48 protein-coding genes, 3 tRNA genes and 1 pseudogene (1 of these 52 only partly in view) are annotated in these 53,468 nt (G+C 52.6%); 26 read left to right on the top strand and 26 right to left on the bottom strand.

Features of this window, described 5'->3' with window-relative positions:
- Positions 1-130: 130 nt before the first annotated feature.
- Positions 131-1,042: an RHS repeat domain-containing protein gene (locus ACCI51_RS09365; protein ID WP_371843379.1), complete on the top strand. Its 912-nt coding sequence runs from the start codon at positions 131-133 to the stop codon at positions 1,040-1,042.
- Positions 1,032-1,310, top strand: coding sequence for a hypothetical protein (locus ACCI51_RS09360; protein WP_371843373.1), 279 nt, complete (start codon positions 1,032-1,034; stop codon positions 1,308-1,310). The genes ACCI51_RS09365 and ACCI51_RS09360 overlap by 11 nt, the downstream gene beginning before the upstream one ends.
- Before the next feature lie 856 nt (positions 1,311-2,166).
- Here the strand turns inward: ACCI51_RS09360 and ACCI51_RS09345 are convergent.
- Together ACCI51_RS09345 and ACCI51_RS19465 are read right to left on the bottom strand one after the other, a co-directional pair.
- Entirely contained in the window at positions 2,167-2,364 is a 198-nt protein-coding gene (locus ACCI51_RS09345; RefSeq protein WP_371843372.1) for a hypothetical protein, read from the bottom strand.
- Between the two features lie 48 nt (positions 2,365-2,412).
- Positions 2,413-2,565 carry a hypothetical protein gene (locus ACCI51_RS19465; protein WP_407070186.1) on the bottom strand — a complete coding sequence of 51 codons (153 nt, stop codon included), beginning with the start codon at positions 2,563-2,565 and terminating at the stop codon, positions 2,413-2,415.
- On the opposite strand from ACCI51_RS19465, the gene ACCI51_RS09335 reads away from it, so the two are divergent.
- From ACCI51_RS09335 to ACCI51_RS09320, 4 genes and pseudogenes are all read left to right on the top strand, one after another.
- On the top strand, positions 2,560-2,868 hold the full coding sequence (locus tag ACCI51_RS09335; RefSeq protein WP_371843371.1) for a hypothetical protein: 309 nt from the start codon (positions 2,560-2,562) through the stop codon (positions 2,866-2,868). The genes ACCI51_RS19465 and ACCI51_RS09335 overlap by 6 nt on opposite strands.
- Positions 2,825-3,748, top strand: a complete 924-nt coding sequence (locus ACCI51_RS09330; RefSeq protein WP_371843370.1) for an RHS repeat domain-containing protein — start codon at positions 2,825-2,827, stop codon at positions 3,746-3,748. Before ACCI51_RS09335 ends, ACCI51_RS09330 begins: the two co-directional genes overlap by 44 nt.
- A gap of 2 nt (positions 3,749-3,750) precedes the next feature.
- Complete coding sequence (locus ACCI51_RS09325; RefSeq protein ID WP_371843369.1) at positions 3,751-4,095, top strand: hypothetical protein; 345 nt, start codon at positions 3,751-3,753, stop codon at positions 4,093-4,095.
- Positions 4,096-4,243: 148 nt separating this feature from the next.
- Positions 4,244-4,633: pseudogene (locus ACCI51_RS09320) on the top strand (IS30 family transposase); the annotation flags it as partial.
- A gap of 549 nt (positions 4,634-5,182) precedes the next feature.
- On the opposite strand, the gene ACCI51_RS09315 reads toward ACCI51_RS09320, so the two are convergent.
- Together ACCI51_RS09315 and ACCI51_RS09310 are read right to left on the bottom strand one after the other, a co-directional pair.
- Positions 5,183-5,932 (bottom strand): tetratricopeptide repeat protein, encoded by a 750-nt coding sequence (locus ACCI51_RS09315; RefSeq protein ID WP_371843368.1) that lies wholly within the window; start codon positions 5,930-5,932, stop codon positions 5,183-5,185.
- 564 nt (positions 5,933-6,496) lie between these two features.
- Entirely contained in the window at positions 6,497-6,865 is a 369-nt protein-coding gene (locus ACCI51_RS09310) for an MAPEG family protein (protein WP_371843377.1), read from the bottom strand.
- 722 nt (positions 6,866-7,587) lie between these two features.
- On the opposite strand from ACCI51_RS09310, the gene ACCI51_RS09305 reads away from it, so the two are divergent.
- Positions 7,588-8,493 carry a zinc metalloprotease gene (locus ACCI51_RS09305; protein WP_299582408.1) on the top strand — a complete coding sequence of 302 codons (906 nt, stop codon included), beginning with the start codon at positions 7,588-7,590 and terminating at the stop codon, positions 8,491-8,493.
- A gap of 45 nt (positions 8,494-8,538) precedes the next feature.
- The gene (locus tag ACCI51_RS09300) at positions 8,539-8,937 is read left to right on the top strand and encodes a hypothetical protein (protein WP_299582411.1); all 399 of its coding nucleotides are present in this window, start codon (positions 8,539-8,541) and stop codon (positions 8,935-8,937) included.
- Between the two features lie 1,383 nt (positions 8,938-10,320).
- Here the strand turns inward: ACCI51_RS09300 and ACCI51_RS09295 are convergent.
- A complete protein-coding gene (locus tag ACCI51_RS09295) occupies positions 10,321-11,340 on the bottom strand; it encodes a Vgb family protein (RefSeq protein WP_455363777.1) in 1,020 nt (339 codons plus the stop codon).
- A gap of 423 nt (positions 11,341-11,763) precedes the next feature.
- Between ACCI51_RS09295 and ACCI51_RS09290 the strand changes: the two genes are divergently transcribed.
- The 5 genes from ACCI51_RS09290 (at position 11,764) to ACCI51_RS09270 (ending at position 17,717) form a co-directional block, all read left to right on the top strand.
- The gene (locus ACCI51_RS09290) at positions 11,764-12,945 is read left to right on the top strand and encodes an MFS transporter (RefSeq protein ID WP_371843366.1); all 1,182 of its coding nucleotides are present in this window, start codon (positions 11,764-11,766) and stop codon (positions 12,943-12,945) included.
- A 53-nt stretch (positions 12,946-12,998) separates the two neighbouring features.
- Positions 12,999-13,805: an alpha/beta fold hydrolase gene (locus tag ACCI51_RS09285; RefSeq protein WP_371843365.1), complete on the top strand. Its 807-nt coding sequence runs from the start codon at positions 12,999-13,001 to the stop codon at positions 13,803-13,805.
- 141 nt (positions 13,806-13,946) lie between these two features.
- Positions 13,947-15,323: a S41 family peptidase gene (locus ACCI51_RS09280; RefSeq protein WP_371843364.1), complete on the top strand. Its 1,377-nt coding sequence runs from the start codon at positions 13,947-13,949 to the stop codon at positions 15,321-15,323.
- 453 nt (positions 15,324-15,776) lie between these two features.
- On the top strand, positions 15,777-16,484 hold the full coding sequence (locus tag ACCI51_RS09275) for a SapC family protein (RefSeq protein ID WP_299582426.1): 708 nt from the start codon (positions 15,777-15,779) through the stop codon (positions 16,482-16,484).
- Between the two features lie 150 nt (positions 16,485-16,634).
- Positions 16,635-17,717, top strand: a complete 1,083-nt coding sequence (locus ACCI51_RS09270; protein WP_299582430.1) for a sulfite exporter TauE/SafE family protein — start codon at positions 16,635-16,637, stop codon at positions 17,715-17,717.
- Between the two features lie 116 nt (positions 17,718-17,833).
- Here the strand turns inward: ACCI51_RS09270 and ACCI51_RS09265 are convergent.
- From ACCI51_RS09265 to ACCI51_RS09215, 11 genes are all read right to left on the bottom strand, one after another.
- Positions 17,834-17,908: transfer RNA gene (locus ACCI51_RS09265), tRNA-Gln, on the bottom strand.
- A 39-nt stretch (positions 17,909-17,947) separates the two neighbouring features.
- Positions 17,948-18,024 (bottom strand) — tRNA-Met (locus tag ACCI51_RS09260).
- Between the two features lie 88 nt (positions 18,025-18,112).
- Complete coding sequence (locus tag ACCI51_RS09255) at positions 18,113-19,069, bottom strand: DMT family transporter (protein WP_371843363.1); 957 nt, start codon at positions 19,067-19,069, stop codon at positions 18,113-18,115.
- 70 nt (positions 19,070-19,139) lie between these two features.
- A complete protein-coding gene (gene ychF / locus ACCI51_RS09250) occupies positions 19,140-20,231 on the bottom strand; it encodes a redox-regulated ATPase YchF (RefSeq protein WP_299582436.1) in 1,092 nt (363 codons plus the stop codon).
- Between the two features lie 205 nt (positions 20,232-20,436).
- Positions 20,437-21,033 (bottom strand): aminoacyl-tRNA hydrolase, encoded by a 597-nt coding sequence (gene pth / locus ACCI51_RS09245; RefSeq protein WP_371843362.1) that lies wholly within the window; start codon positions 21,031-21,033, stop codon positions 20,437-20,439.
- A 5-nt stretch (positions 21,034-21,038) separates the two neighbouring features.
- A complete protein-coding gene (locus tag ACCI51_RS09240; RefSeq protein ID WP_299582442.1) occupies positions 21,039-21,659 on the bottom strand; it encodes a 50S ribosomal protein L25/general stress protein Ctc in 621 nt (206 codons plus the stop codon).
- Between the two features lie 202 nt (positions 21,660-21,861).
- Complete coding sequence (locus tag ACCI51_RS09235) at positions 21,862-22,791, bottom strand: ribose-phosphate pyrophosphokinase (RefSeq protein WP_299582749.1); 930 nt, start codon at positions 22,789-22,791, stop codon at positions 21,862-21,864.
- A gap of 364 nt (positions 22,792-23,155) precedes the next feature.
- A tRNA-Gln gene (locus ACCI51_RS09230) sits at positions 23,156-23,230 on the bottom strand.
- A gap of 10 nt (positions 23,231-23,240) precedes the next feature.
- A complete protein-coding gene (ispE, locus tag ACCI51_RS09225; protein WP_371843361.1) occupies positions 23,241-24,143 on the bottom strand; it encodes a 4-(cytidine 5'-diphospho)-2-C-methyl-D-erythritol kinase in 903 nt (300 codons plus the stop codon).
- A gap of 64 nt (positions 24,144-24,207) precedes the next feature.
- Complete coding sequence (lolB, locus tag ACCI51_RS09220; RefSeq protein WP_299582448.1) at positions 24,208-24,846, bottom strand: lipoprotein insertase outer membrane protein LolB; 639 nt, start codon at positions 24,844-24,846, stop codon at positions 24,208-24,210.
- Positions 24,830-26,644, bottom strand: a complete 1,815-nt coding sequence (locus ACCI51_RS09215) for a tetratricopeptide repeat protein (RefSeq protein WP_371843360.1) — start codon at positions 26,642-26,644, stop codon at positions 24,830-24,832. The genes lolB and ACCI51_RS09215 overlap by 17 nt, the downstream gene beginning before the upstream one ends.
- A gap of 233 nt (positions 26,645-26,877) precedes the next feature.
- Here ACCI51_RS09215 and hemA point away from each other — a divergent pair, with 233 nt between their 5' ends.
- Genes hemA through ACCI51_RS09195 form a run of 4 tightly spaced genes read left to right on the top strand, consistent with a single transcriptional unit; the run spans position 26,878 to position 31,066 of the window.
- On the top strand, positions 26,878-28,155 hold the full coding sequence (hemA, locus tag ACCI51_RS09210) for a glutamyl-tRNA reductase (RefSeq protein WP_299582453.1): 1,278 nt from the start codon (positions 26,878-26,880) through the stop codon (positions 28,153-28,155).
- Positions 28,152-29,234: a peptide chain release factor 1 gene (gene prfA, locus ACCI51_RS09205; RefSeq protein WP_299582456.1), complete on the top strand. Its 1,083-nt coding sequence runs from the start codon at positions 28,152-28,154 to the stop codon at positions 29,232-29,234. The genes hemA and prfA overlap by 4 nt, the downstream gene beginning before the upstream one ends.
- Before the next feature lie 52 nt (positions 29,235-29,286).
- The gene (prmC, locus tag ACCI51_RS09200) at positions 29,287-30,123 is read left to right on the top strand and encodes a peptide chain release factor N(5)-glutamine methyltransferase (RefSeq protein ID WP_371843359.1); all 837 of its coding nucleotides are present in this window, start codon (positions 29,287-29,289) and stop codon (positions 30,121-30,123) included.
- Between the two features lie 37 nt (positions 30,124-30,160).
- Entirely contained in the window at positions 30,161-31,066 is a 906-nt protein-coding gene (locus ACCI51_RS09195; RefSeq protein WP_299582462.1) for a cation diffusion facilitator family transporter, read from the top strand.
- A 4-nt stretch (positions 31,067-31,070) separates the two neighbouring features.
- Here the strand turns inward: ACCI51_RS09195 and ACCI51_RS09190 are convergent, their stop codons facing one another.
- The 3 genes from ACCI51_RS09190 to ACCI51_RS09180 all read right to left on the bottom strand — a co-directional run bounded on the left by ACCI51_RS09190 (position 31,071) and on the right by ACCI51_RS09180 (position 34,976).
- Positions 31,071-32,570: a succinylglutamate desuccinylase/aspartoacylase family protein gene (locus tag ACCI51_RS09190; protein ID WP_371843358.1), complete on the bottom strand. Its 1,500-nt coding sequence runs from the start codon at positions 32,568-32,570 to the stop codon at positions 31,071-31,073.
- 86 nt (positions 32,571-32,656) lie between these two features.
- Entirely contained in the window at positions 32,657-34,045 is a 1,389-nt protein-coding gene (locus tag ACCI51_RS09185) for an MATE family efflux transporter (protein ID WP_299582468.1), read from the bottom strand.
- A gap of 214 nt (positions 34,046-34,259) precedes the next feature.
- A complete protein-coding gene (locus ACCI51_RS09180) occupies positions 34,260-34,976 on the bottom strand; it encodes an alpha/beta fold hydrolase (RefSeq protein WP_371843357.1) in 717 nt (238 codons plus the stop codon).
- A 132-nt stretch (positions 34,977-35,108) separates the two neighbouring features.
- Here ACCI51_RS09180 and ACCI51_RS09175 point away from each other — a divergent pair, with 132 nt between their 5' ends.
- Complete coding sequence (locus ACCI51_RS09175) at positions 35,109-35,726, top strand: HvfX family Cu-binding RiPP maturation protein (RefSeq protein ID WP_299582474.1); 618 nt, start codon at positions 35,109-35,111, stop codon at positions 35,724-35,726.
- A gap of 49 nt (positions 35,727-35,775) precedes the next feature.
- Positions 35,776-37,311: an ATP-dependent RNA helicase RhlB gene (rhlB, locus tag ACCI51_RS09170; protein WP_299582477.1), complete on the top strand. Its 1,536-nt coding sequence runs from the start codon at positions 35,776-35,778 to the stop codon at positions 37,309-37,311.
- A gap of 211 nt (positions 37,312-37,522) precedes the next feature.
- Here the strand turns inward: rhlB and ACCI51_RS09165 are convergent, their stop codons facing one another.
- From ACCI51_RS09165 to gatC, 6 genes are all read right to left on the bottom strand, one after another.
- Entirely contained in the window at positions 37,523-38,551 is a 1,029-nt protein-coding gene (locus ACCI51_RS09165) for a glycosyltransferase (protein WP_371843356.1), read from the bottom strand.
- A gap of 237 nt (positions 38,552-38,788) precedes the next feature.
- Positions 38,789-39,631: a sulfate transporter CysZ gene (cysZ, locus tag ACCI51_RS09160; RefSeq protein ID WP_371843355.1), complete on the bottom strand. Its 843-nt coding sequence runs from the start codon at positions 39,629-39,631 to the stop codon at positions 38,789-38,791.
- Positions 39,632-39,663: 32 nt separating this feature from the next.
- Positions 39,664-39,963, bottom strand: a complete 300-nt coding sequence (locus ACCI51_RS09155) for a PA4642 family protein (protein ID WP_371843354.1) — start codon at positions 39,961-39,963, stop codon at positions 39,664-39,666.
- A 67-nt stretch (positions 39,964-40,030) separates the two neighbouring features.
- Positions 40,031-41,482 (bottom strand): Asp-tRNA(Asn)/Glu-tRNA(Gln) amidotransferase subunit GatB, encoded by a 1,452-nt coding sequence (gatB, locus tag ACCI51_RS09150; protein WP_371843353.1) that lies wholly within the window; start codon positions 41,480-41,482, stop codon positions 40,031-40,033.
- Between the two features lie 11 nt (positions 41,483-41,493).
- Positions 41,494-42,939 (bottom strand): Asp-tRNA(Asn)/Glu-tRNA(Gln) amidotransferase subunit GatA, encoded by a 1,446-nt coding sequence (gene gatA / locus ACCI51_RS09145; RefSeq protein WP_371843352.1) that lies wholly within the window; start codon positions 42,937-42,939, stop codon positions 41,494-41,496.
- 66 nt (positions 42,940-43,005) lie between these two features.
- On the bottom strand, positions 43,006-43,293 hold the full coding sequence (gene gatC / locus ACCI51_RS09140) for an Asp-tRNA(Asn)/Glu-tRNA(Gln) amidotransferase subunit GatC (RefSeq protein ID WP_371843351.1): 288 nt from the start codon (positions 43,291-43,293) through the stop codon (positions 43,006-43,008).
- A 358-nt stretch (positions 43,294-43,651) separates the two neighbouring features.
- Between gatC and ACCI51_RS09135 the strand changes: the two genes are divergently transcribed.
- The 7 genes from ACCI51_RS09135 to msrB all read left to right on the top strand — a co-directional run bounded on the left by ACCI51_RS09135 (position 43,652) and on the right by msrB (position 53,221).
- Positions 43,652-44,686, top strand: coding sequence for a rod shape-determining protein (locus ACCI51_RS09135; RefSeq protein WP_371843350.1), 1,035 nt, complete (start codon positions 43,652-43,654; stop codon positions 44,684-44,686).
- Between the two features lie 133 nt (positions 44,687-44,819).
- Positions 44,820-45,662 (top strand): rod shape-determining protein MreC, encoded by an 843-nt coding sequence (gene mreC / locus ACCI51_RS09130; RefSeq protein ID WP_371843349.1) that lies wholly within the window; start codon positions 44,820-44,822, stop codon positions 45,660-45,662.
- Positions 45,649-46,128, top strand: coding sequence for a rod shape-determining protein MreD (mreD, locus tag ACCI51_RS09125; protein ID WP_299582505.1), 480 nt, complete (start codon positions 45,649-45,651; stop codon positions 46,126-46,128). The genes mreC and mreD overlap by 14 nt, the downstream gene beginning before the upstream one ends.
- Positions 46,129-46,224: 96 nt before the next feature.
- On the top strand, positions 46,225-46,836 hold the full coding sequence (locus ACCI51_RS09120) for a Maf family protein (protein WP_299582508.1): 612 nt from the start codon (positions 46,225-46,227) through the stop codon (positions 46,834-46,836).
- Positions 46,833-48,320, top strand: coding sequence for a ribonuclease G (rng, locus tag ACCI51_RS09115; protein ID WP_299582511.1), 1,488 nt, complete (start codon positions 46,833-46,835; stop codon positions 48,318-48,320). Before ACCI51_RS09120 ends, rng begins: the two co-directional genes overlap by 4 nt.
- Positions 48,321-48,401: 81 nt before the next feature.
- Positions 48,402-52,580, top strand: a complete 4,179-nt coding sequence (locus ACCI51_RS09110) for a YhdP family protein (protein WP_371843348.1) — start codon at positions 48,402-48,404, stop codon at positions 52,578-52,580.
- 107 nt (positions 52,581-52,687) lie between these two features.
- Positions 52,688-53,221 (top strand): peptide-methionine (R)-S-oxide reductase MsrB, encoded by a 534-nt coding sequence (gene msrB, locus ACCI51_RS09105; RefSeq protein ID WP_371843347.1) that lies wholly within the window; start codon positions 52,688-52,690, stop codon positions 53,219-53,221.
- Between the two features lie 144 nt (positions 53,222-53,365).
- On the opposite strand, the gene yjgA is transcribed toward msrB, so the two are convergent.
- Positions 53,366-53,468, bottom strand: partial view of a ribosome biogenesis factor YjgA gene (gene yjgA, locus ACCI51_RS09100; RefSeq protein ID WP_299582520.1) — the end only. The gene runs 413 nt beyond the window's last position; only the last 103 of its 516 coding nucleotides appear in the window; its start codon lies off the right edge, out of view — the gene reads right to left on this strand; the stop codon is at positions 53,366-53,368.

The following is a 53,468-nucleotide window of genomic DNA, read 5'->3' as shown; positions in this document are numbered from 1 at the left end:
GCTCAAGGTAGAAAACGGCACAGAGCAATTCCAGCAGGTTATTCACTACCAATACGACCCCTTAGGGCGTCGTATTGGTAAAGCGAGTGAAAGCGAGTAAACCGATTTTCTCTGGGATGGTCATGTCCTCCTGCAGGAAAATAAAGTCGATACCCAGACCAAGCAGGATCTCAATACTCGTACTTACTACTTCGAGCCGGGCACTTTCAAACCTGTTGGGTTAAAAGAAGGTGATCAGGTTTATCACTACCATCTGGATCACCTAGGAACCCCTGATACCCTCACCAACCAAGATGGTGAAGTGGTGTGGAGTGTTGCTTATAAGGGCTACGGTAATATTGCTTTAGCCCATGAAAATCAGATAGACCAACCGATTCGTTTTCAGGGGCAGTACTTTGATGAAGAGACTGGGCTGCACTACAACCGGTTTAGGTACTATGATCCGCAGGTTGGGGAGTTTACTCAGCAGGATCCGATAGGACTCCATGGTGGAGTAAATAACTATCAATATGCCCTTAATCCAATTAGGTGGATTGATCCATATGGTTTAAAAAGTAAAGATTGTCCACCCGAGAAAGATCATCAACTAGTTATTGGTGCTTACTCAAGTTCTTTAACTGGACATGCAGTTGTGGCTGTAATTGATCCAAGTGGAAATGAAATTTTAGCTGGTTTATCTATGGAGAATTATACTGGCCCTAAAGATTTATTTAATGCTTTGAAGGGGTCGCCAGGATATATTCATTCTGGTACTTTGGCTGAAATATCTGCAAGAAACCCAGATTTTGCGACATTATCTACTCCAATTACAAGAGAAAAGGCTGATAAGACACTTGAGAGAATTTATGAATATACGGATAAAACAGAATCAGGGGAATTCAAATACAATCTACTCAACCGACAGTGTGCAATTTTTTCTTGTGAGGTTAGTGAGGCTGCAGGAGTGACTCCTCCTGATGCAGGTAAGATAGTTCGTAGACCGAAAAAACTACACTCCTCAATTAAAAAGCTAGTTAGTTCAAGTGAGAAGAATGATGGATAAAGCTTATGGATCTGACTTTTATGTTGAAATTTTTTCTGAAGGCTATTTGTGGTTGAAAAAGCCTTCAGATGTTAATGAGGTTGTGTGCACAATAAGTAGTAAAGAAATTCAGCTGTCAAGGGGGAAGGGAGTGCTCCCAATGAAAAATATAAGGAAAATCCTTGCCAAAGAGCGGCCGGAGAGGAAGGCTGAATTTCGAATTTATATGAAAGAAAATAAAGCTAGGAATGAAAATATGAAAAAAAACATCCTATTCGATGGCGGCTAGGTTTGATAACTAAAAGTAAACCTAGAGAAATTATGCTTGGGGTGACTAAATCTGTGAAAGATAAAGATATTTTAATTAATTTTTTTCGTGATGCAGGTGTTTGTGTCGAGTCAGTTTCATAATATTTCTTATTGTGATCAGTGTTCGAGCAGTGTTTAGAATGTTTGGTGGAAGTTGAGGGCGAAAGAAAGTGTTGGTAATTTAAAATTACTTTATGAAGTGTGTGATTTTTAAGAGCGTTGGTACCCCTTTCTTTTAAGCTGTTAACAATTGCCCTTCCTGTCATATTCAGTCTTGATCGTTATTGCTGTTTAAGATAGGTTCCATATGTCTTGGTCGAATTATTAATTCTAAATGTGGAATCTTCGATTATATCCATTCGGAAGTTACCCTGGGTTGTGGTTCTTTTAAATATTTCCATAACGATTAAATTCTTAAAGTTGCAATAAATGGGGTCAGAGTAAGCTATTGTCGTTTAATTAACCTTTAACCAGGTTTCTGATCACTGGCTACGAATACGATGCTCAGGATCGTATCCATGCGGTGACCACTCCAGATGGCGCCGCACCCAATACAGCTACAACCCTCCGGGGTTACTGGCCGAAGTCACCGACTCCGAAGGTCGCAGTACCTGTTACTCCTACGACGGCCTCAGTCAGGTTAAGCCCCACACCAACCCGACGGCAGCCGCCTGGAATACCACTACGACGGCGAGCGCAATTTAATTGGCCTTACTAACGAAAACGGTGAGTGCTACTGGGAGTACGATGCCAACGGCCGTGTTGTAGCCGACTGGCAGGGCAAAGACAAACTGAGCCACCAATACGATGCCGCCGGCAATCGTATTGCCACAACATTACCCGATGGTGAAGTACTGAACTTCGCCTTCAACCCCGCCGGCCAATTCCAAAGCCTGCACCGCCGCCCAGTAGGTGACGACACCGATCATCTGATCACCAGCGTCAGTCACGATGAACAGGGCAGGGAAAGCCAGCGTCAACACGGCAATGGGCTGGAAAGCCAGAGAGACTACGATCCTCAGGGCCGCCTGCAAAAACTGCGCCTGGGCAAGGCCAATGGTCCGGTATCCGATCCGACTCGGTCAAACTCCATCCTTGAGCGCAGCTACCAGTACAACAAAGCCGGCCAGATCGCCCAAATTGAGGACAGCCTGCGCGGCACCCGCAGCTACCACTACGACGCCCTCGATCGCCTCACCCAGGTAGACGGCCCCAACCCTGAATACTTTGTGCACGACCCCGCACACAATATTCTTGCCGCCGCTAACTCGAAAGAGGAAGCCATACAACAGGCCAACGCTACTCAGGTCAAAGGCAATCGCCTAGCTTTTCGTGGTGATACCCACTACCGCTACGATATCCACGGCAACCGTATCGCCGAGCTACGCGGTAAAGGACAAAAACTGCAAACCCGCTACCACTACAACAGCCGGCAACAGCTGGTACGTGTAGAAAAGCTTCAAGGTAGAGAAGGGCACAGAACAGTTCCAGCAGGTGATCCACTACCAATACGACCCCCTGGGGCGCCGTGTTGGTAAAGCAACAGATAGTGAACAAACCCATTTCCTCTGGGATGGCGACGTACTCCTGCAGGAAAATAAAGTCGATACCCAGACCCAGCAGGATCTCAATACCCGTACCTACTACTTTGAACCGGGCACTTTCAAACCGGTTGCACTAAGAGAAGATAATCAGGTTTATCACTACCATCTGGATCACCTGGGAACCCCAGATACTCTCACCAATCAAGAAGGCGAAGTGGTATGGAGTGTTGCCTATAAGAGCTATGGCAATATTGCCCTGGCCTATGAAAATCAGGTGGAGCAACCGATCCGCTTCCAAGGGCAGTACTTCGATGAAGAGACTGGACTACATTACAACCGGTTTAGGTACTATGATCCGCAGGTTGGGGAGTTTACTCAGCAGGATCCGATTGGGTTGTTGGGGGGATCTAACAATTATATGTATACCCCTAATCCTCTGGGCTGGACTGATCCTCTTGGCTTAAAGTGCGAAGAGCAAAAAGCACAGATTCATGTTGCTTATCGGCCCAATAAACCAGTAGGGCATAATTACATTGGCATCACTTTACCAGGGGAAGAGACACAATGGTTTGATTTAGTGATGACTGAGTCTGCAGGAGGTGTATTGGGCTTGATTCGTGGCGGGCAAGACACAGCTTTAAGGCATGGTGCGAAAATCTCTAAGAGCACCAAAATATCCACTAGGGAGATAGATATTGATCAAGCTAGGGCTGCTCTTTATAAAGCAGATGAAATGAGTTTTCAGGCTAGTACTGGTCCATATAATTTACTTAATAATAGTTGTACGTCTGCTGTTTGTGACATATTAAAAGCAGGAGGAATAAACCCTCCATGGTGGGCAAAAACTCCTTCACTAATCCATAAGTGGTTTTAATAATGGCTTTATGCAGAGAATCTTATAAGTTAAGAGAAGACTTAGTCGATCTGAGTTCTTTAAAATCTATTTTTGAGACTAATACGGGCTTGGAGATTGATTTGGAGGTGTGTGATAAAGTTACCACTTTTGTACACTGTGATAAGTTTAATTCATCAATTGAGATTGAGTTCAACTTTCTGGAAAAAGAAGTTTTTATCTATACCTCACCCAAGAAAAAAGGTTACTTTGAATATGCCCTTTTATATAGCTTGTCCCCCTTCTTACTACAGAAAATCGACGTTCCAGAGTATGCAAAAAGAAAGTGGAAAGATTTGGGGTTTTTTGAAAAATTTTTTAAGAAGTGATACATATGAAGCTAATGGCAGATTCAAAACCGAATTTTAGTTTAGACTTTGGAATAAATGGGGTCAGAATAAACTATTGTCGTTTAATTAACCTTTAAGCAGTTTTCTGATCACTGGCTACGAATACGATGCTCAGGATTGCATCCATTTATTGCTCACTCGTAGAGTCCCAAATAAGAGCAAGAAAACAGTGGGTCGGGCAATAAAGCAGATGCTGAAGCCATATCAGGCCATCTGTAAAACCATCACCTTCGATAATGGCGGAGAATTCGCAGGTCATCAATCGATCGCGCAGAAGCTAGGATGCAGAATATATTTTGCGAAACCTTACCACTCCTGGGAGCGTGGGCTGAACGAAAACACTAATGGTCTCTTGAGACGCTTCTTCCCGAAAGGAGTGGAAATTGGCAAGATACCAAAAAGCCGTATTGATGATGCAGTGTTTCGAATCAATACTCGCCCCAGGAAGGTGTTAAATTACTTGAGCCCACTGGAATTTTTGGTGGGTAAACGTGTGTCACTTATGTTGGCAATCTAGGTTTCACTTGTTGAATGAACTTAACTATAATGTGGCTGATGCCTATGAAAAGGCAGATAAGCCCCAGATTTTTTTTCAATGAAAGGAGAAAGATAGACACCGTAAACTGTGCTGGGACTACGGTGTCATCGGCCGTGTGACTGCGGATTAGCAAGGCAAAGATAAACTTACCCATAAGTACGATCGCTGGTGGCCGTATCCTCACTACCTTGTCCTCTCAGCTTAGCCTTCAACCCCGCCGGAAAACTTTAAAGTATGCACTGCCGTTTAGCAGACGGTGATATCGATCGACTGATCTTCTGAATCATCCACGACAAGCAGGGCAGGGAAATTGAACGTCTTCACGGCGATGGACTGGGAGGTCGCTGGGATTAGGGTCCCCAAGGACAGCTGCAATAACTTCGGCTGGACAAAGCTAATAGTGGGAGCCAGAGCCCGGTCCAAGCCATGGTAAAGGAGGAGGTTAGTTGGTGGAACCTGACCCCTGGCTGGGTAATTTTTTAGAAGCGACAGCTGCCAGGCTAAGGGTGATTTTTAAAGTTGTTTTGGTTAGTCACTTTTTGTTCTATTATCTAAATCTGAAGCATACTCAAATTCCATTCTGGATAGTGCTTCGTTTGCATATTTATTAGCTGCCTCTATATTGCCGATTTTTTCCTCATCCAGTCCTAAATTATAGTATGGCCATGCAAAATTTGGATCAATGGTTATCGCTTGCCTGTAATAAAAAATTGCTTTTTTGGTCTGACCTAACATGGATAGCGTCACACCCGTATGATTTACCAGAAAGGCTTTTCTATTTTTGGGACAGTTATCACTTGCTTTCACCAAGTGTAATTCAACTTGTGTAGGATCATCATTTACCGAGGCAATCATGCCTCTTGCAAAACTTGCTCTCCAATTCTGTATGTTATCTAATAAGTGTGCCGCTTGTCGCGGCCCTTTTAGGTAGAGCAGGAACAGGGCCTGTAGGGATCTGGCATCTTCATTTTTTGGGTTTATCGAAAGTGTCTTTAGGATCCAAATGTAACCTTTTAGTAGGATGGTTTTCTTATAAGACAGCCCACCTAGGTAAGCATCTTGAAAGTATGCTTCTGCTATACATATTAAAGCTCTTTCGTCTTCCGAATTTTTCGTTAATAAGTAGTATGAAATTTTCTTAGAGTTCTCCAGAAGATATTTCTCACCTTGGAATTGGTTTAAATTTTCTTCAGACTCTTCAATGTTTCCTTTTGATATCTTCTTTTTGCTTGTATCAAGCAGGTTCGCTATTTTTGATAGTATGTATATAAAGTTCAATGTGGAATCTCTTTTCTATAGTTCCAATAAGGTTGTGTGTTGGGTTGTTATTGTGTGTGAGATTGTGGTTTCTTATGTATGGTGTTGAAAGACTATTTACCTGTAAGTGTTTGTTGTTATTAGATTCTATATGAATGATATTTATAAGGGTAGTGAGTATTGGTTACATAATATTTCACGTCAGGATTCTATCTCTTAATATGCCACGAAATATGCAGACCTTAATGAGGTCATATGAGCTGTTTGATTGATGAGCGGGTGACCTCCGAAGTCTTTTCATAGATTTATCTTTTATATTGTGCTGGGCTGCCGGAAGCAGTTACATAGGTGGTTGTGGAGATGAACATTGCAAGGAGGGAAATGATTTAGGCGGAGAAATTTCAAGCTCTAGGGCATTGGTGTTAAGCGACATTTAGAATGAATTTTAGTTGGTGGTCTTAAATAATCATGTGAAGGTTCTAACTTGCCAGTTTTCATAACGTGTAGTATTACCTAAAAATCATTCTGTTATTGCTTGCTCAACTATTTTGTCATGCACGATAGTGACGCTTTATAGGTAGAATATTAAATAATCCAACTGATAGTTAAATGGCTTGCTATTCCATACATGGCTAAAAGGCTAAGGGTCATGAAAATGCTTCGAAAATTAGTACTTCCTATAAGATAGGAAATAGTATGACCGAATCTGCAGAGGGCGAACCCCATAAGCCAAAGAAAGGTAGCCGCTATAGATGGAGTAGTCAGTATAAATGGAAGTGCAAGCGCTATGAAAAAGCAAGTATTTTCCGTCAAATTACGATGAGCGTTATGGTTTCGTTTTAACTCTTGGATTCCAGATTTAGAAATGTCTTTCCCGCTGAAGTCACGTTCATGCAACTCTTCTGGAGTGGCGTACATCCTAAATTTAACTCTCGTTATCTCTGTGGTTGTCATTAATAAGCTGTGATTAATTGTTAAGAGTAAGGCTGTAAGTATTGAGATATGTAGATGCCATTCTGTGGGTAGGCTGATTTGGAGACTGTCAATATTAATGAAGGTTAGATTTATCAATGTGGAAAAGATGAGTATAGCGAAAGGGTAGACAATAATGATATTAATGTATTTCTTTTGTTTTGTGTCCAGTTTCATCGATTGAGAAGTTCCATGTTCACATTGTATTGTTGATAGTTTGGGCATGGCATGTATATCCAGTTACTTAGCTGTGTAAGATTGATGTGTACTTTTGGTCTTAGATGTTGTGCGCGCTGATGTTTACATTTATGGGTGTCTTGTGGGACCCTTTCAGGGTTGACTTCAGTTTAGTAGTTGCTGCGACTAATAGTTCTTTCAAAATAATCTAATGGTTAGAGTTTCTGATATAACCATAATTCGGTAGATCTGTGTTAATGGTTTATTTGTTATTGTCTTGAAGTGATTTCTCTTGTAACTAATTTTCACGTCAGTAATTTATTTTTTGATGCATTATTTCTTAGTGCGAAAAGTATTTTTTTAATTCTATCGTTGTCTTGTTGTTGAACCTCCCGCCCAACAAAAGAAACTGATGTCATTATCTCAACTTTGGGAATTGGTACTGTTGACATAAGTCATGCTTAGCGTGGAAGGTTGATGCGGTTTTATGGGGTGTTCAATTTAATAATAAAGTTAAGGTTCAGGTTATGAGAAAGGCTGCTCGATCGATTTCAATAAAGGCTACTTTATCACTATGTCTACTGACATCCTCTGCTATTGGGGTTGCACAAAGTATTATTGACACAGAGAATACTGCAAAGTTTAAGCACTGCGGCACTAAGCATCCTACCATTCAAGAAGCGGCACTAAAGGAGCAGCATTTTACTTCACTGCGTAGTAAATCAGCCAGTATTGATGGTGGTCACAGACTACGTCCAGCTGGCTCAGTCACTGTTGATGTTTACTTTCATGTAATTACTGATACCTCTAATAATGGTGCGCTCTCTAATAGTGAAATAAATGCACAAATGGCGGTATTAAATTCTGCCTATGCAAATACTCCATTCACTTTTAATTTGGCCTCTACATCGGTTACTGCCAATAATGCTTGGTACAACGTGGGGTATGACTCTTCTGCCGAGCAGGCTATGAAGAATTCCTTGCGTGTTGGTGGTGCTGGAGATCTTAATATTTATGTGGCGAATATCAGTGATGGTCTACTGGGGTGGGCTACTTTTCCAAGTAGCTATTCCTCCGATCCACTGGATGATGGGGTCGTAATATTGACCGGTTCCGTGCCCGGCGGAGATGCCGCACCTTACAATGAAGGCGATACCTTGACTCATGAGGTTGGTCACTGGCTGGGTCTGTACCATACTTTCCAAGGCGGTTGTTTTGGTAGAGGCGACTATGTAGCCGATACGCCGGCGGAAAGATCGCCGGCCTATGGATGCCCTGTAGGTCGAGATTCCTGTACCTGGGGTAGGAATGCGGAAGGACAAGACCCGGTTACTAACTTTATGGATTATACCGACGATAGCTGCATGTATGAATTCTCTGACGGGCAGGCTACCCGTGCAGATGAACAAAGCAGTACTTATCGCGGTTTATAAAGATTGCTTGGGGGGCTTGCCCCCCAACATGACATAGTATGACTTATGAAAATAATCCTCTATTCTACTCTCTTCTATGTTTTGAGTTTCGCGAGTGCGACCGAGTTAACTGCACAGCGACTGGCTGTTCCAGACTTTGTGACCTGCGATAGAAATAAATTGACTTCTTGGCAGGGGGAAGTAACGAAACTAAGGCAATCAGATAATGGGATTGAATTGGGTATTGCTACTGATTACGGTACGAGTGAATCTTTGAAACTCACTATGCCTAGTTGGCAAGATACTCTTGGGCAGTTTCGTTTGCAGGGGCAAGTGTTCCAGGCTGGTGACTGGGAAAAAATAGTGGATCCGCGAGGTAGTCTCAAGCCTAGGGTGCGTGCCGTAATTTGGTTGTGCGAGATTGAAGGGTATCCGCCAATTATTAATTGGCAGCCCCCGCTCTAGTGTTGGGTAATATGTCTTATAAAAAATCAGCATACTCTTAGTCTGAAATTTTTATTAATTTGGAACTTTCCTTGGCGCCTGATTCTTTAGTGAAAGGTTGCCCTGAGAGTTTTATGTGAGTTCAAAGTCTGTGCCTGGATCTTTCGCTTTTGGCTGGGGTTTTATCTCTTGTTTTTTTGTTTGAAATAAATGGAAAGAAGATAGATCTTATGTCTATATGTTGCCATTTTTTTCAGAGGATTGCTTAACTTGTTGATGTGGTGGCCAATTGATATCTTTCTTCTGGCGCTGCTTTGGGGTTTTTAAGCTTTCCCCCAAAAAAATTATTAGGGTTGAGAGTTTTTGTTTCTGGGCTTTACGTTAGTGTTTTCATCTGTTGAGGCTTATAATTTAGGTGATTAGTTTCTGTTGTATTTAAATAATTGCCTACATGGTGTGGCATTCAATGTTGAATCCAAGTTTTTCCGGTTTGCTATCCGTCTTTTTTGGGGGGGTGTGACATGATCTTGAATATTAACTTCACGGAAGCACCATGAAGTTATCTGGAAAGTTTGCTGTGGTCATTTGTGCTGGTGCTGGTGAAGCAATGGCTGTTGAGCTGGCCAATAAGAATATAGTTGGTACTGTCTGGATATAATTGTGATTATCTTGAGGCTACTGAATAATTAATTTTAGATCGCGTGACTAAGTGTGTTTGTGTTCAAGTGGGTGTGTCCAAGTTTGTGGGCGTTCAATATATTTTCAGAGATTGCTGTTGAGTGCTTTGGTTGAGTGCACTTGTTGTGTAATGCGCTGGTGTTGCATTAATCTTAACCATATAGAGGGCACCTAAAATGAAGATTGGCAATGGATATTGTCATTTAATTTATAGGGGGGTGATCTGCGGAGTTCATATTTTTTTACCAGGTATGGAAAAGTAGGTAGAGGGTTATATCTTACCTGTGGCATCGGAATCCGGTCTATATAGGATGGATTTTTAGGTGCTTACAACGTTTCTAAATTTGGTGGTGTAGGTCTTATGCAGAGCTTGGGACGTGAGTTCGTTTGAGAGGGGCACCTGTAACAATCTCGGTATTCTGCCCCGGAGCGATCAAAACCAATAGGCTCGATGCTACTCGTGATCAGCCGATTGAGATACGAAGAAAAGATACAAAGAACGAGACAATCCGTGATGTAAAGAAAAAAATGCGGAAGCTGTTATTTAGGGTGTGGCCCCTAACGAAGCGGTGAAGATAATGATTGAAGGGATTGAAAAAACCAGTTCTGGATCTTTTCTCACCCTTATGTTCCTAAAACTGCTCTTCGTCAGACGGAGGTCATGGTGAAGAGTTGTTCGCTTATTGAACTTTAAGATGTTAGGAAAAATATTTAATTTTCCAGGGGTCAGTCCTTTGGTATCCCCTGATCTAAAAATCCAGAATCCACTCCAAACCAAAAGCTACCATCTTTGTTGTCAAAATACATATGCCGAATATTTCCCCCACTGGGAACGGGTGTCTGACTAATGAATTTTTCTGTTTTTATATCAAAGGCGAAGATGATATTGGGAATTTTTCCGGTGTCTGCGATCCAGAGTCGCCCTCTGTTGTCCAGTGCGGTTCCATAGGGGCGAGGGTTTTCTGTGGGGAGTTTCCATTCTTTGAAATCTTTTGTAGAGGGCGTATATCTGCCGAGATAACCTTCCGGATAGTCTACATACCAGATATTGTTCGATGGATCGATTTCCAGCCTGCGAGGACGGGCGTTTGGCCGGGGAATCGAGATTTCATTTACCACCATTGTTTTGGGGTCTACCCAAGCTAGTTTGTTCGTGCCAAATAGGGCCACCCAAGGGCGATTTTGCGAGTCTACCTTGATGCCATAAGGGCGCGAGTTGGCCGTTTGTGGTGTGGCAATTTTGACCTGACCGCTGTGTACATCCAAAAGGCCTATGCGGTTGCTTTGCTGGGCTGTAAACCAGATATTATCCTGGCGATTGAAGACGAGTGTATGTGGATCGTTGACGCCTTTGGGCATTGGGTACTGGTGTATCTTTCCGGTTTCTGGGTCCAAGCGCCCAATATGGGCGTTGCGATTTCCCGCATACCAAACCTGCCCCTGCTTACTCACTATAAGATTGTGAGGGTGGGTCCCCTCGGGCACTTCAAACTGTTTAAACTGTTCCGCAGTTGGGGTAAACCTAGCTATATAGTTGCCGGCCTGGCCGCAAAACCAGACTCGTTGTTTGTTATCCACGTAGGGATCTCTGGGCAACCCCTGCCAAGGTACTTTCCATTCTCTTAGAGTGAGTTTGTTTGGCAAGCCGCCTTCTTGGGCCGCAGTGTATATCGGTGCTGATAAGTAGAAAATAGTGCAAATAATGGATTGGAACGTCAAGCTGAGCAGTTTTGAGTGGATACGCATTTACCGACTCCGGTAGCTAGGTTTGTCCACAATTGGGAAGAATTTTATGCCACAGCATAGAATATTGTGTGGCCTATGCCTCGATTAGAGCATAGATAATAAAAGCAAGGTTAACTATTGACTGGCTTCGGCATCAGGATATCGATTGAATACGTCTAAATTTCCGTGTAACTAAGAGGCGCCAGGTACCTGGCTAGTGATACGGTGTCAAATCAATAGAACACTCGTTCTGAATCTCTAGAAGAGCCTGAAATCTTTGGCCTGTGGGTATTCTATTTTGTAAAGAAATTTTAGTTCTCAACAACCTCATGAGGTGATTACTTAATAGTACTTCACTATCAAAGTGCACTAAATCTACACCTCAATGTGGTTTAGCGTATGTGGTATGGCGTATATTGTCGCTCTCTATGTAGGAGTCCCGCTATGTTAGAACGTTTCCGCCGGCCAGAGATTCTGCTGTTGGTTCTTGCAGCTTCAATGCCGCTCTCCTTTTCCGTTTGGAATACCCTATTAAATAATTTTGTGGTAGCCAAGGCCTCATTTACCGGGGCGGATATTGGTCTGTTGCAGAGTGTGCGGGAAATCCCCGGTTTCCTCGCCTTTACGGTGATATTTGTCTTGTTATTAATTCGTGAACAGCGATTGGCGCTTCTCTCATTAGTGGCGACTGGGGTGGGTGTAATGCTGACTGGGTTCTTTCCGTCACTTACGGGGCTGTTACTTACTACGCTGTTAATGTCCATAGGCTTTCATTTCTATGAAACCCTGCAAACATCACTCGCTTTACAATGGTTCCCTAAAAAAAACTCCGCTATTTGGATGGGGCGTATGGCTGCAGCAGGGTCCTTTACTGCTTTATTGGCTTACGGGTTGGTTTGGGGGTTGATGAATTTGGCTAATCTGGACTATACCTGGGTTTATCTCATTGGTGGTGGCACTACGGTGGTCATTGCTCTTATAGCTTGGATTTTATTTCCCCAGTTTCCCCAACCCCATAGCCAGCGCAAGCAATTGATACTGCGTAAGCGCTATTGGCTTTATTACGCATTGACAATGATGAGTGGTGCACGCCGACAAATTTTTATTGTCTTTGCCGGTTTTCTGATGGTAGAAAAGTTTGGCTATAGCGTGGGGGAAATTGCTGCGCTCTATACTGCTAACCACCTGCTCAATTTATACATAGCACCTAAGATTGGACAATTTATTGTGCGCTTTGGGGAGCGTCGCATTCTAACCTTGGAATATGTCGGTTTGGTTCTGGTTTTTACTGGTTATGCTCTGGTAGAAAGCGCGATGCTGGCGGCGGTGCTCTATATTATTGATCACCTGTTCTTCTCTATGGCAATTGCTATCAAAACCTATTTCCAGAAGATTGTCGATGATCGAGATATTGCCTCATCCGCTGGGGTCAGCTTTACCATTAATCATATCGCAGCGGTAGTTATACCGGTTCTGTTCGGTCTGCTTTGGCTCACATCTCCAGCCATGGTGTTCTTTGCAGGATCTTTGATGGCTTTGGTCTCCCTTGGCTTGGCCCAATTAGTGCCGGAGCAACCTGGACCAGGCAATGAATCGCGCCTGGGGCAGGGGATGGCTGCAATTTAGCCGCGCCCTAATAATTCTTGATCAGGACTTTTAATAATAAATAGGAATTCTATATGCGTGTAGCTCTCTTGATAATGATATTTACTTTGCCGCTAAGTGCATTAGTGAATTCAGAGGCAATTTCTGTTGGTGAATATCATATTGAATATGAGGTCAAAGGTTCTGGTGAGGCCACTTTGTTTCTCGAAGCAGGTGGTTCGGCCGGGATGCAAGATTGGGGCTCTATTTATGATGACTTGGTGAAGTATGCACGAGTAATACGTTATTCTCGTGTCGGCAATGGAAAATCAACGGCCATTAAGAAACATTTTAGCTCTGAGGATTATGCTCAAGGGGCCAAGGCTTTATTGGAGGTTTTGGGGGTTAAAGGGAAAGTTACTTATATTGCGCATTCCTATGGTGCTCATGTAGCCCGAACTTTTGCCGCGCAATACCCTGAAAAAATCGCAGCTTTAATGCTGATAGAGCCGTCTTCTGAGCATGATGTGGATATTATGCGATCACTGAATTTGGAGTTGGCCGAAAAGCAGATTGCTCAGGTAAAACTGGATGATATGAAGAACGGTATGTCGAATCAGTATCTGGATTTTTGGTCTAAACGCCCGTTGCCTGACTACCCAAAAATTCCCGATATCCCCGTTACGGTAAATGCCTCAATTAAAAAGTATGACAATCCTCCTCTTCTTTTCTTTACTGATGAAGCCCGGGATATGTGGGGGGAGTTACATTCAAATTGGGCCAAAGCGTTTCCGCGAGGTAAAGCTGTTTTAACTGAGAAAAGCTATCACTATCCTCAAAATGATGAGCCCGAGATGATAGTGAAAGAGGTACTAGCGCTGATTTCCAGAGGTTACAAATAGCGGATAAGGACAAATAGGGAGCAAACAAGGACATTTCATGCTTCTGGTTTCGACAAATAGTCGCTTTGTAAAGATAGTCTACATTGACCATTTTTTCTAAATGCATATGATGGAAGCCCTAACAAACATAGGGTTTTTGTTGTGCTTAAAAAGATTGTATTGGCCTTTGCAATTTCTGCTTCCTCCATCAGCTCTGTATATGCAGATAATGTAGGTGAGGTATCAGAAAATTTATCGGATGCAGAAAAGTTATATGGTTTATCCCTCTATTGGAAAGAGGTTAGCTATAACTTCGCTTTCTTCGATCAGGTTCCTGAACTTGATTTTAATGCAAAGTACCAGGAGTTTATCCCGCGGGTTTTGGCTACAGAAAATACGTATGAATATTATCGTGAACTAAAGCGGCTAAATGCATTTCTGCAGGATGGTCACACCAGCATTTATTACCCTAAGGGGCTCTCAGCCCAGTACTTGGATTGGCCAGCTGTTCACCTGGCTGAGGCTGGGCATCAAGCGATAGTCACAGGGGTTGAGAAGGGGTTGGAGCTAGAAATCCCACCGGGCTCAATTATTGTTGCGGTAAATGGACAGGATTTACAGGCTTATTTAAAGGAGCGGGTAATCCCCTATATCGCCAGCTCGACCCAGCATATTCTTTGGGATACAGCGGTTCGGGATGCTCTAGATGGCAAGCCGGATACCATGGCGGAATTCACTATTGAGACTCCGGATGGCAAGATGAAAGAGGTTCAGGTTAATCGGGATGCCCGTAGCAGGGAGATCGAATATACCTCTATTAAGCAGCCTGCTTCCAATGGAGAACTGCTCGAATTTAAGTGGTTAGGTGGCGATATCGCCTATGTGGCTTTAAATGGCTTCCATGATAAAGAGATCGTTAAGCATTTTCAGTCTCACTATGGTGAGATCAGCAAATCCAAAGGCCTGATTATTGATCTGCGTTTTAATGGGGGCGGCAGTACTACTAATGCTGGAGAAATTATCTCCTACCTGGCCAACCGGAACTTGCCAGGCTCTATCTGGAAATCGCCCAAGCATGTGGCTGCCTACAAGGCCTTGGGGGCAATTGCTGATCAATTCGAAGAATTTGAGGAGTATCGACCCTATGCAGAGGGTACTTCCTGGGAATTCAGCGAAGATTCTTCAGATGTACTTAAGGCCAAACTGGAAAGCAACCATATAGTACCCACTTATGTGCTTATTGGCCGAAATACGGCTTCCGCAGCTGAAGATTTTTTGGTGTATGCAGATTCTCTCGAGCACTTTACAACCGTTGGTGAGCCGACATATGGCAGCACCGGCCAGCCAATTTTTGTAGATCTCCCTGGGGGGGGGACTTTCAGGGTGTGCACCAAGCGGGATACATACCCCGATGGGCTGGAGTTCGTCGGCTATGGTATTAAGCCGGATATCTTGGTCGAAAGTACCCTGGCTACTGTGCGTTCTAATGAGGATGAGGTGCTCGACAGGGCGCTGAGAGAGCTTCAGGCCAAGCTTTGACTCACCTCCGGTATGAGCTGGCTGGTGGCTATTGATACGGTTAGCCGGCTGAGTTCTTTCTATGTTTATGGGGAGTTACTTTGCTGTTATTGGGGATTGGGGTTCTTGGGTTGAGTGCTCAGATTTAGTGTGCTTCAGAGGTTGTGCATGCACTCGTAGCAGGAGTTTTGTACAGAAATTGCCAGCTATTTGGTTATTTCCCGTTTCGGTACGATACCTGAGATCATAACCGGTACTATTGTCTTGAAAGTTATCTTTATAATCGACGAGTTTTTGCATTAAGGTGCTTACAACAGGCTTTGTTTGCCTGTTGGCTCGCTTCGCTGTTTAATGCGGGCTTTGGTTTTCGGCGGCTAGAGGAAAGCGCTTGTCATCGTGTATAAGCCAATAAAGTGGTACGTTAGGGTATCTCTGAAAATTAAGTAACTATAAAAGTAGCTAGGAGTTGTACTTATGGCACAGATCAAAGCTTTGGATAAAAAGGCACATGCCAACCTGAAACTCACCCAGGACATCACCTTTGACCATGTAAGCGGCAACCACATTTTGCCGTTGGTGGTTCAGGAGATTGTACAGGCGGCCCAGAGCTATCCGATCCTGTTCGTCAAAGACCAGAACACCGATCAATTCAAAGTGGTTGCCCTCACAGGCCTGCGTCCCGGCGAAAACCTGTTCTCGGGTGCTGAGGGCTGGAACGGCAGCTACGTACCTCTGCAGGTTCGTACCTACCCATTCGTACTGGTTAAGAACCCGGAAAATACTGATCAAGCGGTACTTTGCGTCGATGAAGATTCCAAGATGCTGAGTGAATCTGAAGGTGAGGCGCTGTTCGATGGAGAGGGTGAGCAGACCGATTACCTGAAAAATCGTGCTCAGGCTGTAGTGGAAACCGCCCAACGCGTGTCTGTTACCGAGCAGTTTATCGAGTTCCTGGTTTCTAAGGATCTGTTGGTTCAGAAGAAGCTGACGCTTCGCGTAAACGAAGATGACAAGCCCTACGACCTGACGGGTTTCTTTGTGATTGACGAAGAAAAGCTCAACAACCTGCCCGATGAAGATTTCCTGGAGCTGCGTAAACGCGGAGCCCTGCCGGCTATCTACGCCTCTATGATGTCTTCTATGCAGGTTCAAAATCTGATCCGTAGAAAGCGCCTGAACTGATCTTGTAGTGCCCGGTAACTGCGGTTGCCGGGCCATCCGCCCACACTCTTTTTCGCGATGTAGTTATCAGCAGTCATTGTTCCGCCTTGATCCCACCTTACACTCGTACCACTATTAGCTCCTCTGACGTTTTAGTTCGCGAATAATAAGATGAAATACCTAGCGCAGCGTTCTCTCCGTTACTGGTTTGCCTGGTTGTTACTGTTTTACGGGGTTTGGCTGTTCATTGTCTTACAGGGTAATAACTTGGCCCTGGCACTGGAACATTGGTCCATGGCGCTGGCTATGGCCATCGGCAGTTACGCTGCGGGCTCCACCCCGATGGGGGGCGGTACCGTTGGATTTCCCGTATTGGTCCTCCTGTTTGATATGCCGGCCAGTCTCGGCCGTGATTTTAGTTTTGCGGTGCAGTCCATCGGCATGGTCAGTGCCAGCTTGTTTATCCTTGGTCGCCGGCAAGCCCTGGCTTGGTCGATGTTGCGGGGCGCATTACTGGGCTCTCTACTGGCTATCCCTGCGGGCATATTGTTATTCGCGCCGCTGATTGCAGAGCTCTGGGTGAAATTATCCTTCGCGGTACTCTGGGGCAGTTTTGGTATTTTTCATTTGTACCGGCTTACAGAGATCACCGATTGTGCGCACAAAGGCGATCCCCAGTGCCCGACAGATTTTCGTGTGGGGCTGTTACTCGGCGCCTTTGCCGGGTTTTGTGTGGTTTCTGTCACTGGGGTTGGTGTGGATATGCTGGTATATGCAGCGCTGGTCCTGTTGAGCCGTGTGGACTTAAAGGTAGCCATTCCCACCTCGGTGGTGATTATGGCCTTTTGCTCGGTACTCGGTGTGCTCGTGAAGTCACTGGCAGGGGACTGGCAGCCGGGGGTCTTCGGCAACTGGTTGGCGGCAGCACCGGTGGTGGCCCTGGGCGCACCGCTGGGCGTTTTTGTGGTGAGTCTGCTGGGCCGCAAGCCCACACTGCTGATCGTGGCTCTTTTGTGCGTTGTACAGCTTGTGTGGACTTGTGTGTCAGAGCGGCAGGCGCTGGGCGGTATAGGTGGCCCCCTGGTGCTATCTGCGCTGGTGCTGTGTTTATTAGGGTTTGAGTGGTTGCGTGCGTTGGGTTTGCGCCGTGAGCGCCGTCGAGGAGAGCATCTGCAGCAGACGGACGTGCTGCGATCAAACCGGGACGGTAAAGCGGTTGCAGGAGACATGGTGATGGCGCAGGGCGTCGAATAGGTGCGCTGGATAGCTGGCGTTGTGCGATAGAGCGCTGCGCTTGCTTGTGGGCGAATAAACAAGATAATTTTTTGAGTGCTGCCCTGAATCGGGCCTGCGGGATAAATTCTGGAAAATGGCTGGGGCGGAAGGATTCGAACCTTCGCATGACGGGATCAAAACCCGCTGCCTTACCGCTTGGCTACGCCCCATTTTCAAGATTCACAAAGAATAGTCTCTGTGATCAGAAATGGTAGCAAGGGGGAGACTCGAACTCCCGACCTCAGCATTATGAGTGCTGCGCTCTAACCGGCTGAGCTACCTTGCCATTTCTTTTGTTACCTCGGCCTTACCGAGGGCGCGCATTATTAATCGATGGGCCGGGTGTGTCAACACCTTTTCTGTATTCTTTTCAGTTAGTTAGCGATTTTTTCATCTGGACCCAGGGCGTGCTTGGAGCGGCGCCCGGAGCGAATAGCGGCAAGAGCTGAACCCAGGACTACGGCGCCCGCGCCGGTCCAGCTGATCCAGTTGAGTGGCTCTGCGGCAATATAGTCTGGCCAGATGTTGCTGATCAAGGCACCGAACAGCAGGGTGATCACTGGCACCAGTGACAGTGTGGCGCTGACACTGGATGCCTCCCAATGCGCAAGGGCTTTGCTGAAGGCGCCATAGGCGATAAGGGTGTTGGCGGTAAGAAACGCCAGTAGAGCCCACTCTAGCCAGCCCAGGTGGGCAACGTCCAGTGGATCGGCCATGGGCAGGAAGCACAGTGTGCCGGCGATATAAATCAATACCAGCAGGTCCTGAGGCGTGGCGCGGGCGAGAATTTTTTTCTGAAAGAAACCGTAGACCGCCCAGGAAACGGCGGCTATGAGGATAAAGCCGAGCCCAAGCAGGTAGTCGCTGTCCACGCCGCTAACCAGTTCATCCAGGCGCTGGTTAAAAAACAACAGCAGGCCGATCACCACGAGCGCTACACCGCTCCACTGGCGTGGCGAAAAGCGCTCTCCCAACCACAGCACGCTCGAGGTTAACAACAGTAAAGGAGCCAGTTGGATAACAATCTGTGCGGCGCCAGGGGTTATGTAGTTGAGACCGCTGGCGTAGGTGAGATAGTTAAGTAGCAGCCCGGCCACAGCGAGCAGAGTGAACAGTAGCAATCCGCGACTGAACAGCGCTCTGAGCTTTAGCTGTCGAGCCTGGCCGTAGTAGAGCCCCGCAAGCAGTGCTGCGCCAGCAAAGCGATACCAAGTGGCGGTTTCCGGGCTGATATGCTTCAGAAGCCCTTTGAGGGCAATGGGCAGGGCTGCCCACATAAAGACTGTTATCAGTGCCAGAGGCAGTCCGATCTTCCAGTTTGATTGCGCCATAAGTTTTGCGTCGCAGGGAGCACCTCCCCGGGGTGGGGAGGTGCAATGTCGGGGAGGGGGCTTAGAGGTCTTAGACGTTGAAGCGGAAGTGAATTACATCGCCATCGGCGACAATGTAGTCCTTGCCTTCCAGGCGCCATTTTCCGGCCTCTTTGGCCCCGGCTTCACCATTGTTGCTGACGAAATCGTTGTAGCTAACCACTTCGGCGCGAATAAAGCCTTTTTCAAAGTCGGTGTGGATTTTACCGGCTGCATTCGGGGCGGTTGCACCCAGAGGAATCGTCCAGGCGCGCACCTCTTTGACTCCGGCGGTGAAGTAGGTGTGCAGGCCCAGCAACTGATAGCCGGCACGGATTACCCGGTTCAGGCCCGGCTCTTCCATGCCCAATTCTTCCAGAAATTCCTGTTTTTCGTCGTCATCCAGCTCTGCGATCTCGGCTTCGAGCTTGTTACAGATGGGCACCAGTACCGCGTTTTCTTCGGCGGCGATAGCGGCGACGGCATCCAGGTGCGGGTTGTTCTCAAAGCCGTCTTCATCCACGTTGGCGATGTACATGGTGGGCTTGATAGTAAGCAGGCTCAGTTCACGCAGATCCGCAAGCTCATCTTCTGAAAGGTCGAGGGAGCGCAGCGGCTTGGCTTCGTCGAGATGCGGCTGGATTTTCTCCAGGAGCGCCTTCATCTTGATGGCGTGTTTATCCTGCCCCTTGGCGGCGCGAGTAAAGCGCTGTAGGGCCTTTTCCACGGTGTCCAGGTCGGCCAGGGCCAGCTCGGTGTTGATCACCTCGATATCGGCCACCGGGTGAACCTGGTTGGCGACATGGATGACGTTGTCGTCTTCGAAGCAGCGCACTACGTGAGCGATGGCATCAGTTTCGCGGATATTGGCGAGAAATTTGTTGCCCAGGCCCTCACCCTTGGAGGCGCCCGCAACCAGCCCGGCGATATCGGTGAATTCCATGGTGGTTGGAATCACTTTTTGAGGCTGAACGATCTCCGTCAGCTTGTCGAGGCGGGGGTCCGGCACTGGCACTACGCCGGCATTGGGTTCGATGGTGCAGAAGGGGAAGTTCTCTGCGTCGATTCCCGCCTTGGTCAGCGCGTTGAAAAGGGTGGATTTGCCCACGTTAGGCAGGCCGACAATACCGCAAGTAAAACCCATGGTGATAATTTTCCGTTTGCCTGAGGCGCGAAGAGCGCGCTCTGCTAATTGCGTTTGAGGTCCGGTAGCGATTGCGCTGGCGGGAGTCTGGGCGGGCTGGATAGCGCGGCCACCGAATAATCCGGGCCAGCCGAAAAAATACCGGCAATTTGGCGCAGCACACTATCAGTATTTCCGGGCCAAAAGGCAAGCCGGCCGGGGGGATCTACTTGTTGGTGTGCAGCGTTTTCATGGCTGAGCTCCAGTCGCCGCCGGCGGCGCTGGGCAGTACGTCGATCGCGCGATCGATCGCGTCAGCCAGTGTTTCCTGTTCCGCTCTGGGAGCCCGCTGTAGAACAAAGCGGGAGACTTCACTGGCGCTGCCGGGGTGGCCAATGCCAAGTCGCAGGCGCATAAAGTCGCGGTTGTTGCCCAGGGCAGCAATGATGTCCCGCAGGCCGTTGTGCCCGCCGTGTCCGCCGCCAGCTTTCAGGCGCGCGATACCTGGGGCCAGGTCCAGCTCATCGTGAGCGACCAGGATAGCTTGCGGTGGGATCTTGAAGAAGTTCGCCAGTGGGCCGACAGATTGGCCACTGCGATTCATATAAGTGGTGGGGATCAGCAGCCGTATATCCTGGCTGCCGATCCGCACACGGCCAGTAAGGCCGTGATATTTGCTGTCTAGGCTGAGCTGGGTGCCGTGTTGGCGGGCCAGCTCGACAACAAAGTCGGCACCGGCGTTGTGCCGCGTCCGGTCGTACTCCGGCCCAGGGTTTCCCAGGCCGACGATCAACTGAATCGGGGTATCCGGTGCCGCAGCCAAGGCGATTACTCTTCGCCTTCGCCAGCTTCGGCTTCAGCTTCCACGGCGCCGCGAGGCTTGTGGATAGAAGCTACAACCAGGTTGTGGTCTTCACCGTGGCTCAGGTCCGCAGATTCAACACCTTCCGGCAGTTTCAGGTCGGAGATGTGCAGGATCGCGTCCAATTCCAGGTCGGCCAGGTCCACTTCGATGAACTCGGGCAGCTTGCCGGCAGGAGCGTTAACTTCCAGCTCGGTCAGGGTGTGGGAAACGATGCCGCCGGCCTTAACGCCTTTGCAGTTTTCTTCGTTGAGGAAGTGCAGCGGCACTTTCACGTGGACCTTGGTGGTGGCGGATACACGCTGGAAATCGATGTGCAGCAGCTGTTGCTTGGCGGGGTGACGCTGTAGGTCGCGCAGGATCACTTTCTCTTCTTTGCCGTCAACATCGACAGTCAGCATGGAGGAGAAGAAAGCTTCGTTTTCCAGGGTTTTGAACAGGTCTTTCTGCAGAACAGAGATAGAAGTTGGCTCTGCTTCACCACCGTAGATGATGCCGGGTACACGGCCTTCCAGGCGACGCAGGCGGCGGCTCGCACCTTTCCCTTCATCGCTGCGGGCAATGGCGTTCAGTTTGATATCAGACATAGGTTAAACCTCGGGTTGTCTGTCCAGAGAGACCTGCGACCGGACCGCTCTGGCGTTTCAGTAAATTGGGCTTTTGGCCCAAAAGTAATTGCCCGGCAGTACCGGGCGGGCGCGTATTCTACGGGAATCGGACCTAAACGCAAAGCGCCCCGGCGGAGCGGGGCACTTTTGATCGCTGCTAGGGAGCGCCTCCGGTGAGGCTCTAGCGGAACATTGCGGAGAGGGATTCCTCGTTGCTGATACGACGCATGGATTCGGCCAGCATCGCAGCTAGGGTTAGCTGGCGAATTTTCGGGGCTTTTTCCATTTTGTCGAGCAGCGGGATGGAGTCGGTGACGACCAGCTCATCCAGTACGGAGTTATTCAGGTTGCTGATCGCATTGCCCGACAGAACCGGGTGGGTACAGTAGGCCACTACTTTCTCGGCGCCGTGCTCTTTTAGGGCGTTGGCGGCGTTGCACAGGGTGCCGGCGGTGTCGACCATATCGTCTACCAGCAGGCAGGTGCGGCCGCTAACTTCACCGATGATGTTCATCACTTCGGCGACATTGGCCGCGGGGCGGCGTTTGTCAATGATGGCCAGGTCGCAGTCGAGGCTCTTGGCCACGGCACGGGCGCGCACAACACCACCGATATCCGGGGATACCACCACCATGTTCTGGTACTTCTGGCGCTCGATATCGTCGAGCAGTACGGAAGAGCCGTAAACGTTATCCACAGGCACGTCGAAGAAGCCCTGGATCTGCTCCGCGTGCAGGTCGACGGTCAGTACGCGGTCGATACCCACGCTTACCATCATGTCGGCCACCACCTTCGCGGAGATCGGCACGCGCTGGGATCTTACTCGACGGTCCTGGCGGGCGTAGCCAAAGTAGGGTACCACTGCGGTAACGCGGCCGGCGGAGGCGCGGCGCAGGGCATCTACCAATAGAATTAGCTCCATCAGGTTGCGGTTGGTGGGCTGGCAGGTGGATTGCACGACGAACACGTCGCGGCCGCGTACGTTATCGGTAATTTCAACTGCAATCTCGCCGTCGGAGAAGCGCTTGACCGTGGCTTCGCCCATGGGGATCGCCATATGGTCGACAACCTTCTGCGCCAGTTCCGGGTTTGCGTTGCCGGTAAAGACCATTAAGTCAGCCACTGCGAGTTCCTTTAATTCTGTCTTGAAGTGATTTGAAGTGTAGATGCCGGCAATATTTGCTAGCAGTTAGGATGCGATAGCACCACTTTTATAGTGGGGGACAAAGTGGGTGGCGAAGCGTAAAAATACGCAGGCCGTCCCAGGTCACCCAGGTGGTGGTTACTTTGGCGTTCGCAGAGCCTCCGGGTCGCAGACAAGCGCTTGTAAGCAAGACTGCCTTCGACATTGTTTTTGTGGATTCGGGGATAGGCTTTTTGCAGCCCGTTACGAATGGCCATGGCCGGCTGGGTCAGTGTCGACTGAAACATGTCGGAACCGGTTTTTTTGCTGGTGCCACTGCGTAAAAAGAAAATGGCTGGGGCGGAAGGATTCGAACCTTCGCATGACGGGATCAAAACCCGCTGCCTTACCGCTTGGCTACGCCCCAGTATCTTTCCTCAATCGCTTGAGGTTAATTTCGCGAGCTGCCGATGTACGGGTGAAACCTGCACGCCGGCGGCAATAAAACCCTGCCATTTTCGCGGTAGTTTGGCAAGTGCCGATCGGGCCGCTTGCGCACTCGGGAAGGCTGTAAAAACGCAACTTCCTGTGCCGGTGAGGTGTGAAGGAGCAAACTGCTGCAGCCACTCTCTGGCATCGCGAACTTCAGGGTAGAGACTCTCAACTAATGCCTGGCAGTCATTACCAGAAAATGTTTCCAGTATATCGCTGCCGAGTGGCTTTTCAGTGGGGTGCCCCTCGCGAAGGGCCGCTAATGTAATTGCGACGGAATCTCTTGTCAAACGTGAATCGGAAAAAATTTTTGCCGTGCTCACTTGGCAGTCTGGGGCCACCACTAAATAGTGACGATTTTCGATGCTCAGCGGTGTGAGTTCTTCGCCCACGCCCTCCGCCCAGGCGGTGCGCCCGCGTACAAAAACCGGAATGTCCGCTCCGAGCCCTCTGCCCAATTCTGCGAGGGTTTCGATGGGCAAGTTACATTGCCACAGGTGGTTGAGGCCCAGCAGTGTTGTGGCCGCATCACTGCTGCCACCGCCGATGCCGCCTCCGTGTGGTAGTTTTTTACTCAAGCGAATATGTACACCGGGAAGACTGCCGGCTTGCCACTGGATACTCTGACGCAGCCGTTGCGCGGCGCGATAGACCAGATTGTCTTCCTCGGGTATATCCAGCGCACCGGCCTCCACGCTGATAATGCCATCGCTGCGCGGCGAGAAATCTAAGCTGTCACCGTAGTCGAGTATTTGGAAGAGGGTTTGCAGCTCGTGGTAGCCGTCAGGGCGACGGCCGAGAATGCGCAGGATCAGATTGAGTTTTGCGGGGGCGGGTAACGTCAGCATGCAGGGGGGCCGGGCCGATTAATTCAAGTGGGCCTATCATACCTGCACGCTGGCGCTTGGGCATTTAAAAACCCCACTCCTTAATGACCAGGGTTACCTGTACCGGGCCGGCGGCAGCATTAGTTTGTGCTTTTATACGGGTCGGTAGGAGGTAGGGGCCGTTTTGGCGATAGTTGCTGAAATACAAAGACCAACCTGACTGCTGCAAACTCTGCAGTTCGCCGTGGCCATTGTGTTTTTCTGCCCCCCTGGGACCGGGTGCTGGGAGCCCGCGAACCCAGTAGAACATTTCTTTGGCGGGCAGAGGCCAACCCAACGTCTGTTGGGTGAGTTGGGCGGCGTCGCGGGCAACCACCGGTGGCTCGTTACCGCGCACCAGGCTGACGCCGCCAGCAGAACCTGAAATTACCGTGGTGCCGGCACCTAGGGGGCCACTTAGATGGATACGAAAATTTTGTGCGCCGCTCTGTTGCCAGGTCAGGTTAGCGCTGCCGTTATCCGCCGGTGAGCGCACCCCGAGTTTGCCTTTGATAGTCCAATGCTTGAGCTGGGCTACCGAGGTGGGAGCGCCGGTTTCCGAGGGCGCCTCCGCTGCGCGCGGCTCTTTGGTTTTCTGGCCGGCACAGGCGGAGACCAATACGGCCAGGGCTGTCACCAGTAAAAAGTAAAGCTTGCGGGTAGCGGCGTTAGTTTTCGGATGCATGTTGTTCCAGTGTTTCTTTGATTTGCAGTCGTTTCATCGCGGCTGGAATAATCTTGCTCTTAGGGTTAGCGGTCAAGCCATCGTTCCAGACTTTGAGCGCGGCTTCGCGCTCCCCTTGAACCCAGAGCACCTCCCCTAAGTGGGCGGCAATTTCGTGATCCGGCAGCTTTTCTAAGGCCTGGCGTAAGTATTTTTCCGCAACGCGGTAATTCCCCAAGCGGTACTGTACCCAACCCATGCTGTCGATAATAGCCGGGTCCTCAGGCTCCAGCTCCAGTGCCCGGCTGATCAGCTGCAGGGCCTCTTCCCGGCGGGTCTCATCGTCGATCAGCTTGTAACCCAGGGCATTCATCACCGTGGCGTTATCCGGGTCGCGCTCCAACAGTGTGCGCAGGTCTGTTTCAAAAGCGGCCGCATTGCCGAGTTGGTCGTTGAGGAGGGCGCGGGTATAAATCAGGCGGCCACTGTCGCTCAGAGCGGTGAGAGCACGATCCGTCAATTGCAGGGCCATTTGTGGTTCGCCACTTTTGCGCAGCAATTCGACCTCCATCAGGAAAAAATGTTCTGCCTGCCCGGGGTGTCGCTCGCGCAGTCTGGCAAACCACGCTTGGTTTTCACGATGTTTGCCACTGGCTGCAAGCAGTTTGGTGCCTTTGGTGATGGCTTCCACATAATCGTTGCCGGGCTTTACCTGCTGAAAATGTGCCGCGGCGGTTTCGGTTTTATCCTGCTTCTGGGCGAGGCCGCCGAGATAAAAGTGTGCCGCCGATTCGTGCTGTTCCAACTCCAGGAGGCGGTTAAGCAGTGGCTTGGCCGCATCGATCTGGTTGGTTTCATAGTGGATCAAGGCGAGGGACAAGATCAGGTTGCCATCATTGGGACGCTGTTTGACTAATTCGGCAAATTGCTGGCGGGCCAGAGTGAGATCCTCGCGAATGAGCAGGCGCGCGTACTGCAGGCGCAGCCGGGTTTCCTCTGGATGAATTCGGACCATTTTCTCCAGCAATTCGATGGCTTCATCGCGCCTGTCGAGATCGACCAGCAGATGGCTTTGCAGTAGCGGTGCATCGAGTTGGTCGGGGTGCTGTTGCTGGATTCGGCGCACCAGGGAGAGCGCGCGCCTGGATTGTTTGGCGTTGCGCAGGACCATGGCGTAGGCCATGGATGCCTCGTCGCTTTGGGGGTATGTCTCAGCTAACCGGGCGAACTCCGCACGGATTTCCTCGTTGAGTTGCTCCTGGCCGATGGCGGTGGCGGCGATGGATTGCATCGGGGCCTTGCCGCCGAGCGAGAGGGCTTTCTCCGCGTGCACCAGAGCTTCTGAAAGTTTTCCCGCGAGGGTCAGCTCGGCGGTGAGAGCCAGTTGGGCATCGGCGTTGTCCGGTTCCAGCTCAGTCCACAGCTGCGCCGAGCGCAGCGCGGCGTGGCGGACGTTAAGAAAGCGCGCAATACGGGTTGCGCGCGCCGCAACGCCCGCGTCCTGAGTGACTTCAGCCTGGTGATAGTAGTTGGCCAAAGCTACGTCGTACTGTTCGCGAATACCGGCGACTTCGGCAACCAGTAGTGTGTAGAACGTTTCGATGGGGAAGCTGCGGGCCTCACGCTCTTCCGCTTTGGGGGCTGTTTTCTGCGCGCTGGGTTGCTGCTGCGCCTGCGCCTCGGGGGAGGTATCCCCGTTGGTTACACGATGAGACGCGACCTGGGTACAGGCACTCAGAAATGAGGCGCTGAGCAAGCAGAGCACACAGAGCAGTGCGGGTGTTGCGTATCGGGAGTCTGGGTGGCGGGGTGGGAGCATAGATCGTATCCATACATTGCTGCTGCGGGAAGCGGTGTAAGAGTGGCGTGTTTTAAACGATTATCGCCATATAATTCTAGCCGTGATTCTGCTTTTGGAGCGTGGGCCCTGGGCCGGCGGCTCAAATCAGCGCACAATTAAACCGCCTCACCAGCTTGCAAGCTAAGCGGCGGCCCGTGAAAATGCGCCCCCAATGCGGATGCCGCGCCTCTAGATTTAGCCGACGGAACTCTATGCCAATTGTTACCCTGGGGATCAACCACGACAGTGCGCCTATTGAGGTGCGCGAGCGGGTCGCTTTTGCGCCCGAGGTGATGCCCGGTGCCCTGGGGGATGCGCGCAAGGCGCTCGAATGCCGGGAACTCGCCATCCTCTCTACCTGTAACCGCACCGAGATCTATGCCAATGCGGAAGCGGAGCCGCTGCTGCAGTGGCTCGCGCACTACCACCAGGTTCCGCTGGATCAGCTCAGAGGTTGCAGCTATATCCTCAGCGAAGAGGAGGCAGTGCGCCATATGATGCATGTGGCCTGCGGCCTTGACTCGCTGGTTCTGGGCGAGCCGCAGATTCTCGGCCAAATTAAGTCGGCCTACGCAGTGGCACGGGAATGTGGCAGTGTGGGGAGCGAATTGCACCGGGTCTTCCAGCGGGTGTTTACCGTGGCGAAAAAGGTGCGTACCGAGACGGCGATTGGTGAAAATCCGGTATCCGTCGCTTATGCGGCAGTATCTCTAGCCTCGCGGATTTTTACCGACCTGAAGCAGCAAACGGCGCTGCTGATCGGTGCCGGTGAGACGGTGGAGTTGGTGGCGCGCCACTTATTGGACCAGGGTATTAAGCAGCTGATCGTGGCCAACCGCACTCTGAGTCGTGCGCAATTACTGGCGCAGAATTTCGGTGCCGAAGCGATTTTGTTGGCGGATATTCCCGAACACTTGGCCCGCGCCGATATTGTGATCAGCTCCACCGCCAGTCAGCTGCCAATCCTGGGCAAGGGCGCGGTGGAATCCGCCCTGCGCAAGCGCCGCCACAGCCCTATGTTTATGGTGGATATCGCCGTGCCGCGGGATATCGAAACCGAAGTGGGCGAGCTCGATGACGTCTACCTCTACAGCGTGGATGACCTGCGCGGTGTGATCGACGAAGGCATGCGCTCCCGCGAGCGGGCCGCGGAGGCCGCCAGGGAAATTGTGGATAGTGCCGCGGCGGAATTTACCAAAGAGAGCCGCGCCCTCGGTGCGGTGGATACCATCCGCAGTTACCGTCAACGCGCTCAACAAATCAGTGGTGCCGAGTTAGAGCGGGTGCTGCTGCAGCTGGATAAAGGTGAAGACCCCAGACGCCTGATGGAACAACTGACCCGCGCCCTCACCAACAAATTGATTCATGCGCCCACCATCAGCCTCAAGAAGGCCACTGCGGAGGGCGATTTGGAGCGACTGCGCATCGCCCGCGAAGTGGTGGGGTTAGACGATCCCGCCGATACCGAATTAGAGAAAAAACACAAATGAAAGAATCCCTACTGAACAAGCTAGATAATCTGCAGGAACGCCACGAAGAGGTATCAGCCCTGCTCGGCGACGCCAGTGTAATTTCCGATCAAGATCAGTTTCGCGAACTGTCGCGGGAGTACTCGGAACTGGAAGAAGTGGTCAAGTGCTACGGCCGCTTCAAGCAGTTGCAGGAGGACATGAGCGCGGCGCGGGAAATGCTAGGTGAGAGCGATCCGGAAATGCGTGAAATGGCGCAGGAAGAGCTGCGCGAAGCGGAGGCCCAGGTGGAGCCTTTAGAGCGTGAATTACAAGCGCTGTTATTGCCCCGCGATCCCAATGACCGCAAGAATGTCTTCCTGGAAGTTCGCGCCGGCACCGGCGGTGACGAGGCGGCAATTTTCTCTGGCGACCTGTTTCGCATGTATTCTCGCTATGCCGAAAAGCAGGGCTGGCGCATTGAAATTGTCAGCGAAAACGCCGGTGAACACGGCGGTTATAAAGAGATCATCAGCCGTGTGGCCGGTGAGGATGTCTATGCCAGGTTGAAATTTGAATCCGGTGCGCACCGCGTGCAGCGGGTGCCGGAAACCGAGTCCCAAGGGCGTATCCACACCTCCGCCTGCACCGTAGCGGTGATGCCGGAGCCGGATGAGCGCGATGCCATCGAGATCAGTAAGGCCGACCTGCGTGTGGATACCTACCGCGCCTCTGGCGCCGGTGGTCAGCACGTCAACAAAACCGATTCAGCGGTGCGCTTAACCCATATCCCGACGGGTATTGTGGTGGAGTGTCAGGACGAGCGCTCTCAGCATAAAAATAAAGCCAAGGCCATGGCCCTGCTGCAAGCCAAGCTCAATAACGCACAGGAAACCGCAGCGGCCCAGGAAATTTCCGATGCCCGTCGCAGCCTGGTAGGTAGTGGTGACCGCTCAGAGCGCATTCGCACGTATAACTTCCCGCAGGGACGGGTGACCGACCATCGCATCGGCCTGACGCTGTACAAGCTGGATGAGGTGATGCAGGGCGGCTTGGAAGAGGTCATCGAGCCATTGCGCACCGAGCACCAGGCGGACCAACTGGCAGCGATGGGACAGTAATTGTGAATCCATGCGTCGCAACCGGGAGCGCTGTGAGAGGCTGCTTGTCCCGATGAGCAGTGTTAAGGACAATGTCGCCCGCAATGTGGAACTCACTGGCAGTGAATCGGCGCGTCTGGATACCGAAGTGCTGCTCGGTCATATCCTCGGCCGCGAGCGCACCTGGCTCTACACCTGGCCGGAGTACGAGCTCTCTGCGGCCGAGCAGGAAGCGTTTGATGCCCTGTTGATGCGGCGTAAAAATGGTGAGCCGGTGGCGCATCTGACTGGCGAGCGGGAGTTCTGGTCGCTCAGTTTAAAAGTGGCCCCCTCCACATTGATTCCCCGTCCGGATACGGAGTTGCTGGTGGAAACGGCCCTGGCGCTCTGCCCGCAAAGGGCGCTGCGCGCCCTCGACCTGGGTACTGGCACCGGTGCCATTGCCCTGGCGTTGGCCTCGGAGCAGCCGGGCTGGCAGATTGTTGCCGTGGAAAAATCCCCCGCGGCTCTGGCGCTGGCGGAGGAAAACCGCTTGCACCTGGGCTTTGCCAATGTGCAGGTTCTCGCAAGCGACTGGTTTTCGCAGTTGCCGTCTCAGCGCTTTTCACTGATCGTCAGTAATCCCCCTTATATCGATGCGGCCGATCCGCACCTGGCTCAGGGCGATGTGCGCTTTGAGCCCCGCTCCGCGCTGGTGGCACAGCGTCAGGGGTTGGCGGATATCGCAAAGATCGCCCTAGAAGCGGATGAGTTTCTGGAGGAGGGGGGCTGGTTACTGGTGGAGCACGGTTGGCAACAGGCCGAGGCTGTGCGCGAAATTTTTAATGCCGCCGGTTACCGTGCGGTGGAGAGTCGCAGGGACTACTCCGGCTGGGAGAGAATTACCTTGGGGCGCAAACAATCGGTTTAGCGGCCGAGTATTCCGAGGGTTGAAAGGGAGGGAATCTATGCACGATCACGTTCACCACCGCAATGGCAACGGTGCCCTGCGTCCGCTGCTGATTGCTCTGATTCTGACGCTGGGGTTCTCCTTTGTGGAGGCTATCGGCGGTTGGCTGTCTGGCTCCCTGGCACTGCTCAGTGATGCCGGCCATATGCTCACGGATTCTTTCGCCCTGGCACTCGGGGCTGTTGCCGCGGTGCTGGCCAAAAAGCCGGCGGACCGGGAGTTGTCTTTTGGTTGGGGTCGCGCCGAAGTATTGGCGGCGGTCACTAATGGCCTGATCATGTTGTTGATCGTGGTGGGTATAGCCATTGCCGCAATCGACCGTCTGCGCAATCCCCAGCCGGTTCACGGCAGCACGGTGATGCTGATCGCTTTTATCGGGTTGCTGATCAATATTATTGCAGCTTGGGTACTCTATCGGGGCGAGCGCACGCTCAATATACGCGGTGCGCTTTTGCACGTGATGGGAGATATGTTGGGCTCGGTGGCGGCGCTAATATCTGGCGCGGTGATTTATTTTACCGGCTGGGTGCCCATCGACCCACTGTTGTCGCTGCTGATCTGCCTGTTGATACTGTTCTCTTGCGTGCGCCTATTACGCGATGCGGTGGATGTATTGATGGAGCGGGTGCCGCGGGAGTTGAGCCTGCCGGTGGTGGGGGAGACGTTGGCGGGCGTGATTGGTGTGCGCTCGGTGCACGATCTGCATATCTGGCGCCTGGACTCCAGCACCATCTCTCTGTCGGCGCATATTGTTGTGGATGATCTGTCAGCCTGGCCGGCAGTGTTGGAGCGCTTGCGGGAAACCCTGATCAAGCGCTTCGATATCGAACATATCACCCTGCAGCCTGAGCCTATTGAGCAGCCCAGCCCCAGGATTATCGATAAGGTGACTAGCCCGCAATAGCGGATTAGTCCTCGTCGCCCTCCAAGTCGGCGGTGTTATCGCTGGATTTGGCAGCCGATTTACTCGCCTGGGACTGGGGCTTTTGCGCTGGAGTATCCTCGGCGACCACCTCCTCAGGTTGGCTGATCTGCTCCTGCGGGGCTTGAATGCCGATATGGTAGGCGGCGAAACCCGGTTGTACCACCTGGTCTAGGGCCATACCGAGGATGCGCCCGTTGTGTTCCGAGCGAATTTCCGTGCGCACATTGGTAATCGGATTGGTCACGGTGCCCAGCAGAGCCCCCTTGCTGACAAATTCACCGAGTTGCACCTCGCTGAAGATGATGCCGCCGGTGGAGGCCCGCTGCCAGGTGGAGTTGTAGTACACCGGCTCCGGGTCACCCCACAGACGAAATTTGCTCACCATACCGAGCTGGTTCAGCAGGGTGCGAATCCCTTTTACACTGTGGCTGACTGAGCGTTCGTCCAGTACCATAGGAGCGCCCGCCTCCAGGGTTACTGTGGGAATGCCCGCCTCCGCGGCGGCGCGTCGCAGTGTGCCCTTGGCCCCGGCGCTGTGCAGAACCACCGTGGAGCCGAAGCCTTTGGTCATTTTTACAATCCGCGGGTTACTCAGGTCGCCGCGCAGCTGTGGCAGGTTGGTGCGGTAAAAAGAGCCGGTGTGCAGATCCACCACGGCATTGCAGTGGCTGATCACCTCATGGAAAAAAGAGTTGGCAATCCGCGAGGCGGAAGAGCCGTTGGGGTCTCCGGGAAAGTGTCGGTTCAGGTCGCGGCGGTCGGTAAGGTAGCGGGAACTGCGATGGAAACCTTGCAGGTTGACGATGGGTACGCCGATCACGGCGCCGCTGAGCTGCTCTGCATCGAGATCGTACATCACCCTGCGCACGGTCTCCACGCCGTTCAATTCATCCCCGTGCACGGCGGCGGTCAGGCAGAGCACAGGCCCCGGCTTGGCGCCGTTGACGACTAATACCGCGGTGGGGCTGTAGACCCCCTCGAAGTGCTGGCGGGGAGACCAGGCCAAACGGGTGGAGGTCGCGGGGGCTACCTCGGCGCCGAGCAGACGTAGAGGCTTGGCTTTCTCCATCTCCAGAGAAACAGTGCCTGCCGCAGGGGGCTTTGGCTGAATTGGCGAATTGACCGCGGTTTTGGATGGCGCCTCTTTGCTTGAAGGCTCTAGCTCGCCGATGGGTTGGTCCAGCTGCAGGTTTTCCGCCCGGGGCAGGGGGGGCTCTTGGGTGTTGGCCGGGGTGTTCTGCTGTTTATCTGCGGCGTCGGTGGGCGGACCGAGCTCGGTGATTACCGGGTGGTCGAGTTTTAAATTTTCCGCCTTGGCAACTGCTGACGTTTGCTCCTCTTCCTGTGCCTTCTCCTGCGCTATATCTCGGGTTTTTCCCCGCACCTCGCCGGTATTATTTAAGGCCCAGGCCTGGGAAGCGGTCAAAAGTAGGGCGAGGCTCAGCAAGCGGCGATGCCTGCTGGGGGAAAGGCGCGGGATCATTCGGTAACTCCGGTTAACTACTGGTGCGGGCGCTGCCGGTTATTGTTGTTGCCCGGCACGCTTGGGGACTTGGAGCGCCAGTATAGTCAAAGCGTTCCCTGAGAATGTGATCCAGATCGCCCCCAGGTTTTGGCAATGGCCTTGCGGCTGGTGCGGCGCAGGCGCAGAGCCAGTAGGATAGAGGCGGTTCCCAGGCCGATACAGACGCCGGTCCAATAGCCGTAGACCCCCCAGAAATTTTCCCCCAGCCAATAGGCGCTGGTGAGCCCTACCAGCCAGTAGGAAAACAGCTGTATATACATAGGGACGCGGGTGTCCTTATAGCCCCGAAGTGCGCCCCAGGCCATTGCCTGGGCGGCGTCCACCAGCTGATAGGCGGCGCAGAGCAACAGCAGGTTAGAGGCCACAGCGATGATCTCTGTATTGTTGGTGTAGGCCTGGACAAATACGTGACGGAAGGTGATCAACAAAACACCGGTGCCGAGAGCGTAAACTACCCCTCCACCAATGCCCACCTTGCCGGCGAATAGCGCCCTTTTGGGGCGGCCCTGGCCGAGCAGATGTGCCGTGCGGATACTCAGGGCCTGGGCCAGGGCCAGGGCCACCAGATAAAAAATAGAGCCGATACTCATGCCGATCTGGTGCGCTGCCACAATTGCAGCGCCATAGGGTGCAAGCAAGATCGTCAGGCTGGCAAAAAAGGTGACCTCGCTGCCGGCGCCGACACAGACAGGTAGCCCTACTGCCAGCAGATGTTTAAGGGTGGGCCAGTCGGGCTTGGAGAGCTTCCATTTGAGTTTGAGGTGGTGGTAAACCGGATCTGTAGCGGCATGCCAGAATAGGGCTACTGCGATAAGACTGCTGACCGCAGCGGTAGCCCAGCCGCAGCCGGCCCCTCCCATAGCGGGTATGGGGCCAGCACCAAAGACAAAAAGAATGTCGAGGGGGATATTGAGTAGGGCGGCAGCCAAGTAGATACGCATCACTGGTCGAACTTGGCCCATTCCCTCGCAATACCCGCGCAGTGCGGTGCCCAGGGCGAAAGGTAGGGTGCCTACGGTGAGCGCCAGGATGTACCCCTGCAGAACCTGCCGAACAGGCTCCTCGGTATCGATCCACTGGCTCCATAGCGGAACGGCGAGCAGGGCGAGAAGTACCAGTAGGCCGCCCACCAATCCAATCCACAAGGCTTGGTGTAATTGGGCCGCACAACCCTCTTCGTTGCGTCCGCCACGCAGGTGGGCCACTACCGGAGACACCGCGGCGAGCAGGCCGATTAAAGTGACGGCGCACACCGCCCAGATGCTGGAGCCCAATGCCAAACCGGCCAGATCTACCTCTCCCGCATTGCCGGCGACAATGGTATCCACAACTCCCATGCTCACAACCGCTAGATTGCTGACCACCAGAGGGCCGCCCAGTTTGGTCAGATGGGAGAGTTCGGTGGAGATGGCGCGTCGGTAAATCTTGAGCAAGGGAAAAACCAGGTTTGTTCAGGCTGTGCCTGTCGATGATTGTGGTATATCAGCCAATTTCAGCCAAAAACTGGGCTTTAAAAGTTGGTGAAGCAATGGTTGGTTAAAGGGTCTTCCAAGCAGAGCGGGAGGCTGGATGGGAATGTACAGCACGGATATCCCGTTGCCAAAAAGGCAGGATATTCTACGTTTAAATCGTTTTTTCGCCCAGCGGCTACAGGGGGATTTCCTGTAATAATTTCGCAACTATATGCGGGGTAAGAAAGATACAGCCATGGCTTGCGGCAATTTCCCGGTAGTGCCATCCCGGAATTTTTTGTGCGCGCTCTCCACTGGCATTCGCCGGGGGATAATAGGGATTGGCACAGCGGATAAAAGTGCAGGTTGGCCCCTGTTCCGGCGCCCGCCGCAATTGAATCGGATCGAGATAAGTTTTCACCGGGTGCGGGGTCATGTGTCTGCGCAACCAGTTTAGGGTTTCCTGGTTACTGATTCCCAGTTGAGCCGGGTCTATCGGTAAAAAGCAGCGGGTGCCGTTAATTTCTTTTGCCGCGGCCAGGCGTTTTGTTCGGATATTCTCTGGTAGCTGTTCGGCAAAAGCGTGGCCTGGGCTGGGGATGGCCCCATCCAGATAAACGAGATGGCGAATGCGCTTGGGGAGGGCGTCGGCAGTACCGGCGGCCGCCATACCGCCAAAGCTGTGGCCCACCAAAATGACCCGATCTAATTCCTCGAATTCAATGACGTTCATCAGGTCTTGGATAAAGGTGTCTATGCCGACAGAGGGGGAGAGTAAATGATGTCGCTCCCCGAGGCCTGTCTGAGTGGGGGTGAATACACGGTGCCCTCTGGCAGACAGTAACCTGGCCACAGGTGCCCAGCACCAGCCCCCGAGGAATAAACCGTGCACCAGCAAATAGGTATTCAACACCGCCTAGCTCGTTCCAGTATCCGGAGAGATAAGAATCGGAGAAACAAGCTTGGGCCTGTGTAACAGATGCCTTGATCGCTCGACTAAAGTGAACAAATACACCAAATAGAGAGCGGAAAGGATAAATTTCCTATGAATACCCTGGGTCGTTGGTATGGCTGCTTTGTGCACTTTGTACAAAAAATTGACTGGCTGGGGCCTTTGGCTCTGCGTATTTATCTGGCGCCAATTTTTATTTTGGCTGGCCTTAATAAAATGGGGGATATTGACAGTGTGGCCGCCTGGTTTGGCAACCCCGACTGGGGGCTGGGGCTGCCAGCACCGTTGTTTATGGCCTGGGCGGCCGCGTTAACAGAGTTTCTCGGCGGTATTGCCATCCTTTTCGGTTTCGCTACCCGATTGGTGGCCATTCCCCTGATGTTTGTAATGGCTGTGGCGGCGGCCACCGCCCATTGGGAGAATGGCTGGTCAGCCCTGCCGGATAAAACCCTGGTGGCTCCCTGGGAGTGGCGCGAGGATCTGATTGATCAGGCGCTGACTCGCAAGGAAAAGGCCATTGAGCTGCTTAAAGAACACGGCGACTATGAATGGTTGTCTGAAACAGGCGGATTCACCGTAGTGAAGAACGGCATAGAGTTTTCTGCAACCTACTTCATTATGCTGTTGGCGCTGCTGTGCAGCGGAGCGGGACGCTTCTTTAGCGTTGATTATTGGCTCTGCCGCCACTGTAGTGGGCGAGAATCCACATAGAGTGGTAGTATACTCGTCGATTATTTGAACATTTGAGCGAGTATTTCACTTGATAGGAAAGTTGTTCCGCCGTGCCTCCTCCTCCGAGGACAAGGATCCCCGCCAGGGAGACGAGCGCTCCCAGCAGCGCAAGAGTGGCCAAGGTCCCGCTAACAGGTCTCAAAAGGGCCAAAAAGCCGAGGGAAAATCTGGCCAGGGTGAGGGGAATTCACGCCGGAGCGGCGGCAAAGGCCCCCATAGGGGCCGCCAGCGCAACCGCACGCCTAAAGTGGAAGCGGCGGTAACGCCCTGGGCCCTGGAAGATTTCCAGGTTCCTGTAGAGGAGGGAAAGGTTCGATTCCATGACCTGGACCTGCCCGAGGAATTGATGCGCGGCATCCATGACCTGGGTTTCCAATACTGCTCGCCAATCCAGGGGCGTTCACTGCCTCACACGCTGAACGGCCACGATCTGGTGGGTAAGGCCCAAACCGGCACCGGTAAGACAGCGGCGTTCCTGGTTACTGTTATCGACGACTTACTGCGTAACCCCTTTGATGGAGAGCGCTACGCCGGTGAAGCCCGCTCCCTGATTATCGCTCCAACTCGCGAACTGGTAATGCAGATCGCCGATGATGCCAAGGCCCTGTGTAAATATACCGATCTAGAAATTCATACCCTGGTGGGGGGAATGGATTACGAAAAGCAGCAGCGCAATCTCAATGAACGCCTGGTGGATATTCTGGTGGCCACGCCGGGACGCCTATTGGACTTTGTTGGCAACCGCGATTGCTTCCTCGATCAGATAGAAGTGTTAGTGATCGATGAGGCCGATCGCATGTTGGACATGGGCTTTATTCCCCAGGTTCGCCGCATCGTACGCCAAACTCCCCGCAAGACACATCGCCAGACCATGTTTTTCTCGGCTACTTTCACCCCAGAAGTCGATAATCTGGTGGAACAGTGGACCGAAGAGCCTGTGGTTGTGGAGATCGAGCCGGAGCGAGTGGCCACCGATAGTGTGGAACAGCATGTCTACCTGGCTGCCAGCGAGGAGAAGTACACACTGCTGTATAACATTTTGCGGCGGGATGAAGTAGACAGCCTGATTGTCTTTGCCAACCGCCGCGATCAGTGCCGCCGTCTGCATGAACATCTGCTCGCCCACGGTATCTCTGCCGGCCTGCTGTCGGGTGAGGTGGCACAGAACAAGCGGGTGCGTACTCTCGATGATTTTAAGTCGGGTAAAACCAAGGTATTGGTAGCCACAGATGTTGCCGGCCGTGGTATCCATATCGACGGTATCAGTCATGTGGTGAACTTCACCCTGCCGGAAGAGCCCGAGGACTATGTACACCGTATCGGCCGCACGGGCCGCGCCGGTAAGACCGGTACCTCTATCAGCTTTGCCTGTGAAGATGATGCCATGCGATTGGAACCGATCGAGCAGTTGCTGGGGCAGAAGCTGAAGTGTGAAGTTCCCCCCGAGGCGCTTTTGCAGGAGCCGCCCAAAGTTGATGTCCGCCACAGTGGCGGTGACAGAAATCAGCGCGGAGGCCGCAGTGGTCATAACCGCAGTGGAGGCCGTGGGCGTTCACGTTACTGATCTAATCATTGCCGGTAGGCCGCAAGGGCCTATCGGCTTTCCACGCTACAAAAAATAAAATTCGGGATCGGTATCTGCGATAACTGGCACGGTTACCAAGGTGTGCTGGTGTTACTTAGGCCTGTGTCGGCGATACGTCCTTGTACTTACCCATTGTTAAAGCGCGTTTATTTTCCTATCTGCCCTATCGCATAATCTTATGGAATGGGGTTTAAGATTGCGGCTTGAGAAGGTCTTGATAAGCCTCGATGGTTTGGCTGATCATACTCTCCATGCTGAGGTGCTTTTTGGCCCATGTGAATGTGCTTGAAAAATCCTGGTTCCACTTTTCCAAATTTGTTGTTGCCTGGGAAAGCTTCTCGTGCATGATTTTTTCACTCCCGATGGGCACTAGCGCAAACTTGGGCAGGACATCCAGGGGGCCAAACACCTCAGTGGCTATCACAGGTTTTTTATCTATTAAGGCCTCGGCTAAAACGTAACTAAAACCTTCGGAATGTGAGGAGATGGCAACCATGTCTACCGAGGGGATTAATCGGGAGGCATTGTGGATGGGGCCACATAAATGAGCGTTAGTTACATTGAGTTCTTTAAGTAAGTTATCCAGGTCTTTGCGTAATGGGCCATCTCCTACAATAAGCAGGTTAGCGTCCACCCCTTGCCACGCACGAATAAGTAGGTCAAATCCTTTGCCTTTAACTAGGCGTCCAATAGCTAGGCAAATGGGCTTATCGTGAGAGAGGTCGTAGTCGGAAAGGAGCTGATTACGGTGGTCCTTAGAATTTTCTGCTGGGGTTATCCCCAAATAAATAATTCGTTGATTGGGGTTTTTGATGTCACTCAGTACACCACTACTTATACCAATTACGCTGTCGAGCTTTTCATAACCTTTTCTATTTTTCTTTCTTTTTAGATTCCAGTGGATGGTACCGATGGTTTTTATCTTCGAGAAAAATTTTGCTTTTGCAGCAAAATTAACAGCAGAATTTCCATGCGCGTGAATGATTTCTGGCTGTGCTTTCTTAATCGCTTGCCAAAATTTATATAGGTTCAGGGGATTGTTGCTTGAAACACTGGGCTCAAATTCAATATGTATAATATTGCTATTGAATTCCGCTTTGAATTTTGCCGGGCAGATAACAACAATATCGTGTATCTGGCTGAGTGCGTTTGAAAGCTCTATGAAGTGCTTGGCAAGGCCGCCTGAGCTATTGGAGGCAAGTAATTGACAGATTCTCATAAACTCTACTTCCGTCAGGGCCCTCCAGAGTTACAGAAGGCTGAGCACTCTGCCTTCCTTCTCAAGTGGTAGCCCCAAAATATATTGAGTGGCTGCTTACCCTTAGAGCCACTACTGATCTTTGCTGGTATGTTCTCCGCAAAAGTCCCTTTTTCGCGGCTGGCTTAAGCATACGTGTACACTAATTATGTGGATTTGCTGAACTTGCCATTGCCCAGCATGGTTGTAACAGAAAATTTAGCTTTTGGTCGGATAGGAGTTAGTGGAGGCTGTTCCTGGGTCCCCCTCCCTGCGCAGCCGTTCTATCCACAGTGCGGTACCACCGGCGACTGCAGCGGGCATCACAAAGATATTTAAGATCGGCACCATCTTGGCGAGCATGACCGTTCCGCCAAAAGCAAGGCTAGTCAATTTGCGACGGCGCAGCACACTTTTTAATTCATCAAAAGGGCGCTGATGGTTGTCGATAGGGTAGTCTACGTACTGTATGGCCATGCACCAAGAACCCCATAAAGCAGCCAATACGGCGGGTATCACAATGGTCCAGCTGGTGAGGGTGGATATCACTAAAATGATTAAACCCCAGAAAATAAAATAACCGAGCTTGCGTAGCTCCCGGCCAAGGGTGCGCCATACCATCTGTAACATAGGTTCAGTCGGTGGGGCTTTACCGGTGAGTAATTCTTCGACTTTTTCGGCGAGGAGTCCGTTAAAAGGAGCGGCAATAATATTGGTGATCACACCAAAGAGATACCCGTAAGCAAGGAAGAACAAAAACAGTACCAGGATCGCAATAATCCAGGCGAGCCAGCGAAATATACTGGCAGTCCATGCGGCGCCTTTGGCCATGATGGCCTCCCACCAGGACATGTTTGCGGTGTCCACCGGGGTGTGTGACAACAGGCTGGTAATATAGTCACTGAGACCGCCCAGTTGTGAAATCATGAGGCCACTGATCGCAATAAACAGCACTAAATTAATCAGTAGGGGAACCAAAATAAAAGGGCGCAGCTCGCGCCGGGTTAACAAGCGGGCACCGCGCACCAGCGCGTCGATACCGTGGGTTGGGTTTGAAGTCATAGCATTACCTCACGCTGGTGCGCAGTCTCCACTCAGTGCTTGGCACCGGCGGCTTTCAGTATTTCGATGTATTCGCTGCTTTGGCGGTGTTCACCAATGCGCGTTAACAGTGTTTGCCCATCGGGGCCAGCACTATCCAAATCGAGTCCCTCGGCGAGGAACAGCTGCACAAAAGTGGCAAAACTCTCGGCTTTCATACTGCGATAGGCGCGTTCGAGAAGGTGGAAATCCCGATTGATATTTTTCGGGGCTTCCCCTTCCAGGAAACTGGCAATACGCTCTTTATCGAAAACTTCACCGAGAACTTTTTGTTTGTCTTTTTTCAGGCTCAAAATCTAATCCTTACTTCTATGCGTGCAGCCGGGCGGCGACCCGGCGCGGTGTTTATGTCAGTGTGGTTTAAAGTAGGGCATCCAGCTTTTCCTTGAGGACCTTATTGATCATCTGCGGATTTGCCTGACCTTTGGAGGCTTTCATAATTTGGCCGACAAAATAACCCATCATTTTAGGGCGTTTGGATTCATCGGCTTTTCGGTAGTTGTCTACCTGTGCGCGGCTTGCTGCAATTACCGCCTCTACCATCTGTTCAATAGCGCCGCTATCGGATACTTGCTTGAGACCACGCTTTTCAATGACTTCGTCGGCGCTACCTTCACCATTGGCGATAGCTTCAAAAACCTGTTTGGCAATCTTGCTGGAGATGGTGTTGTCTTTGATGCGAATAATCAAACCGGCTAGTTGTTGTGCGCTAACCGGAGATTCCTGGATGGAAATTTCTCTGCGATTGAGTAGCGCAGCCAGCTCACCGGCAATCCAGTTTGCGGCCAATTTGGGTTCGTGACAGGTTTTGCACACGGCCTCAAAGTAGTCAGCACTGGCGCGCTGTTGAGTGAGCTGGTCGGCATCGTAAGCAGATATGCCGTACTCCGACTGGAAACGCTCGGCTTTGGCATCTGGTAACTCCGGTAGCTCATTACGCAGTTGTTCAATGTAATCCTCGCTGAGAACAACGGGTAATAAGTCGGGGCAGGGGAAGTAGCGATAGTCATTGGCCACTTCTTTACTGCGCATGGAGCGCGTTTCATTTTTATCCGCATCATAGAGGCGGGTTTCCTGCACAATGTGACCGCCATCTTCCAAAATGTCGATTTGGCGCTCGGCCTCTACTTTGATCGCGCGCTCAACAAAGCGGAAGGAGTTGATGTTTTTTAATTCAGTGCGTGTGCCCAGTTTTTCTTCGCCTTGTAAGCGCACGGAGACATTGGCATCACAGCGCAGAGAGCCCTGGGACATATCTCCGTCGGATATGCCCAGGTAGGTCACGATACTGTGAATTTTTTTCAGGTAAGCGACGGCTTCGGCGGCGCTGCGCATATCCGGCTCTGAGACAATCTCAATTAGCGGAGTTCCAGCGCGGTTCAAATCGATTCCAGACATGCCGTGAAAGTCTTCATGCAGGGACTTTCCCGCGTCTTCCTCTAGGTGGGCGTGATGCAGGCGGACCTTTTTACTGCTGCCGTCCTCCAGGTGGATTTCGACTACTCCAGGGCCGACGATGGGGCGTTCCAGCTGGGTGGTTTGGTAGCCCTTGGGCAGATCTGGATAAAAATAGTTCTTGCGCTCAAAAACCGAACGCCGGCCAATTTCCGCATTCATTGCGAGGCCAAACATGGCGGCAAAGCGAAAAGCTTCTTGATTGGGTACCGGTAGGGTACCGGGCATGGCCAGGTCCACGGCACAGGCTTGGGTATTCGGTGCTGCCCCGAAACGGGTGCTTGCACCGGAAAATAGTTTTGACTGGGTCGATAGCTGTACGTGAATTTCCAGCCCGATAACGATTTCCCATTCCACAATCGATCTCCTTACACGGCGCTGGCTTTGTGCCAGTCGGTAACCTGTTGGTATTGATGCGCAATATTGAGCATGCGTGCTTCATTCAGGTAGTTACCGGTAATCTGCAGCCCCACAGGCATATTGTTCACCAGTCCGCAGGGAATGGACATCCCCGGCAGCCCCGCCAGATTAGTGGCGATGGTATAGATATCCTCCAGGTACATAGCTACAGGGTCGGCGACTTTGGCGCCCAACTCGAAAGCGGGAGAGGGGGTGGTGGGCCCCATAATAACGTCGACCTGCTCAAAGGCCTGGACAAAATCCTGTTTGATCAGGCGACGCACCTGCTGTGCCTTGTTGTAATAGGCGTCGTAATACCCTGCGGATAGTGCATAGGTGCCTACAAGGATGCGACGTTGGACCTCTTCGCCGAATCCCTCACCGCGGGAGCGCCTATAGAGGTCGCGTAAATCTTTGGGCGTAATACAGCGATGGCCATAGCGCACCCCGTCAAAACGGGAAAGGTTCGCCGAGGCCTCGGCGGGAGCTATGACGTAGTAGGCGGGAATGGCCAGCTCGGTGTGGGGCAGGCTGATATCTACTAATTGTGCGCCGAGCTTCTCAAATTCTTTGAGCGCGGCCTGTACACGGGCCGCGGTTTCGGCATTCAGGCCTTCGCCAAAATATTCCCTGGGCACACCGATTTTGAGGCCGGCAATGGAGTTGTTCAGCTCTGCGGTAAAGTCTGTTTGCGGGCAATCCAGGCTTGTGGAATCTTTCGAGTCATGACTGGCCATGGCGGACAACAGGTAGGCCGCATCTTCCGCATTGCGTGCGATGGGGCCGGCCTGATCCAGACTGGAGGCGTAAGCGACGATGCCCCAACGGGAAATCCGGCCGTAGGTGGGCTTGAGGCCAGTGGTATTCGTTAGTGCCGCGGGTTGACGGATAGAACCGCCGGTATCGGTGGCGGTGGCGCCGGGCACCAGCAGTGCCGCAACTGCCGCGGCGGAACCGCCGGAGGAGCCACCTGGGACACAGCGGGTATTCCAGGGGTTCTTTACCGATCCGTAGTAACTACTTTCGCTGGAGGAGCCCATCGCGAACTCGTCCATATTGGTTTTACCCAGGGTGACGGTGCCGGCCGCATTGAGATTTTCCACTAACGTGGCATCGTAGGGCGGAATAAAATTATCCAGCATTTTTGAAGCGCAGCTCGTGCGTACGCCGTTGGTGCAGATAATATCCTTGTGGGCGATAGGCACACCGCACAGTGCTGGAGCTTCTCCAGAAGCCAGGTGCCGATCGGCAGCTTCTGCCTGGGACAGGGCGAGTTCTTCGGTGACGGTGATAAAGCTGTTATAGCTATTGTCCAGCTGCTGGATACGCGTGAGTAAATGGCGGGTTAACTCCGTGCTGGAGAATGCCTTACTTTGCAGTCCGCGGATTATCTCGGCAATAGTAAGCTGATGCATGTTATTCCCTTAAAAGGCTCTGGGCGGGCTTAGGGCGGAATGGGATTGTTTGGGCTGCGACCCTGTTTAGTCGATCACTTTGGGTACCAGGTAGAGGCCCTCTTCCGACTGCGGTGCCTGGGCCAGGAAGCTATGGCGCTGGTCGGATTCTGTCACGGCATCGACGCGCAGGGTCTGTACCTCATCGAGTGGGTGCGCCATTGGCGTGACCCCGTCGGTGTTGACGGCCTGAAGTTGATCTACCAGCTGCAGGATCTCGCCGAGGCGTCCACTGACTTCCTCAATGGTTTCTTCGGATATGGCGATGCGGGCGAGTTCTGCCAGCTTCTCTACGGTTTGCGTATCCACGGCCATGGCGATGGGGCTCCTCCGGCTTGCGTTGCGAATCTATTTCTGTCCCGTATATAGAGACCGGGCAGGGTCGGCAAATTTAGCACAATAGACTGTTATTCTCATCGGCTCCGCTGAACCGGGTAATCTGCAATCGATTGGCCGGGCTTCAGCCTTGCCCTGGACCGGTGCCGTTGTTAGAGTTTGCGCAATCCCGCCGGCTGCTGAGTGACTCCGGTGTATTGCGTGAACTCCGATTCGAAATGCGGCTCGGAACTCAGAATTATTTGCGCGGACTAACTAGGATTTACATCCATAAAATAAGCCGCGCCCGCAGTGCCCGACCTGGGGGCTGACAATTAGTACAAGGTAATCGAATTCCATGTTTAAACGTTTGCGGGGTATGTTCTCCAGTGACCTCTCCATCGACCTGGGAACCGCCAATACGCTGATTTACGTTCGCGATCGCGGCGTAGTACTCGACGAGCCCTCTGTCGTCGCTATCCGTCACTATAATGGCCAGAAAATCGTTGAGGCGGTCGGAGTCGAAGCCAAACGTATGCTCGGCCGCACCCCTGGCAATATCACGGCGATTCGCCCGCTGAAGGATGGGGTAATCGCCGATTTCCAGGTAACCGAAAAAATGTTGCAGCACTTTATTAAGAAAGTGCACGAAAACAGCTGGATGCGCCCGAGCCCCCGTGTGCTGGTTTGTGTTCCCTGCCAGTCTACGGAGGTTGAACGCCGCGCAATTCGTGAATCTGCCCTGGGTGCGGGCGCCCGCGAGGTGTCGCTGATCGAGGAGCCGATGGCCGCTGCGATAGGTGCGGGCCTGAATGTGGAAGAGGCGAGCGGTTCCATGGTGGTGGATATCGGTGGTGGTACCACCGAGATTGCCATTATTTCCCTGAACGGCGTGGTTTACTCCGATTCCGTGCGTATCGGCGGTGACCGCTTCGACGGGGCCATCGTCAACTATGTGCGCCGCAACTACGGCAGTGTGATTGGTGATGCCACGGCTGAGCGAATTAAAGAGGAAATCGGCTGCGCCTACGCGGGTAGTGAAGTGCGTGAGATCGATGTGCGTGGTCGCAACTTGGCGGAAGGGGTGCCGCGCAGCTTTACCCTGAATTCCGATGAGATTCTCGAGGCCCTGCAGGAGCCACTGACCGGTATTGTGCAGGCAGTAAAAAGTGCGCTGGAACAATCGCCCCCGGAGCTCGCTTCCGATATCGCCGAGCGCGGTATGGTATTGACCGGTGGCGGCGCTCTGTTGCGGGACCTGGATCGGCTGTTGATGGAAGAATCGGGTCTGCCGGTGATCGTTGCCGATGACCCCCTGACCTGTGTCGCGCGCGGTGGCGGCAAGGCTTTGGATATGCTGGATCGCAACCGTTTGTATTTGATGTCGAACTGAGTTGATTGAGGTTGGTAGTGGCTCCCTGTCGCCCCCGGTGGGCGAGCCGCTGGCGGCGCCTAGTTTCACGATTCAGTGACATCCGATATATTGTGAGACCAATAATCATTGACCCGTACAAAGGGGGCTGTTCTTGAAACCGCTATTTACCCGCGGCCCCTCCCCCGAGTTCCGCCTTCTGTTGTTGGTACCATTGGCTATCGCCTTGATCGTTGCCGACCACTATACCAACTGGTTTCAGTCGTCCCGCGAGCGACTGTCAGGCATTACGGCCCCCCTCTACTGGATCACCGGTGCCCCGGAACGCGTGGGCGACTGGGCTGGGGAGCAATTTCGTTCCCGCGAAGAGCTTTTGGAAGAGAATGATCGCCTCAAGCGTCAGGTGCTTCTGCTGGAGCAGCGCAGTCAGCTACTGGCTGCGGTCAAGGCGGAAAATACTCGACTTAAAGAGCTGATGAATTCGGCGGAGATGGTTGATGATCGGGTGCTGGTAGCGCAGGTCATCGGCGTTTCCCCCGATCCTCTCGAACATGTGTTATTGATCGATAAAGGGCGCGATCACGGTATTGATGTGGGCACACCGGTGATGGATGCCAGTGGCCTGCTTGGGCAAGTGACCGAAGCCGGAGATACCTCTAGCCGAATTCTCCTGATTACCGATTCCAGTCATGCGATTCCCGTGCAGGTGCTGCGCAACAGTATGCGAGCCGTCGCTGAGGGTACCGGCGATCTCTATCGCCTTAAACTCAGGCATCTGGCGAATACCAGTGATATCCGCGAAGGGGACCTGCTGCTCAGTTCCGGTCTCGGCGGACGCTTCCCAGCGGGCTATCCAGTGGGTGAGGTCATGTCGGTTACCCGCGATCCCGGCAAACCCTTTGCCGAGGCCGAGGTGCTCCCCCGTGGCCGTATGAGCCGCAGTCGTTTTGTTCTGGCGGTCATCGGGAACGGGAGGCGGGGCCTTGCAAGCGAATAATCGCTGGTTTATCGCGCTGACTCTCTTTCTGTCCATGCTGCTTGTGGTGATGCCACTGCCCCAGCAGTGGCTTTGGTTTCGCCCGGCATTTCCAGCCTTATTGGTCATTTTTTGGGTTACTCGCATGCCACAGGCTCTGGGAGTCGGCTTTGCCTGGCTGGTGGGGATCCTAGAGGACCTGATCAGTGGGGCCAGTCTCGGCACTCACGCTCTGGCCCTGGCGATTTTGGCCTATTTCAGCCTACTCACTTATCAGCGCACCCGGGCTTTTAATCCGGCACAGCAGCTTCTGTGGGTTTTTGTACTGGTGGGGATTAATCAGGTGGTGGGGAACTGGGTACACGGTTTGGAGGGAAAAACCGTGCCCGGGCTGACTTTTTTATGGCCGGCACTCACTACAGCCCTGTTGTGGCCTTGGGTAGCGCCCCTGTTGCATCGCCTTTGCGGTCGATTACAGGTTCGTTGATCGCCCTACCAGTCTGTAAATCAATGTAAAATTTTGATCATTTTTCGATCAGTATCGCTATAATCAGCCGCTGGCCCACAGGGAATTTGTAGTACAGTGACGAATACCACCGCTTTTAATCATCTCCTCCTGGCCTCGGGATCCCCGCGTCGGGCCGAACTCCTTACACAGATAGGCGTTCCATTTTCTCAGCTGACTCCCTCGGTACCCGAGCAGAAGAAGTCCTGTGAAAGTGCACAGGACTATATTCAGCGACTGGCCCAGGAAAAGTCTTCCGCAGGGTTGCATGCAGCGCCTGATATAAACGGGCTCTGGGCCCTGGGGGCGGACACCATTGTACTTTGTGGTGAGAGCGTCCTGGAGAAACCGAGAGATTACCGTGACTTTGAATCCATGATGCTGTCCCTGTCGGGCACGGAGCACTCTGTATTGAGCGCCATCTGTCTGCGCAATCGGGAGAAGCAATTCAGCCGCCTGGTTGAGACTCGCGTGAGTTTTCGCAATTTGTCCCGCTTACAGATTGATGCCTATTGGCGCACAGGTGAGCCTGTGGATAAGGCCGGTGGCTATGGCATTCAGGGGATGGGGGCCGCCTTGGTGGCGTCTATTAGCGGCAGTTATAGCAATGTTGTTGGTCTACCCCTGGAGGCACTAATTCCGATGCTCGAACAGGCGGGCATTTCTTATTGGCAGGAGGCCCAATCTTGAGCGAAGAGTTGCTGATCAATGTCGCACCTACAGAGACTCGCGTCGCACTGGTGGAAAACGGTGTGCTCCAGGAAGTCTATCTGGAGCGCAGTGCGCGCCGAGGTATCGTAGGTAATATCTATAAAGGCAAGGTGATCCGGGTGCTGCCGGGGATGCAGGCGGCCTTTGTGGATATTGGCCTGGAGCGTGCTGGCTTTATTCACGCCTCCGATATCGCTCCCCTGGATGATGAGGGTATGGAGGCGCGGGATGCCGAAGTGGCAGATATTCGCGCCCTGGTACGCGAAGGGCAGCCCCTGGTGGTACAGGTGGTCAAGGACCCTATTAGTAGTAAAGGTGCACGCTTAACCACACACTTATCGGTATCTGCTCGTTATCTCGTTTACATGCCACAGACTCGCCATATCGGAATCTCCAATCGTATCGAGGACGAGGGGGAGCGGGAGCGCCTGCGCCAGTTGGTGGAGACCGCTTCGTCGCGACTCGCGGAGGATGGCCTTTCCGCAGACGGTGGATTTATTTTGCGCACCGTGGCGGAGGGTGTCAGTGAGGATGAACTGCTGCGGGATATCCCCTTTCTCTACAAGCTTTGGGGGGAACTGGAGCAGCGAATCAAGGAGCGGGCCGTCCCTTCGGTGATCTATGAGGACTTGCCACTCTTTATGCGGGCCCTGCGTGATCTTGCGCGCCCTTACACTGAGAAGATTCGTATAGACTCCCGCGAGGCCCATGGCCGAGCAGCGGAGTTTGCCGGAAAGTACGCACCGGAAATTGCCGGTCGTTTGGAGCACTATCCGGGGGAGCGCCCTCTGTTCGATCTCTACGGTGTTGAGGAGGAGATTCGCCGCGCCTTACAGAATAAGGTGACATTAAAGTCTGGCGGTTATCTCATTATCGAGCAAACAGAGGCGATGAGTACTATCGATGTGAATACCGGCGCATTTGTGGGTCATCGCAATCTGGAAGAGACTATCTTCAAAACGAATTTGGAGGCGGCAACTGCCATTGCTCGCCAGCTGCGCCTGCGCAACCTCGGGGGGATTATCATTATCGATTTTATCGATATGAAAGACCCGGAGCACCAGCGCCAGGTACTGCGAACTCTGGAAAAAACCCTGGAGCGGGATCACGCCAAGTCGAGTATTACTGGTGTCTCCGAGCTCGGTTTGGTGGAGATGACGCGCAAGCGCACGCGGGAGTCCCTCGGTCAGATTTTGTGCGAGCCCTGCCCGGTATGTGAGGGGCGTGGGACTTTGAAAAGTGCTGAGACCGTTTGCTTCGAGATATTTCGGGAGATTATCCGTGAGTCACGGGCTTACGACAGTGAAAAGATTATGGTACTGGCCAGCCAGATGGTCATAGACCTGCTGCTGGACGAGGAGTCGGCCAATGTTGCCGATCTGGAGGAGTTTATTCGCCGGCCCATACAGTTTCAGGTGGAGCCTATTTACAACCAGGAGCAGTACGACATTGTTCTTGTGTAAATCATTATCCGCTTTCCCACAGTTTGTCGGCGCCGGCTGTTGCGATGCTTGCAGCTGTCTCGTGAGAGGGGGAAGGTGGTAATGAATCTGCTGCGCTGGTTCGCGCGAAAGTTCTGGTTGTTATCGGTGAGCCTGGTGATCGCCCTGGCGATCCTCGTGCAAACCGGGCGGCTCTTGTCCCCCCAGGTGGAGGAGTACCGCCCACAGATCAGCCGCTGGCTCACCGGTCAGCTGGGTGTGCCGGTGCAGATGGACCGGATTTCCCTACGCTGGGAGGCGCTGCAAGTGGCTTTGCAGCTCGACGGCTTGCGCCTGGGGGAAAATGGTGAACTGCGCATGGGGCACGGTCTGTTCCAACTGGATCTGCTCTCCAGCCTGTGGAACCGGGAGTTGGTGTGGAAGGACCTGCAAATGCACGCCTTTGCGGCGGGTCTCAGCCGCAATGAACAGGGGGAATGGCGACTCGATGGCTTCCCCGATATATCCCTGAAGCCCGATGGCCGGGTTGTATCCAACCCCAAGGCGGCTGATCCGGCCCGGCTTTTCCAGTTGAGCCCCAAGGTACAGATTCGCGATGCGGCAATCACAGTCAGGCTTCCCGGGGAGCAGCTTGCGGAGATCAACTTACCGCAGATCTCCCTGGAAAATCGCGGTGATTTCCACCGCCTTACGGCCCGTGCTTTTATTGCCCGCGAAGGGGAGGAACACAAGGCCGGCACGGAAACGCTTCGCCTAGTACTCGAGGGTCGGGGCAATCCGCGTAAGAAAAAGCACTTCTCTGTACGTGGCTACATGCAACTTAATGAGCTGCTATTGGATCGGGATATCGTTTCCCTACTGCATCAATTGACCCCATTGCCCGATCGATTTCATTGGCACGGGCGCAAGTGGGCTGATGGACGCCTCTGGCTGCACAGTGATCGCAAGAGTGGCTATCGACTGGTGGGACGAGTGGATCTTGCCCAGGTGGCAAGCCTCGGTGATTCCCAGAAAGAGAAGGGTGAACAAAATCTGGCTGGTGATCACACCATGGCCCCTTTGCGTGCACTTTCCGGGGACATTTCAGGGCGCTGGCTGCCTGGTGAACACTGGCGATTGGCACTGCAGAGCACCGAGATTGACTGGCAGGGCCTGCAAATGCCCCCCCTGAACCTACAGGTAAGCAGCGATCAGCAGGGGGTCGCACTATCGGCGGATGTGATCGATCTGGCAGGTTGGAGCGATATTCTCCGGCGCCTGGATTTATTAGAGGGTGCCGCGGGTGATTGGTTGCGGGCTCTGGAGCCCACGGGTCAGTTGCGCCGCTTGCAGCTGCGAAAGGGGGCGGGGGGTTCAATGAGCCTGAGCGCCAACTTACAGAATATTGGCACGCAGGCCTATCGCGGTGCTCCTTCGATTGCCGGTTTGAGTGGCTACCTGGAATTTGCAGGGAGCCATGGTCGGGTAGAGCTGGATGGCTCGAGCCTGCAAGCCGGGTTTCCGAACCTGTACCAGGATACATTTTCTTTTGAGCAGGCCAGCGGCACCCTGGCCTGGAGCTTGGACAGAGACCAGAATGAAATCAGCATTTTTTCAGGGCCTTTGCATTTAAATGGCGCAGTGGGGGATGTCCAGGGGCAGTTTTTGTTATCTCTGCCGTTCCGCCCGCACAGCCGCGCGGCGGATTTGGTCTTGGCCCTATCACTGCGCGATGCCGAAGTGGGTGTCCAGGAGCAACTGGTGCCGACCACGGTCAGTGAGGACTTGCGCCAGTGGCTAAATGAGGGGTTGGGCGCTAAAAATCCAGGTAGGGTTGAGACTGCCGCGTTTATCTATCGCGGTAGCAGCTACAGCAAAAATGGTGAGGAAGAATCCCTGCGCGCCCTGGGTACCCATAACAAGCGTCACACCGCGCAGTTGGCCGCGGAATTTGCCGGTGCCGACCTGAAATATGCGGACGATTGGCCCGGAGTAAAGGGGGTGAATGGCCGCCTGTTGCTGAATGATGGAAATGTATCTGTCAGCGCCAATAAGGCTGGTTTATGGGGGGTGGATGCTCGAGATATTATTGTCGAGGTAACTCCACAGCCTGGCAATGGCTCGCGTCTGGACGTGTCGGCCCAGCTACAGGGTCCCGCCGCTGATGGGCTGCGTTTGCTGCGGGAGTCGCCGTTGAGAGCGAAGCTGGGCAGTGCCTTTGATGATTGGCAGCTCTCTGGAGATATTCGCGGGTACCTGAATTTAACCCAACCTCTCGGTGGTGCGGCTGTATCGCCCAGCCATAGCGTTGAGTTACAGCTGAGCCGCGGGGATTTACAGTTGCAGAACCTGCGCTTACACGCACAGGCATTGACTGGGGATGTAGTCTACGACAGTGATCGTGGCCTTACCGGTACGCAGCTGAGCGGCGAGCTTTGGGGGCGACCCGTAAAGGCCAGCATTCGTCACTTTGGCGAGGGTGTTTCGCAGGATACTCAGGTGGTGCTGGAGGGCAATGCCGCTACAGAATCAATTTATACCTGGAGTCGGCGCCCTGAGCTCAAATGGATGGATGGCGACATGGACTACCGGGCACTGGTCACGGTTCCCGCAAAATCAAAAGAGGCTCCCTACGCGGCAGTTTTCGAGTTGACCTCGAACCTTGAAGGCGTGGCGGTAAATCTGCCTGAGCCTCTTGGCAAGAGCGCCGAGAAAAAAACAAATTTTGTACTGCGTGCACCTATTGGTGATCAGGGCAGCTTATTCCACCTGAGTTATGGGGAGCACCTTCAGGGACAGTTTTGGTTGGTCGAAGGGGCCCTCGAGCGCGCAGCCATTGCTCTGAATGCCGAGGCTAAGCTCCCCGAAGAGAGGGGGTTGAGTGTCCTGGGCGATATATCCAGTGTTGATCTGCCCCGCTGGGAAAGCCTGTTGGGTGTTTACCGTGAGGAAACTGCTGTAAGTCCTGGCCCCTCGGGGCAACCAGAGACTGAGGCATTGGAGCAACTGCGGGCGAATACGGCTGAGGCCAAGGCATCCAGTCCGCTGCCGATAAATCTGGATCTCAGTACTGACAACCTGCAGCTAGGTTCTGCGGCCATCGAGCATATCCATATTGCTGGTCGGGGCGTAGGATCTAAGTGGCAATTGGACTTTGACAGTGTGATGGCGGCGGGAAAGCTCTCTGGAACCCTCGGGGGGAAAAAGCCCCTCAGCCTGAAGCTGGCCCATTTACGCCTGCCTGAACCAGAGAAAGAGACGTCACTCCCGGAAGAGGATCCCTTTGCGGAAGAGCCCGCCGACCCCTGGGCGAAGTTTGATTTCCAGAGTTTGCCGGCTATTGATTTCAGTACAGAAAGCCTGCGTTTGGGAGATGAGGAGCTTGGACGTTGGTCCTTTGATGTGCGGCCTTCCAAGGAGCGCCTAGTTCTGAGCGACATTCGTGGCGGCGTGCGCGGCCTTCGCCTGGAAGGGCGCGGTGGTGGCAAAAAAGCCTTGGGGGCGCAGCTCATGTGGATGCGCGATGCGGAAGGTAAAAACTCGTCCCAGTTTATAGGGCGCCTTGCCGCGGATGACCTCGCCGATATTCAGCGCGAAATGGGTCATGAACCCCTGATTGAAAGTCAGTCTGCCGCTTTTGACACCGCTTTGCGCTGGGATGGCTCGCCGGCCCAGGTTAAAGGCAGTCTGCTTTCGGGGGATCTGAAAATTGATATTCGCGATGGCCGCTTCCTGCGCTCAACGGGTACTGCGGGTTCTACCGTTTTACGCCTGCTGTCGCTGTTTAATTTCGATACCTGGGCACGCCGCCTGCGCCTGGATTTTTCCGATCTCTACAAGAGTGGTATGGCTTTCGACCGTGTGCGTGGAGAAGTGGTATTCGAGGGGGATGGACAGCTACTGATCGCCGTGCCTATACAGGTCGAGGGGCCCACCAGTGAGCTGCAAATGGCGGGGCGAGTCAATCTGTTGCGTGAAGACTTGGATTTAACCCTGGTGGCTACTCTTCCTGTGAGTAACAACCTCGCTCTGGTTGCCGCTTTGGCGGGAGGGCTCCCGGCTGCGGCAGGTGTTTACCTCATCAGTAAAGCTTTTAAGAAGCAGGTGAAGAAAATGGCCAGTGTCAGTTACCGCATCAGTGGCGAATGGGCTGATCCTCAAATGCGCTTCGAAAGGCTTTTTGATGGAGATGGCGCTGAACGCCAGGGCGCGGCCTCCGGCGCATCAGGTAAAGAGGCCGGGCCGGATTCGGGGGTGGCGAATGCCAGCCGTAACTCTGGCACTCGCGAGGGCGGCTCCTAACCTTCTAATTTAGCCATATTCTGATATTGGCATAGGTCTTCAACCGCTTTTGCCCGCAGCACTCTAATCTTTAAGGTGTTTACCTATTGAGGACAGGAGTTTGCGGCATGGTGAAGTCCAGAATCCTATGGCCCCTGATGTTGTTAGTCTTGATCTTGTCGGCTTGTACTGAGGCTGATGATCAGCGGCTCCAGGGTATGACGGTGGCAGAAGCCAAAACCCGCATTGCTGAAGGGCGTGGCTTGGACCAGATACCCAAGTCGGTATGGAAGCAGATATTGCCTGAAGACCGCTACAAGGTTCTCTGGAAGGGAGATACGGAGCGCGCTTTCAGTGGCAAGTTGCTTTACAACCAAAAGGAAGGGGTCTATGTTTCGGCCGGTTGTCGCCTGCCGGTATTCAGTTCTGCACACAAATATAAATCAGGCACAGGCTGGCCCAGTTTCTGGGATGTGGCCTATCCGCAAAATATTGTTTTGAAAGACGATTTCAGCTGGGGGCTCAAGCGCACGGAAGTATTATCCAAATGCGGTGAGCATCTAGGGCACGTCTTTAAGGACGGTCCTCCGCCCACCAACCTGCGTTACTGCTTAAATTCCCTGGCTTTGGATTTCGAACCTGCGCCTAGCACTAAACAGTAGTTAGCTTGTCGAGATAATTTGGCGACTGGAATTTTCCCGGCTTAACGGAGCCCTCTTAGAGAGACCGAATGCGTTGCGGCCGTGAGAAAGTGAAATGAAGGGCGGTAAGCGGGCCGCCCTGAAATAAGAGTCTTAGAGATCGACTTACTCAGAGATCTGAATAAAGAAATCTCGCAGGTAGCGAAATAGCTTGCGTTGATTGCTGGGGGGCTTGCTGTTTTTAATTTCCCGCAGGGAATCCCTTACC

The organism is Microbulbifer echini, assembly GCF_041447225.1.
In the GTDB taxonomy this organism is placed as follows: Bacteria; Pseudomonadota; Gammaproteobacteria; order Pseudomonadales; family Cellvibrionaceae; genus Microbulbifer; species Microbulbifer echini.
Note: the sequence above shows the minus strand (reverse complement) of the source record. Positions and strands in the feature narration are given on the sequence as shown.

What these genes read in the sequence shown, in the direction of transcription:
- ACCI51_RS09270 (WP_299582430.1), top strand. Translation starts at nt 16,635, where the DNA reads ATGAAATACCTAGCGCAGCGTTCTCTCCGTTACTGGTTTGCCTGGTTG.
- ACCI51_RS09175 (WP_299582474.1), top strand. Translation starts at nt 35,109, where the DNA reads ATGAATACCCTGGGTCGTTGGTATGGCTGCTTTGTGCACTTTGTACAA.
- ACCI51_RS09195 (WP_299582462.1), top strand. Translation starts at nt 30,161, where the DNA reads ATGCACGATCACGTTCACCACCGCAATGGCAACGGTGCCCTGCGTCCG.
- ACCI51_RS09290 (WP_371843366.1), top strand. Translation starts at nt 11,764, where the DNA reads ATGTTAGAACGTTTCCGCCGGCCAGAGATTCTGCTGTTGGTTCTTGCA.
- ACCI51_RS09165 (WP_371843356.1), bottom strand. Translation starts at nt 38,551, where the DNA reads ATGAGAATCTGTCAATTACTTGCCTCCAATAGCTCAGGCGGCCTTGCC.
- hemA (WP_299582453.1), top strand. Translation starts at nt 26,878, where the DNA reads ATGCCAATTGTTACCCTGGGGATCAACCACGACAGTGCGCCTATTGAG.
- ACCI51_RS09275 (WP_299582426.1), top strand. Translation starts at nt 15,777, where the DNA reads ATGGCACAGATCAAAGCTTTGGATAAAAAGGCACATGCCAACCTGAAA.
- ACCI51_RS09325 (WP_371843369.1), top strand. Translation starts at nt 3,751, where the DNA reads ATGGCTTTATGCAGAGAATCTTATAAGTTAAGAGAAGACTTAGTCGAT.
- ACCI51_RS09190 (WP_371843358.1), bottom strand. Translation starts at nt 32,570, where the DNA reads ATGATCCCGCGCCTTTCCCCCAGCAGGCATCGCCGCTTGCTGAGCCTC.
- ychF (WP_299582436.1), bottom strand. Translation starts at nt 20,231, where the DNA reads ATGGGTTTTACTTGCGGTATTGTCGGCCTGCCTAACGTGGGCAAATCC.
- ACCI51_RS09295 (WP_455363777.1), bottom strand. Translation starts at nt 11,340, where the DNA reads ATGCGTATCCACTCAAAACTGCTCAGCTTGACGTTCCAATCCATTATT.
- prmC (WP_371843359.1), top strand. Translation starts at nt 29,287, where the DNA reads ATGAGCAGTGTTAAGGACAATGTCGCCCGCAATGTGGAACTCACTGGC.
- ACCI51_RS09255 (WP_371843363.1), bottom strand. Translation starts at nt 19,069, where the DNA reads ATGGCGCAATCAAACTGGAAGATCGGACTGCCTCTGGCACTGATAACA.
- msrB (WP_371843347.1), top strand. Translation starts at nt 52,688, where the DNA reads ATGGTGAAGTCCAGAATCCTATGGCCCCTGATGTTGTTAGTCTTGATC.
- ACCI51_RS09360 (WP_371843373.1), top strand. Translation starts at nt 1,032, where the DNA reads ATGATGGATAAAGCTTATGGATCTGACTTTTATGTTGAAATTTTTTCT.
- ACCI51_RS09240 (WP_299582442.1), bottom strand. Translation starts at nt 21,659, where the DNA reads ATGTCTGATATCAAACTGAACGCCATTGCCCGCAGCGATGAAGGGAAA.
- ACCI51_RS09110 (WP_371843348.1), top strand. Translation starts at nt 48,402, where the DNA reads ATGAATCTGCTGCGCTGGTTCGCGCGAAAGTTCTGGTTGTTATCGGTG.
- ACCI51_RS09215 (WP_371843360.1), bottom strand. Translation starts at nt 26,644, where the DNA reads ATGCTCCCACCCCGCCACCCAGACTCCCGATACGCAACACCCGCACTG.
- ACCI51_RS09310 (WP_371843377.1), bottom strand. Translation starts at nt 6,865, where the DNA reads ATGACAACCACAGAGATAACGAGAGTTAAATTTAGGATGTACGCCACT.
- cysZ (WP_371843355.1), bottom strand. Translation starts at nt 39,631, where the DNA reads ATGACTTCAAACCCAACCCACGGTATCGACGCGCTGGTGCGCGGTGCC.
- prfA (WP_299582456.1), top strand. Translation starts at nt 28,152, where the DNA reads ATGAAAGAATCCCTACTGAACAAGCTAGATAATCTGCAGGAACGCCAC.
- ACCI51_RS09285 (WP_371843365.1), top strand. Translation starts at nt 12,999, where the DNA reads ATGCGTGTAGCTCTCTTGATAATGATATTTACTTTGCCGCTAAGTGCA.
- gatC (WP_371843351.1), bottom strand. Translation starts at nt 43,293, where the DNA reads ATGGCCGTGGATACGCAAACCGTAGAGAAGCTGGCAGAACTCGCCCGC.
- ACCI51_RS09305 (WP_299582408.1), top strand. Translation starts at nt 7,588, where the DNA reads ATGAGAAAGGCTGCTCGATCGATTTCAATAAAGGCTACTTTATCACTA.
- ACCI51_RS09300 (WP_299582411.1), top strand. Translation starts at nt 8,539, where the DNA reads ATGAAAATAATCCTCTATTCTACTCTCTTCTATGTTTTGAGTTTCGCG.
- ACCI51_RS09235 (WP_299582749.1), bottom strand. Translation starts at nt 22,791, where the DNA reads ATGGTCTTTACCGGCAACGCAAACCCGGAACTGGCGCAGAAGGTTGTC.
- ispE (WP_371843361.1), bottom strand. Translation starts at nt 24,143, where the DNA reads ATGCTGACGTTACCCGCCCCCGCAAAACTCAATCTGATCCTGCGCATT.
- ACCI51_RS09135 (WP_371843350.1), top strand. Translation starts at nt 43,652, where the DNA reads ATGTTTAAACGTTTGCGGGGTATGTTCTCCAGTGACCTCTCCATCGAC.
- gatA (WP_371843352.1), bottom strand. Translation starts at nt 42,939, where the DNA reads ATGCATCAGCTTACTATTGCCGAGATAATCCGCGGACTGCAAAGTAAG.
- lolB (WP_299582448.1), bottom strand. Translation starts at nt 24,846, where the DNA reads ATGCATCCGAAAACTAACGCCGCTACCCGCAAGCTTTACTTTTTACTG.